At 41.0% G+C, this 56,439-nt stretch carries 46 protein-coding genes and 1 pseudogene (1 of these 47 running past the window's edge); 30 read left to right on the forward strand and 17 right to left on the reverse strand.

All coding sequences use genetic code 11. From position 1 onward, the window contains the following. The 6 genes and pseudogenes from U2718_RS18600 to U2718_RS18625 all read left to right on the forward strand — a co-directional run. A protein-coding gene (locus U2718_RS18600) for an agmatinase family protein (protein ID WP_016873026.1) crosses the window boundary here: on the forward strand, window positions 1-109 show its 3' end. The gene continues 1,082 nt to the left of window position 1, outside the view; only the last 109 of its 1,191 coding nucleotides appear in the window; the start codon falls outside the window, past its left edge; it ends in the stop codon at window positions 107-109. 3 nt (window positions 110-112) lie between these two features. Next, the gene (hypA, locus tag U2718_RS18605) at window positions 113-475 is read left to right on the forward strand and encodes a hydrogenase maturation nickel metallochaperone HypA (RefSeq protein ID WP_342000147.1); all 363 of its coding nucleotides are present in this window, start codon (window positions 113-115) and stop codon (window positions 473-475) included. Then, on the forward strand, window positions 459-1,169 hold the full coding sequence (gene hypB, locus U2718_RS18610) for a hydrogenase nickel incorporation protein HypB (protein ID WP_342000148.1): 711 nt from the start codon (window positions 459-461) through the stop codon (window positions 1,167-1,169). The genes hypA and hypB overlap by 17 nt, the downstream gene beginning before the upstream one ends. A gap of 404 nt (window positions 1,170-1,573) precedes the next feature. After that, a pseudogene (locus U2718_RS18615) lies at window positions 1,574-2,597 on the forward strand (ABC transporter substrate-binding protein). Next, on the forward strand, window positions 2,594-3,442 hold the full coding sequence (locus U2718_RS18620) for an ABC transporter permease (RefSeq protein ID WP_342000149.1): 849 nt from the start codon (window positions 2,594-2,596) through the stop codon (window positions 3,440-3,442). The pseudogene U2718_RS18615 and the gene U2718_RS18620 overlap by 4 nt, the downstream one beginning before the upstream one ends. A gap of 75 nt (window positions 3,443-3,517) precedes the next feature. After that, window positions 3,518-4,315, forward strand: coding sequence for an ABC transporter ATP-binding protein (locus U2718_RS18625; RefSeq protein WP_342000150.1), 798 nt, complete (start codon window positions 3,518-3,520; stop codon window positions 4,313-4,315). A 17-nt stretch (window positions 4,316-4,332) separates the two neighbouring features. Here U2718_RS18625 and U2718_RS18630 read toward each other — a convergent pair whose 3' ends face one another. The 3 genes from U2718_RS18630 to U2718_RS18640 all read right to left on the reverse strand — a co-directional run bounded on the left by U2718_RS18630 (window position 4,333) and on the right by U2718_RS18640 (window position 8,609). Further along, a complete protein-coding gene (locus U2718_RS18630; protein ID WP_342000152.1) occupies window positions 4,333-5,541 on the reverse strand; it encodes a hypothetical protein in 1,209 nt (402 codons plus the stop codon). Window positions 5,542-6,294: 753 nt separating this feature from the next. Then, a complete protein-coding gene (locus U2718_RS18635; protein ID WP_342000153.1) occupies window positions 6,295-6,825 on the reverse strand; it encodes an HMA2 domain-containing protein in 531 nt (176 codons plus the stop codon). A 1,031-nt stretch (window positions 6,826-7,856) separates the two neighbouring features. Further along, window positions 7,857-8,609 carry a response regulator transcription factor gene (locus U2718_RS18640; RefSeq protein ID WP_342000155.1) on the reverse strand — a complete coding sequence of 251 codons (753 nt, stop codon included), beginning with the start codon at window positions 8,607-8,609 and terminating at the stop codon, window positions 7,857-7,859. A 1,319-nt stretch (window positions 8,610-9,928) separates the two neighbouring features. Here U2718_RS18640 and U2718_RS18645 point away from each other — a divergent pair. The 8 genes from U2718_RS18645 (at window position 9,929) to U2718_RS18680 (ending at window position 19,398) form a co-directional block, all read left to right on the forward strand. After that, window positions 9,929-10,960 (forward strand): 2-hydroxyacid dehydrogenase, encoded by a 1,032-nt coding sequence (locus U2718_RS18645; protein ID WP_342000156.1) that lies wholly within the window; start codon window positions 9,929-9,931, stop codon window positions 10,958-10,960. A 114-nt stretch (window positions 10,961-11,074) separates the two neighbouring features. After that, window positions 11,075-12,352: a phosphopyruvate hydratase gene (gene eno / locus U2718_RS18650; protein ID WP_342000158.1), complete on the forward strand. Its 1,278-nt coding sequence runs from the start codon at window positions 11,075-11,077 to the stop codon at window positions 12,350-12,352. Window positions 12,353-12,380: 28 nt separating this feature from the next. Continuing rightward, window positions 12,381-13,418, forward strand: coding sequence for a type I glyceraldehyde-3-phosphate dehydrogenase (gene gap / locus U2718_RS18655; protein ID WP_342000160.1), 1,038 nt, complete (start codon window positions 12,381-12,383; stop codon window positions 13,416-13,418). An 18-nt stretch (window positions 13,419-13,436) separates the two neighbouring features. Then, complete coding sequence (locus U2718_RS18660; protein ID WP_342000162.1) at window positions 13,437-14,138, forward strand: 2,3-bisphosphoglycerate-dependent phosphoglycerate mutase; 702 nt, start codon at window positions 13,437-13,439, stop codon at window positions 14,136-14,138. A 28-nt stretch (window positions 14,139-14,166) separates the two neighbouring features. Then, the gene (locus U2718_RS18665) at window positions 14,167-15,336 is read left to right on the forward strand and encodes a transaldolase (RefSeq protein ID WP_342000164.1); all 1,170 of its coding nucleotides are present in this window, start codon (window positions 14,167-14,169) and stop codon (window positions 15,334-15,336) included. A gap of 23 nt (window positions 15,337-15,359) precedes the next feature. Then, window positions 15,360-16,784: a pyruvate kinase gene (gene pyk / locus U2718_RS18670; RefSeq protein WP_342000166.1), complete on the forward strand. Its 1,425-nt coding sequence runs from the start codon at window positions 15,360-15,362 to the stop codon at window positions 16,782-16,784. A gap of 285 nt (window positions 16,785-17,069) precedes the next feature. After that, window positions 17,070-18,740 (forward strand): aspartate:alanine exchanger family transporter, encoded by a 1,671-nt coding sequence (locus U2718_RS18675; RefSeq protein WP_342000167.1) that lies wholly within the window; start codon window positions 17,070-17,072, stop codon window positions 18,738-18,740. A gap of 10 nt (window positions 18,741-18,750) precedes the next feature. Then, complete coding sequence (locus tag U2718_RS18680; RefSeq protein ID WP_342000169.1) at window positions 18,751-19,398, forward strand: HAD-IA family hydrolase; 648 nt, start codon at window positions 18,751-18,753, stop codon at window positions 19,396-19,398. On the opposite strand, the gene U2718_RS18685 is transcribed toward U2718_RS18680, so the two are convergent. From U2718_RS18685 to U2718_RS18710, 6 genes are all read right to left on the reverse strand, one after another. After that, a complete protein-coding gene (locus U2718_RS18685) occupies window positions 19,358-20,122 on the reverse strand; it encodes a response regulator transcription factor (protein WP_342000170.1) in 765 nt (254 codons plus the stop codon). The genes U2718_RS18680 and U2718_RS18685 overlap by 41 nt on opposite strands. A gap of 434 nt (window positions 20,123-20,556) precedes the next feature. Beyond that, window positions 20,557-21,543, reverse strand: a complete 987-nt coding sequence (locus U2718_RS18690) for a CorA family divalent cation transporter (RefSeq protein ID WP_342000172.1) — start codon at window positions 21,541-21,543, stop codon at window positions 20,557-20,559. Between the two features lie 271 nt (window positions 21,544-21,814). Next, on the reverse strand, window positions 21,815-22,354 hold the full coding sequence (locus tag U2718_RS18695) for a DUF1349 domain-containing protein (RefSeq protein WP_342000174.1): 540 nt from the start codon (window positions 22,352-22,354) through the stop codon (window positions 21,815-21,817). Between the two features lie 67 nt (window positions 22,355-22,421). Continuing rightward, entirely contained in the window at window positions 22,422-24,278 is a 1,857-nt protein-coding gene (locus tag U2718_RS18700; RefSeq protein ID WP_342000176.1) for an alpha-amylase family glycosyl hydrolase, read from the reverse strand. A gap of 33 nt (window positions 24,279-24,311) precedes the next feature. Beyond that, window positions 24,312-24,578, reverse strand: coding sequence for a hypothetical protein (locus tag U2718_RS18705; RefSeq protein ID WP_342000178.1), 267 nt, complete (start codon window positions 24,576-24,578; stop codon window positions 24,312-24,314). A 212-nt stretch (window positions 24,579-24,790) separates the two neighbouring features. Then, window positions 24,791-26,707, reverse strand: a complete 1,917-nt coding sequence (locus tag U2718_RS18710) for a transketolase C-terminal domain-containing protein (protein ID WP_342000180.1) — start codon at window positions 26,705-26,707, stop codon at window positions 24,791-24,793. Between the two features lie 1,156 nt (window positions 26,708-27,863). Here U2718_RS18710 and U2718_RS18715 point away from each other — a divergent pair. The 9 genes from U2718_RS18715 to U2718_RS18755 all read left to right on the forward strand — a co-directional run bounded on the left by U2718_RS18715 (window position 27,864) and on the right by U2718_RS18755 (window position 41,578). Continuing rightward, complete coding sequence (locus U2718_RS18715) at window positions 27,864-30,263, forward strand: phosphoketolase family protein (protein ID WP_342000182.1); 2,400 nt, start codon at window positions 27,864-27,866, stop codon at window positions 30,261-30,263. A gap of 294 nt (window positions 30,264-30,557) precedes the next feature. After that, window positions 30,558-32,207, forward strand: a complete 1,650-nt coding sequence (locus tag U2718_RS18720; RefSeq protein ID WP_342000184.1) for a glucose-6-phosphate isomerase — start codon at window positions 30,558-30,560, stop codon at window positions 32,205-32,207. A 5-nt stretch (window positions 32,208-32,212) separates the two neighbouring features. Continuing rightward, window positions 32,213-33,346 (forward strand): phosphate ABC transporter substrate-binding protein PstS, encoded by a 1,134-nt coding sequence (pstS, locus tag U2718_RS18725; RefSeq protein WP_342000185.1) that lies wholly within the window; start codon window positions 32,213-32,215, stop codon window positions 33,344-33,346. Between the two features lie 45 nt (window positions 33,347-33,391). Then, entirely contained in the window at window positions 33,392-34,471 is a 1,080-nt protein-coding gene (locus U2718_RS18730) for a class I fructose-bisphosphate aldolase (protein WP_342000186.1), read from the forward strand. A gap of 48 nt (window positions 34,472-34,519) precedes the next feature. Continuing rightward, window positions 34,520-36,175 (forward strand): alpha-D-glucose phosphate-specific phosphoglucomutase, encoded by a 1,656-nt coding sequence (locus U2718_RS18735; RefSeq protein WP_342000188.1) that lies wholly within the window; start codon window positions 34,520-34,522, stop codon window positions 36,173-36,175. A 59-nt stretch (window positions 36,176-36,234) separates the two neighbouring features. Further along, window positions 36,235-38,817 carry a glycogen/starch/alpha-glucan phosphorylase gene (locus U2718_RS18740; RefSeq protein ID WP_342000189.1) on the forward strand — a complete coding sequence of 861 codons (2,583 nt, stop codon included), beginning with the start codon at window positions 36,235-36,237 and terminating at the stop codon, window positions 38,815-38,817. A gap of 183 nt (window positions 38,818-39,000) precedes the next feature. Continuing rightward, window positions 39,001-39,639, forward strand: a complete 639-nt coding sequence (locus tag U2718_RS18745; protein WP_342000190.1) for a histidine phosphatase family protein — start codon at window positions 39,001-39,003, stop codon at window positions 39,637-39,639. 27 nt (window positions 39,640-39,666) lie between these two features. Continuing rightward, window positions 39,667-40,890 carry an acetate kinase gene (locus U2718_RS18750; protein ID WP_342000192.1) on the forward strand — a complete coding sequence of 408 codons (1,224 nt, stop codon included), beginning with the start codon at window positions 39,667-39,669 and terminating at the stop codon, window positions 40,888-40,890. Between the two features lie 433 nt (window positions 40,891-41,323). After that, window positions 41,324-41,578: a hypothetical protein gene (locus tag U2718_RS18755; RefSeq protein WP_342000193.1), complete on the forward strand. Its 255-nt coding sequence runs from the start codon at window positions 41,324-41,326 to the stop codon at window positions 41,576-41,578. Between the two features lie 37 nt (window positions 41,579-41,615). Here the strand turns inward: U2718_RS18755 and U2718_RS18760 are convergent, their stop codons facing one another. Continuing rightward, the gene (locus U2718_RS18760; protein ID WP_342000195.1) at window positions 41,616-42,662 is read right to left on the reverse strand and encodes a DUF3445 domain-containing protein; all 1,047 of its coding nucleotides are present in this window, start codon (window positions 42,660-42,662) and stop codon (window positions 41,616-41,618) included. A gap of 828 nt (window positions 42,663-43,490) precedes the next feature. Further along, entirely contained in the window at window positions 43,491-43,643 is a 153-nt protein-coding gene (locus U2718_RS18765; protein ID WP_411813325.1) for a hypothetical protein, read from the reverse strand. Here U2718_RS18765 and U2718_RS18770 point away from each other — a divergent pair. Both U2718_RS18770 and U2718_RS18775 read left to right on the forward strand, forming a co-directional pair. After that, a complete protein-coding gene (locus U2718_RS18770; RefSeq protein ID WP_342000196.1) occupies window positions 43,619-44,965 on the forward strand; it encodes a DUF3131 domain-containing protein in 1,347 nt (448 codons plus the stop codon). The genes U2718_RS18765 and U2718_RS18770 overlap by 25 nt on opposite strands. Before the next feature lie 239 nt (window positions 44,966-45,204). Then, window positions 45,205-45,639, forward strand: coding sequence for a hypothetical protein (locus U2718_RS18775; RefSeq protein ID WP_342000197.1), 435 nt, complete (start codon window positions 45,205-45,207; stop codon window positions 45,637-45,639). Window positions 45,640-45,748: 109 nt separating this feature from the next. Here U2718_RS18775 and U2718_RS18780 read toward each other — a convergent pair whose 3' ends face one another. The 5 genes from U2718_RS18780 to U2718_RS18800 all read right to left on the reverse strand — a co-directional run bounded on the left by U2718_RS18780 (window position 45,749) and on the right by U2718_RS18800 (window position 50,949). After that, on the reverse strand, window positions 45,749-47,260 hold the full coding sequence (locus tag U2718_RS18780) for an FAD-dependent oxidoreductase (protein ID WP_342000198.1): 1,512 nt from the start codon (window positions 47,258-47,260) through the stop codon (window positions 45,749-45,751). A gap of 219 nt (window positions 47,261-47,479) precedes the next feature. Next, window positions 47,480-48,595: an HlyD family secretion protein gene (locus tag U2718_RS18785; protein ID WP_342000255.1), complete on the reverse strand. Its 1,116-nt coding sequence runs from the start codon at window positions 48,593-48,595 to the stop codon at window positions 47,480-47,482. Window positions 48,596-48,828: 233 nt separating this feature from the next. Next, complete coding sequence (locus U2718_RS18790; RefSeq protein ID WP_342000199.1) at window positions 48,829-49,089, reverse strand: hypothetical protein; 261 nt, start codon at window positions 49,087-49,089, stop codon at window positions 48,829-48,831. A gap of 216 nt (window positions 49,090-49,305) precedes the next feature. Further along, a complete protein-coding gene (locus U2718_RS18795) occupies window positions 49,306-50,148 on the reverse strand; it encodes an MIP/aquaporin family protein (RefSeq protein WP_342000200.1) in 843 nt (280 codons plus the stop codon). A 3-nt stretch (window positions 50,149-50,151) separates the two neighbouring features. Beyond that, window positions 50,152-50,949: a glucose 1-dehydrogenase gene (locus tag U2718_RS18800; protein ID WP_342000201.1), complete on the reverse strand. Its 798-nt coding sequence runs from the start codon at window positions 50,947-50,949 to the stop codon at window positions 50,152-50,154. 302 nt (window positions 50,950-51,251) lie between these two features. Here U2718_RS18800 and U2718_RS18805 point away from each other — a divergent pair, with 302 nt between their 5' ends. The 5 genes from U2718_RS18805 (at window position 51,252) to fahA (ending at window position 55,269) form a co-directional block, all read left to right on the forward strand. Beyond that, complete coding sequence (locus U2718_RS18805; protein WP_342000202.1) at window positions 51,252-51,869, forward strand: NUDIX hydrolase; 618 nt, start codon at window positions 51,252-51,254, stop codon at window positions 51,867-51,869. Window positions 51,870-52,025: 156 nt separating this feature from the next. Next, complete coding sequence (locus U2718_RS18810) at window positions 52,026-52,577, forward strand: Uma2 family endonuclease (protein ID WP_342000203.1); 552 nt, start codon at window positions 52,026-52,028, stop codon at window positions 52,575-52,577. Between the two features lie 133 nt (window positions 52,578-52,710). After that, complete coding sequence (locus U2718_RS18815) at window positions 52,711-52,932, forward strand: hypothetical protein (protein ID WP_342000204.1); 222 nt, start codon at window positions 52,711-52,713, stop codon at window positions 52,930-52,932. Between the two features lie 111 nt (window positions 52,933-53,043). Further along, window positions 53,044-53,922, forward strand: a complete 879-nt coding sequence (locus U2718_RS18820) for a hypothetical protein (RefSeq protein WP_342000205.1) — start codon at window positions 53,044-53,046, stop codon at window positions 53,920-53,922. Window positions 53,923-53,952: 30 nt separating this feature from the next. Continuing rightward, window positions 53,953-55,269 carry a fumarylacetoacetase gene (gene fahA / locus U2718_RS18825; RefSeq protein ID WP_342000206.1) on the forward strand — a complete coding sequence of 439 codons (1,317 nt, stop codon included), beginning with the start codon at window positions 53,953-53,955 and terminating at the stop codon, window positions 55,267-55,269. On the opposite strand, the gene U2718_RS18830 is transcribed toward fahA, so the two are convergent. Then, window positions 55,258-56,157 carry a phosphotransferase family protein gene (locus U2718_RS18830; protein WP_342000208.1) on the reverse strand — a complete coding sequence of 300 codons (900 nt, stop codon included), beginning with the start codon at window positions 56,155-56,157 and terminating at the stop codon, window positions 55,258-55,260. The two genes, fahA and U2718_RS18830, sit on opposite strands and share 12 nt — an antisense overlap. Window positions 56,158-56,439 lie beyond the last annotated feature (282 nt).

Raw genomic sequence — 56,439 nt, forward strand, 5'->3', positions numbered from 1 at the left:
TTGTGATACTATGGCACATTTAGTTGTATCCGGACAGTTACCGCGTCAAGAAAAACCTGCATATATTCACCCAGAAGCCCAACCGCAATTAGTTGAAGAATGGAGGTGAATTGTGCACGAAACAGACATGACAAAAGCGCTAATTTTAACAGTAAAAGATTGGTGGGAATCTCAACCAAAACAGCCTCACATTTCCCATATTCATTTAATTGTTGGCAAGTTTACTTGTGTTGAACCTGCTAGTTTGCAATTTGCTTTTGAAGTCCAAACGCGCAACACCTTTTTAGAAGGTGTAAAACTAGTAATTCAAGAAACTCCACTAATTGCCTTTTGTCATCGTTGCCAACAAGAATATTCACCTCAAATCGGTTTGCAATACGCCTGTCCTGATTGTCATTCTCCAATGGATGATATTCGCTCAGGTAGAGAATTGAAAATTGACAAAATTGAGTACGATTATGCATCAAACATTTGACGCGGCATTAGGAATTAATTTGCTCCATGCCAATCAACAAGGAGCCGATCATAACCGATCGCATTTTGATGAATGGGGAATTACTTGTTTCAATATCATGAGTAGTCCCGGTGCTGGCAAAACAGCACTATTAGAGCGTACCCTAGCAACTTTGAGTGATGAGTTAAAAATTGCTGTGATTGAAGGGGATATGACAACCGATTTAGACGCAGAACGCCTGCGGAAATATGGTGTTCCTGTGATTGCAATTAATACGGGGCGTTCTTGTCATTTGGATTCCAAAATGGTAGCAGGTGGAATTTATCGATTTGAACACGAGTATAACCCTAATGAATTTGATTTAGTATTGGTAGAAAATGTTGGTAATTTAGTTTGTCCAGCCGAGTTTGAAGTTGGAGAACACGCCAAAATTGCTTTATTAAGTGTGACTGAAGGTGAAGATAAACCGCTCAAGTATCCGATTATGTTTCAAGAAGCGGATTGTCTTTTAATTACTAAAATCGATTTGGCTCCTTATTTAGATGTTGATATTAGCCAGATTGAAGCAAATGTTCGGCAAATGAATCCTGATGTGACGATTATTCCTGTTTCTGCCAAAACTGGTGAAGGATTAGAAGCTTGGTTTGATTGGGTGCGATCGCAAACATCACAACCACAGCAAGATTGTGCTTTACACCTGCTAGCTAAAAGTTAGTATAACTTACGTAATTTACCCATCATTTCTAATTCGTATCTCAAATCTTTTCTTTCCTTTCTTTGTGCTCTTTGTGTGCTTCGTGGTTGGTTAAAAACTATAGTTTTCATAGCTTAGTAACGCATTAAACTTTTAGCAGAATAACGAACCACATAGACACGGTAGACGCGTTCGCCGTCAGGCGTTGCGTTAGCTAGCGGCTTCCGTTCAGCGAAGCTGTTCCCGTTCCCCGAAAGGGGTTCCCGCAGGGTAGGGTAGGTACGACTTCCCGCAGGGTAGGACGCAAAGTACACGAAGAAAAAAGGAAGAAAGAGTTTCATGAATGATTTGGGATTGCTATATAAACCTGGTTGAACCAACATAATCAATACCTCCATCAATGCACAAGTCAGTAGTGAGGTAAAATGAGAATTCGCAATTTACTATCTCTATTCACAATCTTTTTACTCAGTTTTATTATTGCTGTCAGTTGTACTCCATCTCGGCAAACCTCCACATCTAACAACTCTACAGCAATTCAACTAGGTTTTAGTGCTTGGCCGGGTTGGTTTCCTTGGCAAGTAGCTCAAGAACAAAAGTTATTTGCAGCAAACAAAGTTAATGTAGATTTGAAGTGGTTTGATGGCTACTTAGATTCCATTAATGCTCTCAGAGCAGGGCAACTAAATGCAAATACTCAAACCTTGAATGATACAATTAGCTCAGTCAGTCGCCGCAGGTTCAGATCAAGTTATCGTTTTAGTCAACGATAATTCAACTGGAAACGACAAAATTATTGTCCGAGAAGGGATTAATAGTATTGCTGATTTAAAAGGTAAAAAAGTTGCTGCTGAAGAAGGAACTGTTGACCATTTTCTTTTATTACTAGGCTTGAGAAAAGCTGGTTTAACTCAAGCTGATATTCAATTTCAACCGTTAGAAACAGGTGCAGCAGCAGCGGCTTTTGTTGCTGGGCAAGTTGATGCCGTTGGAGTTTTTGCACCTTTTACTACAAGAGCTTTATCACGTCCTGGTAGCAAAGAATTATTTAGTTCTAAAGACTTTCCTGGTGCAATTCCCGACCATTTAGTTGTTACTCGTCAACTAATTAATGAGCGTCCGCAAGATGTGCAATCTTTAGTGAATACTTGGTTTGCTACTTTGGATTTTATGAAAGCAAATCCAGAAAAAGCTTACGAAATTATGGCGAAAAGGGCTGGGGTTTCGGTTGCAGAATATAAGGATTACGACGCAGGCACTAAAATATTTTCTTTACAGGAGAATTTGCAAGCATTTAGTCCTGGTAACAACATGACATCCTTGAGTTATGCTGCTGGAGAAATTAGCAAATTTCTGGGTGAAACTGGTTTGATTAAACAAGCGCCTAATCTTAATCAAATCTTTGACGATCGCTTTGTCAAAGCCTACGCTGCAAAACAGAAATCATGAACCAATACGCTGAAGATTTGCAAGTCATGAACTCTAGGCAACCTCAGAAAATGTTATCACAAACTGTCTTTTGGCGCATTGCTGAGGATATTCCTAAAAAATTGGCTTGGACTTTAATGTTTTTGTCCATAGCTGTTCCTATCCTTTTATGGTGGATTATTTCTAATACCGGGTTAATTCCATCTTTGTTTCTGCCAACTCCCACTCAAGTTTGGGATGCATTCCAAAGACTTTTGGGAACTGGAGATTTACAAAAAGATATTTTCTTTAGTTTGTTTCGTGTTATTGCTGGGTTTTTACTAGCAGCAATTATTTCCATTCCTTTGGGAACTTTAATGGGAACATTTGCCAGCATTCGAGCATTATTAGAGCCAATTATCGGTATTGTCCGGTATATGCCAGCCCCAGCTTTTATTCCCCTACTAATTTTATATTTTGGACTGGGGGAAACTCCCAAAATTATGCTGATTTTTATCGGCACGCTATTTTTTAATACCTTAATGGTAATGGATGCAGTCAAGTTTGTTCCCAAGGAATTACTAGAAACTACTTATACTTTGGGTGGGGAAAGAAAACAAGTTTTACTGCAAGTCATTTTTCCATTTATTCTGCCCAATATTATTGATGCCTGCCGCGTCAATATGGCAGCATCTTGGAACTTAGTTATAGTTTCAGAATTAGTGGCGGCGACAGAAGGTTTAGGGCGGAGAATTAGCGTCGCTCAAAGATATCTTAAAACCGATGAAATTTTTGCAGGCTTGATTGTGATTGGTTTAATTGGCTTAACAATTGACCTTTTGTTTCGATTGTTACTGCGCGTTGCTTGTAAATGGGCTAGGGATTAGGCAAGGGAACAGAGAACTCTTACCAGGGAACAGGAACATAGAAAATTTGTAATTAATTTTGTTTAGGAATTTGATATGCATTTAGAAGTTAATCAACTCCACAAGCAATTTAATACTAGACGCGGTTCTTTGACTGCGCTGAAAAATATTAACTTGCATATAGAAGAGGGAGAGTTTGTCTGTGCGGTAGGGGCAAGTGGTTCTGGTAAATCAACTTTACTGCGATTAATTGCCGGATTGGATACTCCAACAGCGGGAGAGATTTTAGTTGATGGAATGCAGGTGACAGGGCCGGGGCCAGATCGCGGTATGGTATTTCAAAGCTACACTCTTTATCCCTGGATGAGTGTTGCAGAAAACGTCGAATTTGGTTTAAAGCTACAAGGTGTACCAAAACAAAGACGGCGACAACAAACAGCTTATTATCTAGAAGTAGTTGGTTTGTCGGGGTTTGCGAAAGCGCTACCAAAGGAACTTTCTGGTGGCATGAAGCAGAGGGTGGCGATCGCTCGTGCTTTAGCATCACAACCCAAAATTTTACTCATGGATGAACCCTTTGGCGCGTTGGATGTGCAGACAAAAGAAGTTATGCAGCAATTTCTGCTAGAAATTTGGCGCAGCACCAACACCACAATTTTTATGATTACTCACGATGTTGAGGAAGCAATTTTTCTATCTCAGCGCATATATGTGTTAAGCTCACGACCGGGTACCGTGAAGCAGGAATTACAAATTCAACTGCCCAGCGAATCTCATCCTCAAATCAAACGTCATCCTGTATTTCAACAATACAAAGACAAAGTGATGAAACTACTGTGCGAAGATGGGTACAAAGTCGGCAGCAGCCTGGAGGATTTACCTTTAGCGATCTGAAAGAATTACAGATTGTTTTAAGAAGAACGAAAAAGCACACGCCCCGGTAGGATTTCATCGTTGATTTTGGCATAAACTCGTAAACAAGCAGATACTTCTCCCGGCACGCCGCCAGTATCTAGCTGTAAATCATCTTTTGAGAAAGCGTAAACATCGGCATAAATTCCCCACAACGGGCGGATCTGTACTTGGTAACCATTTTCACGGGCTTTTTCAACTGCTCCATCCAGAGTGCGCCGTGCCTCTTGTTGCAGCTTGCCCCACCAAGAAAAGCGATCGCAGGTTGGTAAGTACACTAAAGAGTGAATAGCTTCGTCTAAATCGAGCTTGGCACGTAGAGCTGTAATTGGATCGGCATTGACAGTACCAAGGACACGGTGGAATCTGTCTATGAGTGCTGTAGTATACTTAAGTCTTTCTGATTCTAAATTTAAAGACCTTACACCAAAGCGATCCACGCTTTTGAGGGCATGGTGTAAACTCGTATCTATCTCGGTAAATTTAAGACATATAGTGACAACGCCCGCTAAGATATCTAACTCTGTACCTCGTGTTTGAAGTGTTAACCGCGGATCGAAGTTAATTTTATCTGATAAACACAATCCATTCGCTCTAATATTACCTTTCAAACCAGAGTAGATATATTCATGACGACAAAAAGCCAGCTGTTGCAGAGAAATTTTATCTTCGCAAGCACCTAATTGAGTTACTTCTGTCAAGAGCCGTTCTCGTCTTAAGTGAGCAACCTTTTCCGGAACTCGTAGCAGCAAGCGTTGCATTTCATCCCACAAATCGGCATCATTACTGCCATGAAATTGGTACTCACCAATATAATGTGACAGTTCTTTATCGGCAAGCAAAGCATCACTCATGTGTTTGAGTTGGAGCTCGCCAGTCACCTCAGAGAGAACTGGCTCAAACACATCCTCCCATGAGGTATTTTGAGGCTCTGAAGATGCAGAGAATCTATCAAAAACATTCCCCGCGTCCCCTTGTTCCCGTGTCTCCTTGTCCTCTTCTTTCCCCGTGTTTGTCTCTTTTTCTATTTTTGATTGCAAAATTTCATCCAACTCTTGCAACACTTCCTGACAAATATTACTGCCTGGATCTGTTGTGGATTGTTTGAGTGCTTCTTGTAATTGCGTTCTTAGCCCGCACAAACCCAAGCGCAGTACCCAAGCTAATTTTGAGTCCTCAATATTTAATAACTCGCTGAGGTGCTGCATTGAACCTCCATAAACTTTTTACATTAAACACTGATTATGAACCAAATTCTAATTAAAGCACTTACTATCCGTATTCCAGTGTAGAGCTAATAGTTTGTAAATTTGCTCAAACACTTGTTGTTTCTCCAAAAAGCAATAGACAATTTTTACTACATTCTGAGCTAGGAGAAAAGAACAAAATGCCAGATCAAAATTACTTAACAATTGAAGCGTTTATTACTTTACTAAAACTTTCAAGCTGGTAAATCTGGAAAATAGCTATATTCACACAGCATCATCGGTTGAAGCCAAGGAGGTTAAATTTCGGTAGCGATCGCTTCTGGGCAATCTTGGTGGGTGCTGGAATGAGCAATTGGATTATTTACTACGTCAATACAGATATTTATTAGTTTACACGCAGCTATTTAGGAAATTCTGCCTAGAACAATTATTAGACTGTTTGTATGCCGATACTAACTCAACGTAGTAATCATAGAGCTATGAGCTCGATAATTTCTGGATATGTGCGTAAATTGGCATGAAATTAATCCACTATTACTAGAGCTATGATGAAGCAGAATATAATTTGATTTTGTCACTATTTTTTAGGAGAAAGTCAAGTCAGATGCCCATGTGATTAAATCACACAACGAGGAAATAAAAATATTTCTTTTTCTATTCCCTGTTTCTCGTTCCCTATTTTCAAGACAGAAAGATTAAAAGCCTTGTTATAAACTTGTTATCAAAAAGATTAAAATTAGTTTTTAGAGATGATTATTGATTGTTTAGCGACGATTCCTTTTTATCGCTCAGTTTAACCAAGCTCTCCAAAACATACCAAAGTAAAAGATACAACGCTGTTGTCTTCCAGCGTGCTGCTTGAGGAAGTACTCGCCTAAGCGCGATCACAACAGCAGCATAGAGCACAAGTACACGCAAATCCATTGTTTCTTTTGTTGTCTGTTTGACTTGTTCACTTAAGCTAGACAGAACTGAAGTTAACTTCCTTGGTAACTGTGGTTTTTCGATGAGGGCATCGGTAAGAACAATGCCTAAAGCCTGTAACTTATTCTGAACATCCTCAAAATTAACAATCCTACCAGAGTAGTATATTGTGATAGTACCTGCTTGAGAATTGGTTTTAACTCTATCAACTTGGGGAAAAAAGACTGCTATGGATCTAGCAATCTGTTCAATTGCTTGTAGATGTTGCTGATAAAATCTTAACCTAACTCGACCCGGTGTATTACTAACAACCTGTAAATATATCGGTGTGAATGAGTTATCTGGTGATAATTCCTTCATATATTTTTCTCCAAAATAGAGTATTGTTAGTCTAACAGGGAAGTTTTGCCAACATTATGAGCTTGCAAGGATAACAAAGAACCTAAGAATACTTACCAGTAGTAACCACCTTCCCTCCTCAGCTTACTGCAATTTTTAGCTTTAGTAATGAATTGTTTTGGGACTCACTTAAAGAATAATGCCACTATAAGGTTACTACACCCAGGTAAGAAGCCAGTACCTTGCGAAGATTGTAGCAACTAGTATGGTAAGAAGTATGAGAGTGATATTTGAGGCTAGGAAATGGGTGTAACTTTGTTATAGCCACTCTTAACAAAACATTCAAAAACTAAGTATGCATAAAGCACAATCAGCCGAATAAAATTGGTACCAGATTGATGAATCTAGTACCAAGTAAATTTGCATCAGGGCGTATTTTAAAGTTAGTTATCCTACCGAAGGAATATTAAAATCAGCAGACTTACTATATTTACAAAAATCATGGATGTAGCTGGAAATGCTATTCTTAATTAATTACTTACAAGCTTTTTATTTTTGACTTCTAAACTTATTGTGCCACTCTTAGTTAACTTAACAGCAGCCCACTTGAGTTGAAGTAGTGTTTTTTTCTTTTAAGAGAAATATTTTCGGCTTTGTTAGTAAAAGAATTTTACATCTACTAAATTTAGTATCTACCTTATATTAGGACTTACACAAAATTCCTCTAAAATCCTCTTTCCTTCATTTAATCTGCATTTTCTGCGGTTTATTATTCCATAACTCGTGCGTAAATATTGTTTATATTTTAAATTACTCTTATTTTACTACTTTTACAAATAAAAAACATATTCTTAGAAATTATTTTTATATCTTTACTACTTCCTATTTGTTTCTGGTACAGTTAATAGAAATTAGAAATAGGAAAAAAGCTTTGATTTAATTAGATTAAATTACTATTAAATTCAGTTAAATGTGTTGTATACAATTGGGTTTTTTATTTGTTTGAAATTCTTCATTTACTCTATTAATCCCTGATTTAACTCAGGGGAGTATCAACCAAACCGATAGCCAAAACCCCTCACAGTCACAAGATATTCAGGATTACTAGGATCAAGCTCTAATTTTTCGCGCAACCAACGGATGTGAACATCTACAGTTTTACTATCCCCGACATAATCCAGTCCCCAGATTCTATCGAGTAATTGCTCACGCGACCATACTCGCTGGGAAGAACTCATGAACAACTCTAGCAGGCGGTACTCTTTAGGTGACAGATTCACTTGTTGACCACGAACTAATACACAGTACTCTTGAGTATTCAAGATGATTTCCCTGAACTTGAATATTGCTGTTTGGGGTGAAGAACTTATGCGTTGGCGGCGGAGTAAAGCTCGACACCGAGCCACCAATTCACGCATACTAAAGGGTTTACTCAGGTAGTCATCTGCTCCCATTTCCAACCCCAGAATACGTTCAGGTTCACTACTTTTAGCACTAAGGATTAAAATCGGTACTGGGTTTCCCTGATAACGTAGTAAACGGCAAATATCTAATCCATTAATACCAGGTAGCATCAGATCAAGAATAATTAAGTCACAGCAAAACCCTTCTGTGTCCTGTTCAAAACTCTCAATATATTCTACAGCAGACTGCCCATTAGCAACAGTTACCACTTTATAACCCTGCTCTTGCAATGCTATAGCTAGCATTTCCTGGATTATTTCTTCATCTTCTACAATCAAAATACAACTAGTTTGCCCGATATTAGCTATACCGAAATCCTTGGTAAACTCATGACCGTACATTTATATCACCAAAGTTTGGGACTATACTTGTATTAATCTCAGTGATTGAGCCAACTATACTAATTTCAATGCATCTATAAATTTCCATAACTACCATCTACTAAAATTGAAGTATAGAATCAAGAAATAAGACATCTATAAAAACATAGGTCATTGCTTACAAGTAGTGCTTTTGGTACTTGACTACAAATTTCCAAAGAAAAAGCCCACCATTTAAATGGGCGTTAAGCGGATGAATACTAAGTTTGGCTTTTTAAGTAATTTAGAATTAAAAAATAAGACATTTATAAGGAAATTATAAAGGTACCTTTTCTAGCCCTAAGGAAGAGGAGAAGACAAGGAGAAAATCTTTCCCAGTTTCTTGTGACTAATCTCTCTTCTAAAACGGCGAGTTAGGTAACAGACATGGAATGCGATCGCACTTGCGCCCAATATAGTAAACCTAACAAAGGATACAGGAAAAACTATAGTCTAGCTTGGTGACAAATAATCAAGATATATTGATGAAATATTTGAACTCAAACCTCTCTATTATTAACAATGTACTAGCTTAAAATCTAAAACTGTTTGTAAAATAAAGTTTGAGTAAAAGAATATCTTTTATTTAATTTTAGGTTAATTACAGGTTAAGTGTTATCAACTTATAACATTAAGAATTTTATTAGCAGCTTTTATATTTTTCTTAAAAGAAGCTAAGTTGCTAGCGCAAATAGAATTAAGAAAAAATTAACCAAAAGTTATACTTTAATATCAATTTTAAATATATAATTATCTATCTAAAATTTTTAAGCAAATTAATTTTTGTGCAATCTATTGAATTCTATGTAAATAGAATCTGTAATGCATGAAAAGTCAACTTTTGGAATTTTGGCTTAGATATCTCTGAATAAATTACTAACTTTTATATGGTAGATATAAACGATATATAAAAACAGAATTAAATAAAAAAATGATATATTAAACACTTGAGGCGAATCCTTGTTGTATGCTTAGATTGTGCCAATTAAAAAATTATTATTTCCAAGCTTTACTTGGTGATTGACAACGTTTATCTTAATTGTTTTAGCGCACGTTCACCTGAATTAGCAGAGTATTTTTTGTCAATCAAACTACCTTTTTATTAGATAGGAGTAAATGTAGTAGTATTCTTAGCTAATAGCAAACCGCACCTATCTGAAAATCTGAAAATGATTGATTTAAATACTGAATAATACACTAGAGTAAGGGAAATTAAGCAGCTATTAACAAAAGCCGACGATATTCAGCATTGAGTTCTGAGTTCAAACACACTTGTTAAAGATTCATGTCAGGAGTTTTGCATGAAAGTAGCAGTATTCAGCACCAAATCCTACGATCGCGAGTTTTTGGAAGCAGCAAACATCACTGCCAAGACGAATCACGAGTTTGTTTTTTTTGACACCCAGCTTAATCCTAAAACAACTTCTCTTGCCACTGGATGTCTGGGTGTTTGCGTATTTGTAAATGATGATGTTAGTGCCGAAACTCTTAAACTTCTGGCAGCCCAAGGCACGCGTTTTGTAGCACTACGCTGTACTGGTTTCAACAACGTGGATCTTAAAACAGCGAAAGAATTGGGGATTAAAATTGCACGAGTAACAGCCTACTCTCCCTTTTCAGTGGCTGAACATGCGGCTGGTTTAGTCTTAATGCTAAACCGCAAACTCTATAGAGCTTACAACCGGGTTCGAGATGATAACTTTTCCTTAGAAGGATTGCTGGGATTTGATCTGCATGGTTGTACGGTTGGAATTATTGGCACTGGCAAGATTGGCATAATTTTTGCTCAAATCATGTGTGGATTTGGTTGCCATTTATTAGGATACGATACATTTCCCAATCCCAAGTTTGAAGAGATTGGTGATGCTCGCTATGTGCAATTATCAGAGTTATTTGTCAAAGCAGACATTATTTCCTTACACTGTCCCCTTACTCCAGGAACACATCACTTAATTAACGCAAATGCGATTGAGCAAATGAAGCCTGGAGTAATGCTCATCAACACGAGCCGAGGAGCGCTGATTGATACCAAAGCTGCAATTACCGGCATTAAATCTGGAAAGATTGGTTACCTGGGAATAGATGTTTATGAGAAAGAAGATAACTTATTCTTTGATGATTTATCTGATAGCGTCATTCAGGATGATGTTTTTCAACTGCTGCAATCATTCCCAAATGTAGTGATTACATCTCATCAAGCATTCTTTACCCGCAATGCCCTAACTGACATTGCTAGCACAACAGTCTCGAATTTCACCGAATTTGAGCAAGATCGTCCCCTAACTAATGAGGTTTTCTATCAGCCTCCAGTTCTCGCCACAACTTCTGCTTGAATCAATTGTGTTGGGTTGTTCTTTAAGAGGATAACCTCTACCTCCGCTTTTGTGCGCGACAAGCCAGCACATCTGTCAAAAAACTCATAAATATCAATAAGGAGCATAAACGCAATGGAGATTTTGTATGCGATCGCAACTGAAGTCTTAGACTCACGCGGCAATCCCACAGTAGAAGCAACAGTTATCTTAGAAGATGAAGTCACAGTAGGGACAGCGATCGTTCCCTCCGGTGCATCAACAGGTGAAAAAGAAGCAGTTGAACTGCGGGATAATGATACAAATAGGTACAGCGGCAAGGGTGTATTAAAGGCGGTAGAAAACGTCAACAGCAAAATTGCTCCCAACCTCAAAGGCTTGGAAGTGACAGAACAGCGGGCTATAGATTGCAAAATGCTGGAGTTAGACGGCACTCACAATAAAGGCAATCTGGGTGCAAACGCTATTCTGGCTGTATCAATCGCCGTTGCCAAAGCTGCCGCGAATTCTTTGGATTTACCACTCTACCGTTATCTGGGCGGTACCAATGCCAGCCTCTTGCCCGTTCCCTGTATGAATGTCATCAATGGTGGCAGACACGCCGACAATACCATTGACTTTCAAGAATTCATGATTGCTCCCCACAACGCACCATCATTTGTAGAGTCAATTCGTATGGGCATGGAAACCTTCCATGCACTGCGAGCAATTTTGAAGAGTAAAGGTTACAGCACTGGTGTAGGCGACGAAGGCGGATTTGCACCCGATTTAAAAGCTAATGAAGAAGCAATTGAAGTCATTTTAGAAGCCATTGAGAAAGCTGGCTACAAACCAGGTGAAGATATCTCTATCTGTCTCGATCCAGCAACCAGTGAGATGTGGCAAGACGGGAAATACCTGTTTTTCAAGTCCGATCGCTCCACCAAAACTCCAGAAGAAATGGTGGAACTGTGGAAGTTATGGACAAGTCAGTATCCTATCGTTTCCCTGGAAGATGGCATGGGTGAAAACGATTGGGAAGGCTGGAAAATGCTGACCGAGGCTATTGGCTCCACTGTAGAATTGGTTGGTGATGACTTATTCTGCACAAATGCCAAAATTCTTGCCCAAGGAATTGACAAAGGCATCGCCAATTCTATCTTGATTAAGCTCAATCAGATTGGCACCATCACTGAAACTCTAGACACAATTGAACTAGCCAAGAAGCATCACTACAAGTGTTTTGTCTCCCACCGTTCTGGTGAATCTGAAGATACAACGATCGCCGATCTTGCCGTTGCTACCAATGCCGGACAGATCAAAACCGGTTCCGGTTCTCGTAGTGAGCGGGTTGCCAAATTTAATCAATTAATGCGCATCGAGCGACAGCTGGGTAAGGCAGCTCAATTTGCTGGTAATTCAGCATTCAATTAGCTTTAGTTATTAATTAGGAGGTTTCATCATGTCTACGTTAAGAGTTGGCATTAACGGATTTGGTAGGATTGGACGACTCGTGATGCGTGCCGGGATCAACCATCCCAATGTGGAGTTTGTTGGTATTAACGATTTGGTGCCAGCAGATAACTTGGCTTACCTGTTCAAGTATGACTCTACTCATGGAATGTACCACGGTACAGTAGAGGCAAAAGAAAATGGCATTGTAGTCGATGGGCATTTTATTCCCTGTTTTGCGATCAAGAACCCCGCCGAACTACCTTGGGATAAAGTAGGCGCAGATTATGTAGTAGAATCTACCGGGCTGTTCACCACCTACGAGGGAGCAGAAAACCACATCAAAGCCGGTGCCAAACGAGTAGTAATCTCTGCACCCACCAAAGATCCCGAACGGGTACGGACTTTTGTCGTCGGCGTCAATCATCACCAGTTCGATCCTGCAAAAGATGTGATTGTCTCTAACGCTAGCTGCACAACCAACTGCCTCGCTCCCGTTGCCAAGGTACTCCACGATAACTTCGAGATTACCGAAGGCTTGATGACAACAGTTCACGCGATGACAGCAACCCAACCCACAGTAGATGGCCCTTCTAAAAAAGACTGGCGCGGTGGCAGGGGTGCTTCTCAAAATATTATTCCTTCCTCAACTGGAGCAGCAAAAGCCGTTGCCCTTGTCTTGCCAGAATTGAAAGGCAAACTGACTGGTATGGCTTTCCGCGTCGGTACTCCAGATGTCTCCGTTGTGGATTTAACCTTCAAGACTAACAAAGCCACCAGCTACCAAGAAATCTGCACGGTGATGAAGCAAGCAGCAGAAACCGAGCTAAAAGGCATCTTAGGATACACTGAAGAAGAAGTTGTATCAATGGACTTCCGCACCGATTCTCGTTCCAGTATTTTTGATGCACTGGCAGGCATTGAATTGAATTCAAATTTCTTCAAAGTTGTTTCTTGGTATGACAACGAGTGGGGTTATTCTTGTCGAGTTATAGATTTGATGCTGGAAATGGCAAACAAAGATGGCATCCTCAACCGTGCTGCTTAATTTATAGGAGATAAAATTATGGCAACACTTATCCTGTTAAGGCATGGTCAAAGCCTTTGGAATGCTGCTAATAAGTTCACTGGCTGGGTGGATGTGCCATTAAGCGAGCGGGGGCGGGCAGAAGCCACGATCGCCTCCTGCAAACTTAAAGAAAAAGGCTATTACATTGATGTCTGCTTTACCAGCACCTTGTTCCGCGCAATGGAAACAGCTGTAGTCTGTCTCACTGAGTGCGGCGAAATTTGCGGCGACAAAACACCTATCTTTCAGCACGATCTAGCTGATGAAGATTGGCACGGCTGGAACAAATATGAGAGCAAATTTGACGAAGAGTTACCCATCTTCCCCAGTCCTGCCTTGGGCGAACGTTACTACGGCAAGTTGCAAGGATTGAACAAAGTACAAACTGCCGAGAATTACGGCGAAGCTCAGGTAACACAGTGGCGGCGTTCTTTTTCAGTCCGTCCTCCCGGTGGGGAAAGCTTAGAGGATACGATGAATCGAGCATTACCTTATTTCAAAAATCGCATCTTACCCCATCTCAAACACGGTGATAATGTCTTGGTGGCTGCTCATGGCAACTCCTTGCGCTCCATTATCATGCACTTAGACAATCTTTCTTCTGAAGAAGTACCCCTATTAGAACTGCAAACAGGAGTACCAAACGTTTACGAAATAGATGTATCTGGTGAAGTACTCTCTAAAACGATCCTGAACTGAAAGCAATATTTTTCTGAAGGAATTCAATATGTCCAAAACTCTACTTGAGCAACTGCGTAAAATCACAGTTGTAGTTGCAGACACTGGCGATATTCAAGCAATTGAAACTTTTAAACCACGAGATGCTACTACCAACCCTTCGCTGATTACAGCCGCAGCACAAATGCCTCAATACCGAGAGATTGTAGACGAAACCCTCAAACAGGCAAAAGCTGATGCCGGAGCAGGGGCAACTAATGAAAATGTGCTGTCAATGGCATTTGATCGCCTCGCTGTTTCCTTTGGCAAGCGCATTCTCGACATTGTACCAGGGCGCGTATCCACAGAAGTAGATGCACGTCTGTCTTACGACACTGACGCAACCGTAGAAAAAGGACGCTACCTAATTTCTCAGTACGAAGCACAGGGAATTTCTCGCGATCGCGTCTTGATCAAAATCGCTTCCACTTGGGAAGGTATTCGTGCCGCTGAAGTTTTAGAAAAAGAAGGCATCCACTGCAACTTAACATTATTATTTGGACTACATCAGGCGATCGCCGCTGCCGAAGCAGGTGTGACTCTAATCTCGCCCTTTGTAGGGCGCATTCTGGATTGGTACAAAAAAGAAACTGGCAAAGATTACAGCGCTGCCGAAGATCCAGGAGTTCAGTCGGTTACCCAAATTTATAACTACTACAAAAAGTTCGGCTACAAAACAGAAGTCATGGGAGCCAGCTTCCGCAACATTGGCGAAATTATAGAACTTGCAGGTTGCGATTTACTGACTATCTCTCCTGCCCTTTTAAGCGAATTGCAATCCACAAGCCAACAATTGCAACGCAAACTCGAACCAGCACAAGCAAAGACAACAGCAATTGAGAAAATTGCCATCAATAAAGAAACTTTTGACAAGATGCACAAGAGCGATCGCATGGCATCAGAAAAACTAGAGGAAGGAATTCAAGGTTTTACTAAAGCATTGGTAGCCTTAGAAAAATTACTAGCCAAACGTCTGGCACAATTAGAAGGTGCAGTTGTTCTCAATCACGCCGCAGAAGAAATGTTCCGCGTTTACGACTTAGATGGTGACGGCTTTATTACCCGTGAAGAATGGATGGGATTAGATGCTGTATTTGATGCTATCGATGTCAACAAAGACGGCAAAATTACACCAGAAGAAATTGGAGCTGGATTAGGAGCTGCCTTTCATCTGGTATAAAAAACGGTGTTAGTAATAAGCTTATGCAACCACTCACTCGTAACACAAAAGTAGTCGCTACAATAGGCCCAGCAAGCAGTACACGCGAAGTACTGACAAAGATGATTCAAGCTGGGATGAACGTAGCTCGCTTAAATTTTTCTCACGGTAGCTACGAAGATCATGCCAAAACAATCGCAATGTTGCGATCGCTTGAGAAAGAATTGAATACCCCAGTTACTTTACTGCAAGACTTGCAAGGGCCGAAAATTAGAGTTGGACAGTTACCAAATGGTGTACTCACCTTAACCGAAGGGGAATTGATTACTCTAGTACCAATAGCCAACTTCTCGAATCAACCAAACACAATTTCCATTGACTACCCTAATTTGGCAGAAGATGCTCAACCAGGCAATCAAGTTCTTCTTGATGATGGGCTTTTAGAACTTAAGGTTGAAGAAGTAAAAGCAGATGCTGTACTATGCAGAGTTATTCGAGGAGGTATTCTCAAAAGCCGTAAAGGAGTAAATTTTCCTAATCTCAATTTGCAGTTACCTTCTCTAACTGAAAAAGACTTAAAAGATTTAGACTTTGGCTTATCGCAGGGAATAGATTACATCTCTTTGAGTTTTGTTCGTAGAGCTGAAGATATCCGTACCTTAAAGAATTTGTTAGCACAAAAAGGAGCAGCAGATATACCTGTTGTTGCCAAGCTGGAAAAACCCCAAGCCATCGATAACTTAGAAGCAATTATTGATGAGTGTGACGCAGTGATGGTGGCAAGAGGCGACTTGGGTGTGGAGATGAGTCCGGAGAAAGTTCCCCTTTTGCAAAAGCGGATTATTCGGCTATGCAACCGCAAGGGGATTCCAGTCATCACCGCGACGCAAATGCTCGAAAGTATGACTCACAACCCCCGCCCGACTCGTGCCGAAGCTAGTGACGTAGCCAATGCCATCATTGATGGCACTGATGCAGTGATGCTTTCGGGAGAATCTGCGGTGGGAGAGTTTCCCATCCAGGCAGTGGATATGCTAGTACGAATTGCTACGGATATCGAACCAGATTTAGAATTCGTTAACAATCCACCAGCACAAACGGATGAAACCCACGCTCTGAGTGAAGCTCTCAATGCGATTGTCAACATCATGTCATTGCGTTGCATAGTTACTTTCACCAGTTCGGGATACACAGCCCTATTAGCCGCGGGTGAGCGTCCTAAACTACCCATTGTTGCCTTAACACCCAACTCCAGGATTTACCACCGCTTGAACTTAGTTTGGGGAATTCGACCAATTTTATTAGAACATGAGGTTGAAACATTTGAAGAATTGACTGCACAAGCCCAAGCTATATTGCTACAGCATGATTGGGTTGAACTGGGTGACAAAATATTGATCCTGGGGGGCATTCCTACTAAGCACCCCCAAGGAACAAATTTTCTCAAGATTCACACAATCGAACCTTAAAAATTTTTCTAACCAAGACTTACGCAACAACTCTCTCAAACTCTTATTTCTTTGTGTCCTTTGTGGTTTATTTTAAGTCTGATAACTTGTACCAAGATTAACAGGAGTCAGAGGTTCTAGTTCTTGTTACCAGATTGAACCTGGTAACAAGGACTTGTGGGCTGCTAGCACGTAAGTGCTACAAACACCAAGTTTAGTAAACTTTTCAACATTAACTATTGACAAATAGCTGTTTGTGTCAATTGCTCCTTAACAGCTAAATTGTTTTTTCTGTTGCAGATTCCTATGGAACTTGACATTGTCGATTTACTCAAAAAGCATCCCGAATTAGTACTATTTGTACTACTGGCACTGGCATATCTCATCGGCAAAATTAAAATTGGCAGCCTTGAGTTGGGCGCACCTCCCGGTATGTTGATTGCTGGACTAATTCTAGGTAACTTTGGGTTTAAAATTTTTCCGGGAATTGAGACTATAGGGTTATTTCTATTTCTCTATGCGGTAGCATTTCAAGCCGGGCCAGCATTTTTTGCTGTGGTGATGGCAGACGGAGTAAATTATATAAGTTTAGCAGCGATCGCAACCTTGATTGGATTTATATTCACCTATGTATTTAATTTGATTTTCCAGTTTCCCACAGGGGTTTCAGCAGGGTTGCTAACAGGTTCTCTTACCACTCCCGCAGGTTTAGCAGCAGCGTTAGATACCGTTTCATCGGGAGAGGTTCAGTTGGGAGCAGGCTTAACAGTAGAAAAAGTAATGCAAAATATCAGTGTCACCTATGCTCTGACTTTTCTTGTTGCCGATATTGCCGCCATCTTACTATCTCGCAGTTTACCTGGCTGGTTTAAATTTGACCTAAAAGCAGAATCGCAAAAAGCCGCTCAAGAAAAAAACGTAGACGAGGGAATAGAAAAACAGCCATTAAATTGGGAACTGACATTGCGAGCATATGAAGTGCAAAACCCAGATATTGTTAGCAAGACTATAGCTGAATTGCAAAAACTCTCTCGGTGTGAGGTTTTATCCTACAAGCGAGACGGCTTTTTAAGAGATTTTCAGCCCAATACCAAGTTACAACTGGGCGATCGCCTCTCTATTTGGGGCAAAATTGAGCAGCAAGATTTACTAGATTCTTTCTTTGGTGCAGAAGTTGCTGATCGCGATTTGTTGTCTTTGAAAATAGTCAACCGCGATATTATCATTACTAAACCTCAAGCAGTTGGTAAATCTCTCCAAGACTTGAATATAACTCAAGGGTATGCCTGTTATCCTGTCCGGATTACCAGAGCAGGACACGATCTAGCAATCAATCCAGATTTAAACTTAGCTAAAGGAGATGTACTAACTCTATCAGGGCCTCAATTACGACTAGACAAACTAGCAAATGAAATCGGTTTCTTTGAGCGGAATGTGAACACCACTGACTTGGTAACATTTTCCGCAGGCATCATCAGTGGATTTTTGATTGGACAAATCAGTATAGAAGTTGGTGGTATTGCAATTGGTTTGGGTGCATCAGGAGGATTACTGCTGATGGGTATTCTATTAGGATACTTGCGTTCAATCCATCCTACCTTTGGGCGAGTACCTCCAGCTACTCTCTGGATCTTCAAGGAACTAGGCTTGTTACTGTTTTTAGCAGGAGTGGGCATCACTGCCGGACAAGGTTTGCTCGGAGCACTGAAGTCTCCTGGCCCGATTGTATTATTATGTAGCTTGGTAGTAGCCACAATGCCGATAATTGCAGTATTTCTGTTTGGGCGCTATCAGTTGAAGATGAATCCAGCATTATTATTAGGAGCTGTGACTGGTTCAGTTACTTGTACTCCCGCAATGGCGGCAGTTACTGCTGATGCCCAAAGTTCCATTCCAACTATTGGTTATGCTGGTACATATGCTTTTGCCACAGTTCTGTGTGCGATCGCTGGTAGTATTATGGCACGCCTCACATAAGGTTTTGTGTATGAGCATTTCACCAATTGCCCCTACCCCTCCCTACACGGCTTTAATTTTTGACTGTGATGGTACTTTAGCCGATACTCTTTCTCTTCACTACAAAGCATGGTCAGAATCAGTACAAGTGTTTGGAGCACACATGGAGCGAGAATGGTACTACAACCGAACAGGCATCTCTACTGTAGAACTAATTCAAATCCTCAACGCTACCTATGGCTATCAACTTGATGTAGAGCAAGTGAAAACAGAGAAAAACAGACGTTATAGACAATTACTACACACAGTCAAGGAGATTCAACCTGTTGCAGAGATTGTTCGTACTAATTATGGTAAAGTTCCAATGGCTATTGCCTCTGGTGGTAGTCGTTACAATATACAAACAACTCTAAAAGCGATCAGACTAACCAATTTTTTTGACAGCACAATCGCAATCGAAGATGTGGCACTTGGCAAACCCGCACCTGACATTTTCCTGCTAGCCGCTCAAAAATTGAAAGTTAAACCCAGCGAGTGCATTGTCTACGAAGATAGCAATGTCGGTTTGGAAGCAGCTCAACTAGCTGGAATGCGCGGAATTGATGTGCGTTCAGTTTTAAAGCACTTAGAAGCCACTACTAGCTTGATCCAAACCGATAGCCAAAACCTCGTACCGTAATAATATATTCAGGATTACTAGAGTCAAGCTCCAATTTTTCACGTAACCAGCAGATGTGGACATCTACAGTTTTACTATCCCCAACAAAATCCTCTCCCCAAATTAAGTCTAGTAGACGCTCGCGTGACCAAACCCGTTTTTCGGAACTTATGAACAGCTCCAGCAGGCGGAATTCTTTACGGGAAAGTTTGATATATTGATTGCGAACCAGTACTTGGAAGTTATAAGTATTCAGAGTAATATCCTTATACTTGTACACTTTTGTTTGCGGCAAAATGTTTGAGTTTGAAGGTTGGCGGCGAAGTACAGCCTGACAACGAGCTACTAACTCACGAATACCAAAGGGCTTACTCAGATAGTCATCTGCTCCGATTTCTAACCCTAAAATGCGGTCAGTTTCACTACCCTTAGCACTAAGGATTATAATTGGCACTGCGTTTCCTTGGTGGCGAAGCCAACGGCAAATATCTAAGCCATTAATTCCAGGTAGCATTAAATCGAGAATAATTAAGTTACAACAAAGTTCTCCTGTATTCGTTTTCAAATTTTTTAGATACTCAAAAGCAGACAAACCATCTGCAACCGTTATAACTATATAACCTTTATCTTGCAAGGCTATAGCTATCATTTGTCTGATTATTTCGTCATCTTCAACTACTAGAATGCAGTTTTTTTGCCCAATGTTTACTTTACCGAAATCCTCGGTTAGCTCATTAGTATACATTTACGAGTAGCTAAAAATTTTTACTATATATTCAGTATCAATTATTAATGATTTTTGTTTAAAATACAACTAGTTCTGATGTTTAAATTAGTAGATAATATTGATTGTTTTAATATTATAAAAATAATTTAATAATTTCAAGTTATGCAAAGAAAAATTACGATTTTGGTTTCCAGTTAACTTAAAACAAAAAACACAATCTTTATCAAAATAAGAAAAAAATAAGAATATTTTTTATTACTATTTATAAACAGAGCAGATACATCTAAGGAAAAATTACTTTTATTTAAAATCACTGAGATTATTATACATTGATTCTCCATTTAATCTGAGCATTTTATTAGGTAAGTATATTTACTAATATAAAGTGTTTTTCAAATAAGTCAGTATATAAACTTTGAAGCAATATATTAATTGTATTTCAGATGACACAGCTAAAGCCAACGTTGTTGTTTAGCATACATAATGCTACCAATCACAATTAATGCCATCACGGCAAGCACAGCAGGATAAGCCCAAGGTTGCTCTAATTCCGGCATATACTCAAAGTTCATGCCATAAACTCCAGCAATAAAAGTAATTGGTAAGAAGACAGATGAAAGGATAGTGAGGCGATTAATTCGTTCACTAGTTTTGCTAGCAAGATTGTCGCGTTGAATTTCCATTAACTCTGACATCCATACTCTCAGAGTTTGGTATTCTTGCGAGAGTTTATCGACGTGGCGCACTAATTCTTGATTAAATAATATCTTTACTGGTTGAGTGAGCCATTGAAGATTTTGGTACTCCATAATAGCTAAGAGTGATTGGATACTTTGAAGATTACGGCGTCCCAAGCGAGTGGATTGCCTCATCGTGGCAATTTTTTTGTATGTGGTTTCATTACCAGAATTTGCTAAAACTTCATCTTCTAAATCATCAAGTTCTCTAGCAATATGGTCAAATACAGTATAGTAATTATTCAAAATGTCACTGTAAATAGTATATACAAGATTATCAATTCCCCAAGTTTTAATATCTATATTTTGTTTTTTTATATTATTTATTAATGTGCTTAAAATTCTTAATTCATTTGTCTCAAAAGTGATAAGAAAATTATTTCCAACAATTAAACTACCGCAAGCCTCCTCAAAAGTATGATATTTAATTTGATGACTTAGAACTTCATAGTTATCAAAAAAACAATCTTCCAAGTCTTCATCAATTCCCTTAGGAAAATGGTTGAAAATCATGTCAACACGACATGGATCGAGTCCAAAGCACTTGACTATTCGGGCAATGGCAGTGCGATCGCGTAGATGAATACAACGTAACCAGATTTTGTGAGTGCGATCAATCCTTTGTAGTACAGTATCTACTTCCCAAGTATTACAGTGAAAAAACTCCAAATGATTCGCAGAAAAGGTAAGAAGCATTAGCATAAGAGTGTTTGAGAGCATCTGTGCATTTTTGATCCTACTATTTATCTCAAGTTGCCAGGTATAAAAGTGCCTGCTCTAGAAAGTCCCATATCTTTTTGAACCTTGAGGATACTCAACTTTATTTCTGATCATTTGCTGGAGCAGTTCGTTGATTATATATGCCATCAACACTACTTAACTGCTGCTATCCTTCACTATAAACAACCAACAAAAAACCTCGCTAAAATTAGCCGAGGTAAATTATGGAAGTTATAGATTAAACAATACATACTTAAGTTTTAATCTTAAAATTCTGAAATACCACTCGACAGCCTCCACTTTCTGGACACGCACAGATCAAACCTACCTGTACTACTTCCTCCTCAGTTAGGTTCGCTGTTTTTAGTGTTGTGTAATTTGTACTGTCAAGTGAGTATTGCATCTCTACATTGCTACCTCTTCGCTGCAAATACAACCACAGGTAAGGAATATTTTTTATTAACGGCACAACAGACCAATCGGAATTATCATTTGTGATAACTACACTAAGAAACTGCATACCGTCTACAAATTCAAGAGTGGATTTGAACCAAGTCTTCTCATCCACGCGAACCATTAGACCTGCTTGACCGTACAAATTATTACATTCGTTGATGATTTTAACTTTAGCAGTAAAATCACCCTTGACTTCTTGATAATAAAAGTTACCGTTGTCGCGAGTATAACCACAATCAATCCTACGCCAAAAATCTGTTTTTGCTCCGGAAGTGACGGTAATTAGATCTTCTTGATTTTCCCAAGCCGGAGGTTCGTTATACCATTTCATCAGCATAAGCAAACCGTTGTTAAGAATTTACAAGACTTACTCTCAAGCATAACTGAAAATTATGCATTGCATATTACTTGGCTAAGATTACCATCCCAGAAGGAGGTAAATCTATCCGTACAACTGTTCTACCACTTTTTTGTTGAACCACAATTTTTTGATTTTCTGGAGGTTGACGTAATTCGGCATCACTCCAATCACTTTTATACAAAAAGGTGAGAGTTGAATCAATCGAGTGCAAGGAGCTATCGACTGTTACAAACGCTCCACGATTTTCTAAACCATGTGTATTGAGTGCGACCACAACTTCAGTATTAAACTGAATCTGCGACCAAGCAATTAGCTCTCCTGCTCCAGGAATCGAAAAAGGATGATTTTCAAAGGATGTTTCTCGCAAATAGTGATGTCCACGACGTAACGCTTTACCAATATTATCTTGACGATTACGAATACGTGCGATCGCAGCAATTCGCAAATAAGTAGGATGATTTGTGTTAAAAAAATGGCAACCTTCAGTCTCAAATGCACCAAAAGCACTGCCAAACATAGATTCGCGAACATAGCGATCGGCATAAGTACGCTCAGGTTCAATTCCATAGTCGTGATAGCTCTCTGAACCGTCAAATGCCTGTTCGGTTCCGTAATAAATTGAGGGAATCCCTGGCATCGTTAACATGACACCGACTGCATGAGCAACTTGCTCGTAGTGATAAGGCACGTTGCTGTGAGCAGCAAACCGCTGTTTTGTTGGACGAGAAGACATATCATGATCGTCCAAAACAGCAACATGATAAGTTCCAAGTTGACGTTGACTACCTGCAAGCGTATTGTCGTTGTAAAGACAAAAAAAATCGTTAGAGTGTGCCAACCCTTTTACTACTGCCGTTAACCTGTTTGGTGCCACCACAATATCCAATACTGCATCTAGATTGCGCCCAAAAATGTCTAGGTAACCCCGAACCATACTTTCATCTGTTAACTCTCCCACCATGAGAAAGTTATCTTTACCAATAGATTGAGCATATTCATGAATGGCATTGCAGAATTTTCGAGAGGCAAAGGGAGAAACGTGCTTGACAGCATCCACGCGGAATCCGTCACAATCACTCAAAGCAATCCAGTACTGATAGACGCGAGCAAGTGCAGCTATTACTTCATCTTTCTCCAAATTAAAGTCTCTAAGTTCAAAGAAATCTCCACGCCGAAACTCCACGTGAGGATTCATAGGATCTTCCCATGATGCAGCTTCCCAGTGTACAATTGCACCCGCACGATTGTACCAGTGAATATTCTGAAACTCTTTGGGAAAAACACCATCATCAAGGGTAATAATTTCAGGAATACTTTCTCCATTTTTGGAACGCCAGCCATGAATAGGATAGGCAGGAGAAAAGCGGTAAGGCATTATGGTTCTGGGACTTCCACAACTTTCATCTTTATAAAACCAGTTACTGCCACTATGGTTGTAAATCACATCTAAAATCACGTACATACCGCGTTGATGGGCAGCCTCTACTAAATCTCGTAAGTCTTGACGAGTTCCAAAGCGTGGATCGATATCTAAAAAGTTTTGAATCCCATAACCGTGATAAGTTTCCAAATCTGCACGCTGTTTCCAAGGTGGATTAATTGTAGTCACTCCCAATTCTTGCAAGTAGCTCAACTTGCTTTCAATTCCTTTGAGCGTTCCACCATTAAACTTATTACCCGCTGCCATCCACGCAGCTTTATCTTTCACTCGATACTTTGTTGAATTTTTATAGTCAAAAAAATCTCGCTGTGCTTCACAACCGTCACTAAAACGATCTGGTAAAAGTTGGTAAAAAAGTTGATCTTGCCAATTAACAGGGCTAGGATGAACTCTTCCTCTTGGTGTGAGATCCACCTCAGAGAGTATTTGGGGAACAAGATCTTCGATTTTAGTTACCATATGATTTTCTCATTCTGACTGAATTTACACGTATCAAAGAGCAAACTGATCCCAATCTTTATTAATTTTTATTTCTGGCAATTCATCATTGTCCATACATATTAAATGCTCGACCTGAGCCTCGTTCTGGACACCGTGAAATGTATTCTCTTCGACAATCTGCTTGTGAGCTTTCCATTCGTATATATTATTAATGTCAACTTCTTCTAAAGCCTGGATAATAGCTTGCTCCTCTGAGCTTGCTGTCACGATCGCTTCAATCACTCCAGTCATAGGAATCCGTACTAAGTAATTTTTCATAGATGTCCTTTCTAAGGGGCAACTTACAGTTAAATTCTGCTGGGAAAAGGAATGAACAACCCTTTTCCCACAGAATTGAAAGGTATATTTTGCAATAGGTCTACCAAATCCTTATAAGTATCTAAACAAAATTAATTACACATTTTTTTGCTGTTCCCCGTTTCCTGTTTCCTTGCCTCTACCCATAACTCTAATTTTGCCTAACCACTTACCTAGCTAGCCAGTTCCTTCACCTTCTTCATAATGCCTTCAGAATCGATTCCTTGATGAGGAAATTGTTCCCAAAGCCCACCACAGCCTTCTTTGTGTGTACCGAGATAAGCAAACTTCGGACTCAGCCCTCGCTCAAGCAACCAAGAGCCAAAACGACTACCCAAACCTGTACGGCGATTAAACGATTCCACCACAAGCACAAAAGGAGCAGTACCAATTTTCGCTAGCATTTCTTCATCAACCACGTTTAACGTGGGTTTGTTAATCAAGCCGACATTAATTCCTTGTTGTTTGAGGCGCTCTACAGCGTCAAGAGCGCGGTATAGTGCTTCTCCAAAACTGACGATATAGCCAACAGTTCCTTCTCGCACAACTTCGTCTTTACCAGGAACAAAGGTGTAATCTTCGTTATAAAAGTCGTTCCCATTTGAGTCAAGTATGTTGGGTACTTTGGAGCGGGTAGAGAAGATAAATCGCAAACCTGGATCGAAAAATACTGCTTCTACACAGGCTTTCATTTGAGCAGCATCTGCTGGAAAGTATAGCCGCGTTTCGTAGCCATCATCCAAGCCATTATCAGCAAATATATTATTTAAACCAAAATGGCAAGTATTGTCCGCCATATCATCTACCCCCGCATGGGAAAAATGACACAGGACATTGGAATAATTCAACCGTGCCATCGAAATTTCGGAAATGCACATTTCCAAGAAAGCGCTAAAGGTGGCAAAGATCCCTTGCTTGCCTTTTTCCATGCCGAATCCAGCAGCAGCAGAGAAATTGCCCCGCTCCATAATTCCAGAAGCAATAAAAATTTCAGGATATGCATCGTGAATTTTTTTCAAACCGCAAGAACCTTCAAGATCACTGTCAATACACATCACCTTTTCTTTACGCTCAACCTCACTCATCCGACTGAGGATAGATACCACTGCTTCACCAAAGACATTTCGATTCGCTCCCATTTTGCTGCCAGAGCCAACAAAGGTATATGAATGCTTGGGTTTGGTGATGCTTTTGAGATAGTTTACCGCTTCCAGTTGACCACGAGATTCTAAATGAGCGATCGCCAGTTCTACTGAAATCACATCATGACCATGATTAGAACCTTCTAGCCCTTCAATACCAACACACATCTTCCGCTTGTTGATTAAAGCAACTGGCCCCTCAGTAACTATTGCCTCACACATACGAAGATACAAATCATCCACATCTTCGCCATCCCCCTCCAAAACCTTGAGTCCATGTCCTGCTAGTGTTTCGGTAATGTTATAGCCTGGCAGGTACTGCGAAGGATGCCCGGCAATGGTGACATCATTGTCATCAATCAGGAGCTTGACATTTAAATTCTTTGCTACTGCTAAACGGGCAGCTTCTGCATCGTTACCCTCTTGCTGGGAGCCATCAGAACCAAGACAAAAAACGGCTTTACTGGGATTAGCGATCGCTACGCCATTAATATAAGGCCACATATGTCCCAGCCGTCCAGAGCTAAACTTGACACCAGGAGTCAGCCCAAGTTCGGGGTGACCAGGTAGTTGTGAGTGGGCTTCACGATAATGTACAAGTTTTTCAGCAGGCATATCACCGTATAGGACAGCCATGAGGTATTGTGTAGCGACTCTGTGACCTGCTTCATCAAAGAAAATTGGTACGAAGCGATCGGGTGCTCCTCGGAAGAATGCATCCAAAATCATAACTTCTGGTACCGTGTCGTAAGGGCCGCCAGTATGACCACCTACACCCTGAGCCGCTCCTGTGGCAGTAAAGAAGACTATTGCATCGCGGCAAAGTTGAATATTAGCTTTCAGCTTCTGGCGCTGCTGTTGTGTCAGGGTAGAGTTGGCTGGATCGAGTGCCAACGGCTGGTAAGCACTAAGGTCAATAGGAAAAGAAACGGCTGTAGCAATAGTCATGATGGTTCTTTCTAAATGTTGTTGGTCAGTAAAATTGAGTCGCAGACCTATTTTTTGAGTATTAATACAGCTAGCCTTCAAAGTCGGACTTAAGCACTTTCAATATCTAACCCAAGTTTGTTGTTCTCTTCTCGGATATAAGTTCCTTGGGCTTGTATGGCTGAATCTTTGTTATGTATCTTGTTTGGATATTTTGCAAGTTCAAGGGATGAATAGCAAAATTTTTACTTTGTCAGCTTACTAAATGCAAGTTAGTTGCAGTCTCTTAGGATATTGATAGAGTTACTTGGTAATTTTTACACTGCAAGTAATAACTTACTTAAATTTGACAAGGATTTAGTTGCACCAAATCTTTTTTCTGCATCCTTCTTGTTTATTATTTGTGCTTTCATTAGTTTTTTCAAATTAAATTTAGTTATATGTTTTAACGCTTTAATTAAAATACGACATACTTAATCTAATCTTAACCCATTTTTTATTTCTATTTAATTAGTTTTATTTCTATTTAATTAGTTTTTAAATTAAAAATTTAAAGTTTAAGTTATTTAAGCAAATAATAAAAACATTAGTTTTTTGTTAAATTTATCTAGTTGACTTCAAACAAATTTGTACTGGGTGATATGCTTATCAAATCCTTATAATATCATTGAAAATCACTTGATTATTACCTTTGTAAGTCTTTAGACATAGATAAATACATCAAAGAACACCCAAATCAATTCATCAATTAGGTTTGATGTTAAGTCAACATAAAAATTATATTCTCAATAAAGATTGGCGAAATAAACAAAAAGTCTTGATTTTCTATAATTTTCTTGGAAATACTATGTTGTGATCACAAGCCAGAAAGTTTTTAAATGACTCTATCTTTGGATAGAGTTTAAATATTCAAGATTCAGCACTAACTAATGTTATCAATTTTTAATCAAGTTCTTATATATTCTTACACTTCTATAATTTTGCAAAACAAAAAATCTATTTGTGTTTTTGAATTTCATAAATTTAAGTTTTCAAAATCAATAATTCATGCGATACTAAGTCTCAAGGAACTTCCCAAATAATAGTTGAGGAAATTTCTGAGTTAGGCTGATCATTTGAGAGAATCATTCGCTTCAAAAAACAACTCAACTCATATTTAATTTTGAAGAGCTAATTTATGGTAGTAGCAACTCGGCCCGAAACAAAGCCTTTAAGTTCAGAGGAACTACGCAAGATTCACGCTTACTGGAGAGCATGTAACTACTTGGCAGTAGGCATGATATATCTACGGGATAATCCCCTACTAAAAGAGCCTCTCAAGCCTGAGCATGTGAAGAAGCGTCTGTTGGGACATTGGGGAACAAGTCCTGGTTTAAGCTTTGTCTATATCCACCTCAATCGACTGATTAAAAAGTATGACCTGAATGCTATCTACATGGCAGGCCCAGGTCACGGCGCTCCCGGAGTGCTTGCTCCTGTCTACTTAGAGGGAACCTATAGCGAAATTTATCCCGATAAGAGCGAAGACGAGGAAGGCATGAAGAAATTCTTCAAGCAATTCTCCTTTCCTGGTGGTATTGGTAGCCATTGCACTCCTGAAACGCCAGGCTCCATCCATGAAGGTGGTGAACTTGGCTACAGCCTTTCTCACGCTTATGGAGCTGCTTACGATCACCCTGATCTGATCGTTACCTGTGTTGTTGGTGATGGGGAAGCAGAAACAGGCCCGTTAGCTACTGCCTGGCACTCAAACAAGTTCGTCAATCCGATTCGTGATGGTGCAGTGCTGCCTATATTGCACCTGAATGGTTATAAGATTGCTAACCCAACCATTCTGGCTCGTATTAGTCACGAAGAACTAGAAGACCTATTTCAGGGTTACGGCTATACACCCTATTTTGTGGAAGGGGATGACCCAGAAACCATGCATCAAGACATGGCTGCAACTCTAGAGGAGTGTGTGAACGAGATTCGCAACATTCAGCAAGAAGCTCGCAGTAGCGGTGTTGTGAGACGTCCTCGCTGGCCAATGATTGTATTGCGTAGTCCTAAAGGTTGGACAGGGCCAAAAGAGGTAGACGGTCACAAGGTAGAAGGTTTTTGGCGTGCTCACCAAGTACCAATGGGTGCAATGCACAGCAACCCAGAGCATCTCAGGCTGCTGGAAGAATGGATGAAAAGCTATAAGCCAGAAGAATTGTTTGATGAGAATGGTACTTTCATTGGTGAATTGAAAGAATTAGCACCAACGGGCAACCGTCGTATGAGTGCCAATCCTGTTGCCAACGGAGGATTTCTGCGTAAACAGCTGCTCCTACCCAACTTTAGAGACTATGCTGTTGCAGTTAGTGAACCTGGTAAAGTTGAGGCAGAAAACACCCGTCCACTCGGCAACTTTCTGCGCGATATTATGCGCAAAAACCCAACTAACTTCCGTATTTTTGGCCCAGATGAAACCGCCTCCAATCGACTGAATGCCGTCTACGAAGTCAGCAAAAAGGTTTGGTTGGCAGATATGTTACCTGAAGACCAAGACGGTAGTGAACTGAGTACCGATGGGCGGGTAATGGAAATGTTGAGCGAGCATACTTTGTTAGGATGGCTTGAAGGCTACCTACTTAGTGGTCGCCACGGCTTTTTCCACACCTACGAAGCCTTTGCCCACGTCATTGATTCGATGTTTAACCAACACGCTAAGTGGCTGGATATTTGCAAAAAGGAAATTTCCTGGCGAACTCCGGTATCTTCAGAGAATATATTGCTTTCTTCTACAGTTTGGCGACAAGACCATAACGGTTTTTCGCACCAAGACCCAGGCTTTATTGATATTGTTACCAACAAAAGCGCCGATGTTACCCGCATCTACCTACCTCCTGATGCTAACTGCTTGCTGTCAGTAGCAGACCACTGCCTGCGCAGCACTAACTATGTCAATGTCATTGTTGCTGACAAACAGAAACACTTGCAGTACTTGAGCATAGACGAAGCTATTAAGCACTGCACTAAAGGCATTGGTATCTGGGAGTGGGCAAGCAACGATGATTGCGGTACAGATCCTGACGAACCCGATGTCGTGATGGCGTGTTGTGGAGATGTGGCAACAATGGAATCGTTAGCAGCGACTGCGATTCTGCGGCAGGAGATTCCCCACCTGAAGATCCGGTTCATCAATGTGGTTGACTTATTTACTTTGCAACCTCAGACAGAACATCCCCACGGACTCTCAGATTGGGACTTTGATAGCCTGTTTACCAAAGATAAGCCAATTATCTTTAACTTCCACGGCTATCCCTGGCTAATTCATAAGCTTGCTTATCGTCGCACTAACCACCATAATCTTCACGTGCGCGGTTACAAAGAGAAGGGTAACATCAATACACCACTAGAATTGGCAATTGAAAACCAGGTTGACCGATTCAATTTGGTCATTGATGTGATTGACCGAGTACCAAAGCTTGGCCCTGCGGCTGCTTTTGTTAGAGAGCGTATGAAGAACGAGATTATCGAGAATGTGAACTATGCCTTCGAGAACGGTATGGATAAGCCTGAAATAGTTGATTGGAAGTGGCCGTACTAGCTTCAGCATGAATGTTAAGGGTTGGGGTTGTATTCCTCACCCCTAACTATTACAGCCAAGGTAGGTGAGGTTGTAACCCAAGAACAAGATTGTATAGATGCGGTCATGCGTGCGGGTAGAAAAGTTAAGCTTAGAGAGCTAGAACTGTGTCAAACACTTATCTACGACAAAATCCAAAAAAGAAAATTGGAATATAGCTGGTGGTGAAAATCAAAAGTTCAGACTCGCACTCACCAACTATTCAAGTTTAAAATTTGATCCTTCCCCAGGTAGACTATAGGAGCAGTTGAAGCAATGGATACTAAACAACTCTGGCAACGCTATCAAGACTGGCTCTATTATCATCCGGGTTTAGAATTGTATTTGGATGTCAGCCGTATACCATTCGATTCCGAATTTGTAAAATCCTTACAGCCAAAGTTTGAGCAAGCCTTTCAACATATGGCAGCCTTGGAAGGAGGAGCGATCGCAAACCCAGATGAAGGTCGCATGGTAGGACATTACTGGTTGCGAGATCCAGATTTAGCCCCTACCGAGGAGATAAAAAAAGAGATAGTTGAGACTATTGCAGAGATTGAAAACTTTACCCAGCAAGTATATGCTGGCACAATTCATCCTCCCGAAGCACCCAAGTTTACTGATATTCTTTCGATTGGCATTGGGGGTTCTGCCCTTGGCCCTCAGTTCGTAGCGTCGGCTTTAGCTCCTAGTTCTCCACCCCTAGCACTCCATTTTATTGATAACACCGATCCAGCAGGAATGGATCGGGTTTTGGATGGAATCAAAGACCGCCTCAAAAGTACTTTGATTATAGATACTAGTAAATCTGGTGGTACACCCGAACCACGTAACGGGATGCTAGAAGTCAAGCATATCTATGAAACTCAAGGATTGAACTTTGCTAAACACGCTGTTACCATCACTATGAAGGGCAGCAAAATGGATCAGTTGGCCAGATCTGAGGGATGGTTGGCAGAGTTCCCAATGTTTGACTGGGTAGGGGGACGCACCTCACAGATGTCTGCGGTGGGGCTGTTACCCGCTGCCTTACAAGGAATTGATATTCGAGCGATTTTGGCTGGCGCTAAGGAGATGGATGCAGCGACGCGATCGCCTGAAATCAAAACCAATCCAGCTGCACTGCTGGCGCTTTGCTGGTACTTTGCTGGCGAGGGCAAAGGTAAAAAAGACATGGTAGTACTGCCCTACAAAGATAGTCTGCTATTGTTTAGTCGCTATTTGCAGCAACTAGTAATGGAGTCTCTCGGCAAAGAAAAAGACTTAGACAATCAGATTGTGAATCAGGGCATCGCCGTCTACGGTAACAAAGGCTCAACAGATCAGCACGCTTATGTGCAACAGTTGCGGGAAGGGGTGCCAAATTTCTTTGCCACTTTTATTGAAGTGCTAGAGGATCGCTCTGGTGCTTCTATAGAAGTAGAACCAGAAGTAACGAGCGGAGATTACTTGTCAGGCTTTTTACAAGGAACTCAGCAAGCACTCTATGAAAAACAGCGGGGTGCAATTACACTCACAATTCCCCAGGTGAATCCTCAGACAGTAGGGGCATTAATTGCTTTGTACGAACGAGCAGTGGGGTTATACGCTTCACTAGTGAATATCAATGCTTATCACCAACCAGGTGTAGAGGCAGGCAAAAAAGCTGCGGCATCGCTACTAGATTTACAAAGGCGAGTTTTGCAAGTTTTACGTAGCACAGAGCGATCGCTAGATTTAACTACATTAGCCCAGCAAGTCGGTTCACCTGAACAAATTGAATCTATCTATAAAATAGTACGGCATTTGGCAGCCAATCAGCGTGGAGTCATCTTGGATGGCGATCGCGCTCAACCATCTAGTCTGAGTGTCAGTTTGAAGCAAGGCGATCGTCTCAATCAGGATAATTTCACCCGTACAACCAAATCTCTGCAATTCAACTATTAGAAACTATGATTAATCAATCTCTTTTCCTAAAGAAAGTTTCAGTATTAGTTTTGGCAATCAGCGTCGCTGCTTGTGGCGGTCAAAATAACAGTGCCACTGATGCCGCCGTTTCTAGAGTAGGACAACTAGATTTTGGTGGCAATATACGATTAACTGGATCTGGTGCCTCTTTCCCAGCACCACTTTACCAGACTTGGTTTCAAAGCTTAAATAGACAAAATAAAAATCTGCAGATTAGTTATCAGTCAACTGGTAGCGGCGCTGGAGTCGAACAATTTACACAAGGCATCGTAGATTTTGGTGCCAGTGACGTGGCAATGACAGATAAAGAAATCCAAAAGGTGCCAAAGGACAGGGGTGTACTAATGTTACCCATGACCGCTGGTAAAATTGTGTTGAGTTACAATCTGCCAGGTGTTGAACAGTTAAAGCTATCACGGCAAAATTATACTGATATCTTCCTGGGCAACATTAAGTCTTGGAACGACCCAAAAATTGCTGCTACAAACCCTGGCGTTAACCTCCCCAACCAACCAATCATACCTGTATCTCGTTCCGATGGTAGCGGTACGACAGGCGTATTTACCAAACACCTCAGTACAGTAAGCCCGGAATGGAAAAGCAAAGTTGGTGAAGGTAAAACTGTCAATTGGCCTGTAGGAGTAGGTGCCAAGGGCAACGAAGGTGTTACCTCTCAAGTTCAACAAACTCAAGGTGCAATTGGTTACGTAGAGTATGGCTACGCCAAACAGAACAATCTTAAATTTGCTGTTTTGGAAAATAAATCAGGTAATTTTGTTGAAGCTAACGAGAAATCAGGAGCCAAAACCTTAGAAGCAGTAACTCTACCAGCTAATCTCCGCGCCTTTATTGAAGATCCAGAAGGAGCTGAATCCTATCCGATTGTTAGCTATAGCTGGATGTTAATGAATAAAAAATATCCCGATCCAGCAAAAGCAAAAGCAATCGAAGCGATGATTGAATATGGCGTAACTGAAGGTCAGAAGATAGCTCCCGAATTGGGATACGTTCCTCTACCCCAGAACGTAGTTCAAAAAGTGGCAGCAGCAGCAGATGGAATTAGTCCAGATTTCCAAATGGCAGTCGGTACAAATAACGATCCTAGCGCCAGCAAATAGCTGATCGCATCAACCAAGCTAAATAGAAGTAGGAGATTTGCAATCATGAGCGCACAAGAACTTGTTGCTACTGCTGAAGCGATGGTTGCTCCGGGGAAAGGGATCTTGGCGATGGATGAGAGCAACGGTACCTGCAACAAACGTTTTGAGGCACTGGGTATCGCACCGACTGAAGAAAATCGCCGGGCTTATCGGGAGCTAATCTTAACGGCTCCAGGATTGGGTGAATATATCAGTGGAGTTATTCTTTATGACGAGACAATCCGTCAAGCCAAAAAAAATGGAACTTCGTTTGTAAAAGTAATCACTGATGCAGGAATTATCCCTGGTATTAAAGTTGACACTGGCGCCAAAGACTTAGCAAATCATCCACAAGAAAAGGTGACTGAAGGACTAGACGGATTGCGATCGCGTATTGCCGAATACTATGAGATGGGTGCGCGTTTTGCTAAATGGCGTGCTGTCATCACTATCGGCGAGAAGATTCCGAGTCGCGGTTGTATTGAGGCGAATGCACACGCTTTAGCACGCTATGCAGCACTTTGTCAAGAAGGAGGACTTGTACCGATTGTTGAGCCGGAAGTCTTGATGGATGGTGACCACACAATTGAGCGTTGCTACGAGGTGACAGAAGAAGTTCTGCATACTGTCTTCAATCAACTGTATGTGCAGCGGGTTGTTTTAGAACAAATCATCCTCAAACCCAGCATGGTAATTTCTGGTAAGGATTGCTCCAAGCAAGCTAATGTTGCTGAAGTAGCACAAGCCACTGTGGATTGTCTGTTGAGAGCAGTGCCTGCTGCTGTACAGGGTGTAGCATTTCTCTCCGGTGGTCAGAGCAATGAAGTAGCATCTGCACACTTGCATGAGATGAATGCTCGCTTCGGCTCAATTCTACCCTGGCCAGTGACATTCTCTTATGCTCGTGCAATCCAGCAGCCGGCACTGGAGTTGTGGAAAGGGGATAACGCTAACGTACAGACAGCGCAAAAAGCTTTACTGCATAGAGCTAAGTGCAACAGCGCTGCTAGAAATGGCAAGTATAGCCCGGAAATGGAAAAATTAGCAGAACCAGCGATCGCTGGTTTTAGAGGTTCAAAGTCACCATTGTCTAGCCAGGACTAAGTACTTTGTAAACACAGAAGTCCCAAACTGACTAGTAGAGAAGAAAAAATGACTTCTTTAAATATCTCAACAAATATTCGTACATTTGCTACTACTCCCTTCTCTGACCAAAAGCCTGGAACCTCTGGGCTGCGTAAAGCAGTTAGTGTTTTTCAACAACCTCATTACTTAGAAAACTTTATCCAATCTATCTTCGATACAGTAGGAGACTTGCAAGGACAGACTTTAATTTTGGGTGGTGATGGTCGTTATTACAATCGCCAAGCCATTCAAACCATTCTCAAAATGGCAGCAGCAAATGGAATGGGCAGAATTAAAGTTGGTCAAAAGGGAATTTTGTCCACTCCTGCAACTTCCTGCATTATTCGCAAGTATCAAGCAATGGGTGGCATTATTTTATCTGCCAGCCATAATCCGGGTGGTATTAAAGGAGATTTTGGTGTCAAATACAATATAGGTAATGGAGGCCCTGCACCAGAAAAAATTACAGAGGCGATCTACGCCCGCAGCAAAACAATAGATCGATATCAAATCCTGGATGCACCAGATGTGGATCTGGAAAACTTAGGTGAATCTCGGCTGGGAGAAATGGTAGTAGAAGTCATTGACTCCGTACAGGATTATGAAAAGTTAATGGAGTCACTATTTGACTTTGATCGCATTCACCAACTTTTAACATCTGGAAACTTCCGGATCTGCATAGATTCAATGCATGCTGTGACTGGGCCATATGCTCATGCTTTATTTGAGCGGCGTTTAGGCGCACCCACAGGCAGCGTGCGTAACGGTAAACCTTTAGAAGACTTTGGGGGCGGACATCCCGATCCGAATTTGGTGTATGCCCATGAATTAGTTGATCTCCTTTATGGAGAGAATGCACCTGACTTTGGTGCTGCTTCTGATGGGGATGGCGATCGCAACATGATTTTGGGGCGCAAGTTTTTTGTTTCTCCTAGCGACAGCCTAGCAATCCTAGCTGCCAACGCTACCTTAGTTCCAGGATATCAAGCTGGTCTAGCAGGAGTGGCACGCTCGATGCCCACCAGTCAAGCTGTAGACCGAGTAGCGGCGCAACTTGGCATTGACTGCTACGAGACACCTACTGGCTGGAAATTTTTCGGTAATTTATTAGACGCAGGTAAAGCCACTCTTTGCGGTGAAGAAAGTTTTGGTACTGGCTCCAACCATATTCGAGAAAAAGACGGACTTTGGGCAGTGCTGTTTTGGCTGAATATCTTGGCAGTGCGGCAACAATCTGTAGAGGAGATTGTTCGGGAACACTGGCAGAACTATGGACGCAACTACTATTCTCGCCACGATTACGAAGAAGTAGATGCCGAGCGAGCCAATGCTTTAATGGAGCGACTGCGATCGCAAATACCAAATCTGAAAGGAAAACAGTTTGGTAAGTATGAGGCTGAGTATAGCGATGACTTTAGCTACACTGACCCAGTAGATGGAAGTATTAGTCAAAAACAAGGTATTCGGATTGGATTTACTGATGGTTCCCGCATTATCTTCCGTTTATCTGGTACTGGTACCCACGGTGCAACTGTGCGAATTTATCTGGAATATTATGAGCCGGATGCTGCCAAACAAGACTTAGAACCGCAGCAAGCCCTAGCAAATTTAATTGCGATCGCTGATGAAATAGCTCAGATTCGCACCTTAATAGGTAGAGACAAACCGACTGTTATTACCTAATTGCTTCTCACAGCTAATGGTAAATAAAAACTTACATAAAATCTAAAATCGAGGAACACATGAACCCACCAGTAGAAACTTTACAGCAGACAATCAAGGTAGAAGATGATCGCACTGGTTTAAGTTTAGAAACTCTGAAGCGAGCAATAGCTGATAATCTTTTTTACATCCAAGGTAAATATCCTGCCATTGCGACAAAAAATGATTTTTACATGGCACTGGCATATACAGTACGCGATCGCCTTCTGCAACGCTGGCTCAATACTACTGAAACTTACTTAAAAAGTAAAGTAAAAGTAGTTTGCTATCTCTCCGCAGAATTCCTGATGGGGCCACACCTAAGTAACAACTTGGTAAACTTGGGAATTTACGATCAAGTGCGTAGAGCAGTTGAGGAATCCGGTTTAGATTTTGTCGAATTACGCGAACAGGAAGAAGAACCGGGCTTGGGTAATGGAGGCTTAGGGCGTCTTGCTGCCTGTTATCTGGACTCGCTTGCTAGCTTAGAAATTCCAGCGATTGGCTACGGTATTCGCTACGAATTTGGTATTTTCGATCAAGAAATTCGCGATGGTTGGCAAATCGAAATCACTGATAAATGGCTACGCTATGGCAACCCCTGGGAGATTGAGCGTCCAGAAGCAAGTATAGATGTAAAATTTGGCGGTTATACCCAAGCCTATAACGACGAGAATGGTCACTATCGAGTTCGTTGGATTCCCGATATAATTGTCAAGGGTGTTCCTTACGATACACCAATCCTTGGATATAAAGTCAATACTGCCAATACTTTACGTTTGTGGAAAGCTGAAGCTCCCGAATCATTTGAATTTGAGGCGTTTAATGTTGGCGACTACTATGGTGCGGTCAACGAAAAAGTGGTTGCAGAAAACATTACTAAAGTTCTCTATCCAAATGACGAGCCAATTCAAGGTAAACAACTACGTCTGCAACAACAGTACTTTTTTGTTTCTTGTTCCCTGCAAGATATGATCCGCTTGCACTTGCAGAGACAGGATAGTTTAGATAACTTCCACGAGTCGTTTGCCGTCCAACTCAATGACACTCACCCTGCTATTGGTGTTGCTGAATTAATGCGGTTGTTGGTGGATAAGCATCAAATGGATTGGGATCGAGCTTGGCAGATTACCCAAAATACTTTTGCTTATACCAACCATACATTGTTGCCTGAAGCTTTAGAAAAGTGGCCTCTCAGCCTATTTGGTAGACTTCTACCCAGGCATCTACAAATTATCTATGAAATCAATCAACGTTTCCTCGGTCAAGTTCGGGCTAAATATCCCGACGATCACCAGCGCATTGCCAGGCTCTCACTAATTGATGAAAGTGGCGAAAAGTATATCCGTATGGCACACTTAGCTAGTGTTGGCTCTCATGCCATCAATGGTGTTGCTGCACTGCACACAAAGTTACTTCAGCAGGATGTGCTTCGGGATTTTTATGAATTGTGGCCTGAAAAGTTCAGTAATAAGACTAATGGTGTGACACCACGCCGCTGGATAGTAGTGAGTAATCCTAAACTGGCTGAACTAATTAATCGCAAAATTGGGACAAACTGGATAAAACATCTAGAGGAACTAAAGCAACTAGAAGCTTTTGTTGAGGATGCTGAGTTTAGGCAACAATGGCGGCAGATTAAGCAGGATATCAAGCGCGATTTGGCAGAGTACGTCAAGAAAAATCATGCAATTGACATCAATCCTCAATCGCTGTTTGATGTTCAAGTAAAGCGCATTCACGAGTACAAGCGCCAGCACCTAAATGTGCTGTATATTATCACGCTCTACAATCAGATTAAGCAAAATCCGAACATCGACGTTGTACCTCGCACCTTCATCTTTGGTGGTAAAGCTGCTCCTGGCTATTTCATGGCCAAGTTAATTATTAAACTCATCAACTCCGTAGCTCAGGTAGTTAATAACGATCCTGATGTACGCGATCGCCTCAAGGTGGTTTTCCTGCCAGACTATAATGTTAGATTTGGTCAGCGAGTCTATCCTGCTGCTGATTTGTCGGAGCAAATCTCTACTGCTGGCAAAGAAGCTTCTGGCACTGGCAACATGAAATTCTCAATGAATGGGGCATTGACAATTGGCACGCTTGATGGAGCCAATATCGAAATTCGCGAAGAGGTGGGATCTGAGAATTTCTTCTTGTTTGGTTTGACAACACCAGAAGTATATGCGTTGAAAGCCGAAGGCTACAATCCTTGGGATTACTATCATGCTAATTCGCAACTGAAAACAGTAATTGATTTGATTAGTTCAGGATTTTTCTCTCATGGCGATACGAATTTATTCCGACCGTTGGTAGATTCGTTACTTTACCACGATCAGTATATGCTGTTTGCTGATTACCAGTCTTATGTAGACTGTCAGGAACAGGTAAATCAGGCTTACCGCGACGAGGAAAAATGGACACGAATGTCAATTCTCAATGCTGTACGGATGGGTAAGTTCTCTTCCGATCGCGCAATTCGGGAATATTGCCAAGAAATTTGGAACGCCCAGCCAGTTAATGTAGAAATGCAAGAGTACGTACAGCCAAAACCAGACATGGGAAAAGAAGCACAATCTGTAACTTCTCAAGCTTCTCAAGCGTGGTTAGGAGCTAAGGCCTAGTAAGTATAAGGCAGGAGGCAGAAGACAATTAGGACAAGGGGACAAGGATTTGAGAGAGGTGAGGAAGCAATCGAGTAAATTCTTCCCTATCTCCTTCATCTTCCCCATCTCGTCCTCTTCTGTACGCAGTTTATAAAGGTTACTTGATAACTGTTAACTGTTTACTGATTTAACTAAGATGATATGAGCCTAAAATTATACCTACTCAGACACGGGGAAACTATTTACAGTCGTACAGGTGGTTATTGCGGTATACTAGATCCGGATTTAACCCCAGAAGGACATTTGATGGCTCAGGCGTTTGCCGAGACTTATAGCAAACTACCCTGGGAAGCTGTTTATGTTAGTCCGATGAAACGCACGATCGCCACCGTCAAGCCGTTGTGTGATGCAATTGGGATGGAAATGCAATTGCGGGATGGGCTAAAAGAAATTAACTATGGTAAATGGGAAGACAAAACCGTAGATTATGTAAAAGAACACTACAGTGAGGATTATGTTCGGTGGTTGACAGAACCTGCTTGGAACCCTCCAACTGATGGAGAAACTGCTGTTCAAATTGCCAGCCGCGCATCAACAGTGATTGCCGAGATAGAGGAAAAATATACCACAGGTAATGTTTTAGTGGTGTCGCATAAAGCAACTTTACGGATTATTTTGTGTAGCTTGTTGGGTATAGATCTAGGACGATACCGCGATCGCATTAATGCTTTGGCTGCCTCTGTCAGCGTTGTTAAGTTTGACTTACATGGCCCATTATTAGAGGTATTGGGCGATCGCTACCATTTGCCTGAAGAACTGCGTGCCTTAACAGGAACTTAGATTTAGGCGTTGTCTTTGGTAAACAAAATGAATATCTTAGTTTTAAATGCAGGCTCAAGCAGTCAAAAAAGCTGCCTATATGCACTTAAACATCATGTCCTACCATCACAACCACCTGAACCTCTGTGGGAAGGGCAAATTGACTGGACGCATCAGCAAGGTGTGGCAGAACTGAAGGTAAAAACAGCTACTGGAGTTGTGCTCAAAGATGAGCTACGTTCGGTTTCGCGAGTTAACTCAACCTTAAAGATGCTCGAAACACTATGGAGTGGGGAAACACAGGTATTAGAAAAACCGCAAGCAATTAATATTGTAGGTCATCGAGTCGTGCATGGAGGTGAAAAGTTTCGCTCCAGTACACTAGTGACACCTGAGGTGAAAGCAGCGATCGCTGACTTAAGCGATTTAGCTCCTGCTCACAATCCTGCTAACTTGGAAGGAATGGAAGTAGTTGAGCAAATTCTCGGCACTGAATTACCCCAAGTTGCAGTGTTTGACACGGCATTTCACACACAAATGCCTCTTGCTGCGGCTGCCTATCCTGGGCCGTATAAATGGTTAGAAAAAGGTATCCGTCGCTACGGGTTTCACGGAATTAGTCACCAGTACTGTGCTCAACGAGCAGCACAACTTTTAGGGCGAGAACTGAAGCAGTTGCGTCTGATTACCTGTCACTTAGGTAACGGTTGTTCTCTAGCTGCCATTCGCAATGGATACAGTGTTGATACCACAATGGGGTTCACGCCTCTAGAGGGCTTGATGATGGGTACTCGCTCTGGCTCTGTTGATCCTGGTATTTTAATTTACCTGATGCGACAGGATAATTACACTGCTGACGAGTTAGATCAAGTACTGAACAAAGCCTCTGGTTTGCAGGGAATATCTGGTATATCTGCGGATATGCGGCAAATTATGACGGCTCTAACAGAAGGCAATTCACGCGCCCGACTAGCTCTGGAGATTTACGTTCATCGTCTCCGCTCTGGTATTGGTGCAATGCTTGCCAGTTTGGGGGGGTTAGATGCCTTAATTTTTACCGCAGGGATTGGAGAGAATTCTTCAGATGTTCGGGTTGCTGCCTGTGAAAGTTTTGAATTTTTGGGGTTGAAACTCGATCCCCAAAAAAATACACGCTCACCTGAAGATAGAGATATTGCCACAGCTAATTCAAAAGTGCGAGTTTTGGTGATTCATACCCAAGAAGACTGGGCGATCGCTCAAGAATGTTGGCATTTATTGCGTAGTAATTGAGTGGTGCGGATTTCAAAGCTTGGTTAAACATCATTGCTGGTTCTTTGGCGATTAGTCAGGGCTAGCTTTTTACTTATCTTGTGGCTTGGCAAGAGTGATGGGATGAGCTAAGGATAACGTACTAAACCCTTAAAAAGGATGCGTTACGCTGTTGCTAACACATCCTACGTATATTTTCAAAAATCAAACCAGATTCCTATGTATGGCAATCCTATTTGAGAATTTTGTAGAGAAGTGATGTGTCCCTTTTCTACACAGCCTGTATTGATATCAAATTTTTTGTGAAATAGTATCCTCGACATAATTTTCAAAATTTAGGGGTCTTTTTGTTCAAGAATGATTCACAATAGCGATATAAAATTCATGACAATTACTGAAGAATAGTTGAAAGTTTTACGCTACCCTGCTACTAACCTTAAATTAAAAATAGAGAATGACAAACAAAGATGATTTTTTGTATACATACCGTCCTTATCATGGTGAAGTTAAACCAGAGAATATGGCATTTAATGCAAATTTACAAGAATTTGCACAGCGAATTAGCTATATCTGTGGTTTAGAAACCAACGGCAAAATAGATTCGGATCAGGCATATCAACAAATCAAAGATATCTGGAAAGGGCTAAAACGCTCTAAAGAACAGCTAGGAATTGGCAAGGAGCAAGGACACCCTCCAGAGGAATCATAGATTCTTAGCTGATTTCTCTATACTTAGTGTCTATTTTCTATGTCAACCAAGCTAGAATACTATCTTTACTCTCTGTCAAACCCTTATAAATAAGCGATTCTGATGTCATTGACTGGATAGCAGAAACTAACTTTGAGCGCAACTGTGGATCTTTTTTGATTGCACTGCAATCTCGAAAGTAAGTGCGGATAGTAAACAGCGCCGCCTGGTATTCTGGTAACCCCCAAACGACTTGACGTTCAATTCGCAAATAGAGCTGGGGATTATAAGGATCAAAGTTTCTACCCTGCCACTGCTGAATTGGTATATTCGTTGGTGATTTGGGGTGATGGTTCAGGCGAGTATCTGTACTCAAACCCCAAGCAAAGCGCACCATTGGTTTGTGAGTAATCATTGTGTTGACGATCGCATCTGCCCGCCGATTGATTTTTTCCATCCCTGCCACGGGTGTATGTATGGCATTGAAATTTTTACCAATTTTATCTTCAGCAGACCAGTGATTGGGATAGCAAAGATGAACTGCACTCAGCCAGTTACTACCGTTAGCAGCGCGACAGATTACTGTCATATCTTCCTGTATCTGTGTGGCGAGAGCGTCAAGGATTGAGGCATAAGGTGGAAAGATTGGTTTTCCATTTGTTTGAAAGGACAATAACTGCCAATTCCCATCTAGGTAGAAAGTTTCTCCACTCAGACGGCTATGCAATGTAATTTTGCTATGGGCTTGCTGTTCGACTTGAAAATGATGTGGATGTTCTTTGGTAAGACGATGAATAATGAAACGAGCGATCGCGCTGGCTACATCAGTGGAATAATTACAAGTTTGGTAGTATTTACCCAAAGATTCGGCACGAGCTGACAACTTCACTTCACGATAATCAGCAAAATTATCATCAATTTGAAATACTTGGCGATCGGCAACACCGTTACCTAAGTCAGAACCAAAAGCAATTAAACCTGGTTTAACTTCATAGCGTCCGTTATCAAGCGGAAAATAGGAAGCACAGTTGCTAGATGCTTCTGTTGTTGCCACTTCCTGCCACACAGTATTTAAAGAAGAGGTTTGGATATAAGTCTTGTGCATAATTAACTTGGGAATGGCTAGTTACCCATCACAAGTAAGTAGATATGATTGATTCTTGATTGAGTTAAACGAAGTTAGGTTTAAATCTTCAATAATTAATGAGCTAATTTCTTCAGATTATTTAAATACTTAAACACCAATATATAGTAATTAACTTAGATAAAGATTTATTTTATTACAACTATTTTTATTTATTTTTGATGACATTCACGCTCATCAGTTGCTTTAGTAATAGAGTATTTTAAAACAACATATGTTAATAAAAATCTATTAAACTTACTTATTGCAGATTTACTTATACCTTTAGATAGATGATAAGTAATTGATTTGCATTGCTGAATAAACTTAAATATATCTTAAAAAAAGCCTGTCACAAGCAGGCTAGAGCAACTATTTGATTCATTTAGCCATAAAGATGGGCTTTGTAACCTACGTGTAGCCCCAAGCTTGAGCTGAAGGGTGAATAGGAATTGTGTGTATACCGTAGCCTAAGTGATGAGATATGATCAGAAAGCTTGGTAGGTATTGGCTTTGGTTGAACTGTTGAACTAATGATAGAGCGATCGCACCAGTTGAAGTTTTAATTTCTTCACTTTAGGTACAGGCGGTTCCAGTGAAATTGCAAGTCCGGATAAAAACCGCGATGAGTAGATCTATAAAATTTATTACTTGTATAACTAATTACTAACTTTTCTGCTTGATGTGAAGTATATTGTATGACTAATCTCTAAAGGTTTGTAATTATGTTTTTATTCGTTTATGCAGAGTATTCTCAGAGATAAAAAAGTAATAATTACTAGGCTTTGTAAATCAGCAATATTTCATAGATCAAAGCTTTAGAAAAATTAAACCACCACCTAAAAGCTTATCTATATTGGCTTGTATGGAAAGGGTGGTAATAGCAGCGATCGCCATTGCAAGTCTATTGATTTCAGCACATTTCTGGTACTTCTGTTGTGCAAAAAACTGACATATTAACATCCCAATCTACCCCTCCAGTTCAAGAAGCTGAAGCAATTGCTAGGCTTGATGCTCAGTCTTTAGCTTGGCGCGGTACACCGATTAGCCCTAGCCAACTTAAAATCGCCAAAACTCCTTATACTGCTCCTGGTGTGGGAACGTTAACACTAGAAGAAATGGCGATCGCTCATCAGGCTTGGTTGTATTTTGAGCGCAACTGGAACAATGAAACAGGCTTAACTAATTCCATTGATGGATTAAGTTCTGTAACGATTTGGGATCAAGCAGTGGCTATTGCTGCATTAGTTAGTGCAAAAGAACTCAACATTTTATCTGCATCAGAGTTTGAAGTAAAGATATGCAAGACGTTGCAAACTCTGGCATCGCTACCTTTATACAAAGAAGAGCTGCCTCACAAGATTTACAACACAAAAACTCTTGTACCTATTAATTATGGTCAACTAGACAAGGGTAATAAAATAGGGTGGTCAGCTTTAGATTTGGGAAGGATAGCAATTTGGCTAAAAATTGTTGGAGTAAAATATCCCCAACTGCAAGCGCAGACAGAAGCTGTTTGGAAGCATTGGCGAGTTAAGCGTCTCACCAACAATGGACAAATCTATGGTACCAGCATAGTCCAAAATAAAGAAGAATATAGCCAAGAAGGTCGTTTGGGCTATGAGAATTATGCTGCTTACGGTCTAAAATTGTGGGGTCTGTATGTTAACCAAGCCTTGGATTATCAATCCCACACTGCCTTTATCAATATTTATGGGCAGGGAGTACCCTATGATCGGCGCAACTACAAAAATTCAGGAGCCAATAACTACGTTTTAAGCGAACCCTATATTCTGGATGGAATTGAAACAGGTTTTCAAGCTTTGCCTAAAGCTTATGCAGACAGGGTTTTAGCTGCTCAAGAAGCTCGCTATCAGGCAACAAAACAATTAACTGCTGTTACCGAAGACTATTTAGATCGTCCTCCCTACTTTGTTTACAATAGCTTGTTTGCGAATGAAGAACCCTGGGCTACCATTACAGATAGTGGACAAAAATACAATCATTTGCGGTTTCTCAGTGCTAAGGCAGCTATCGGTTGGCACGTACTTTACAATACTCCTTACACCCGCCAGTTATGCGATTTTGTTCAAGTGAATCTTGAATCTAGTAATGGCTGGTACAACGGCTTCTATGAATCTCTGCATCAGCCGAACAAAGCCTTAACAGCCAATAATAATGGTGTAATCCTCGAAAGTCTTCTCTATAAACAGGTTGGCAAGCCACTAACGGTGTGGGCAGGAGTACATACATCACATTATTCTTGCAATCAGCCCTATCAATAATAATTGAAAGGTACTATTGATCGGGGATTAGGGATTGGGCAATTAAATTTTGGATTTTGGATTGGAATTTAATCTAGAATCTAAAATTCCTAGTGCCCTGTCACCTGTCCCCTATCCCCTATTTATTCCTGCGTATCTACTCTAAATTAGATCATAATTATTCGCAAAAAAAGAGATAATAATTTTATGGTGAAAAATGAGGAAGTTGTTTGTAAATAGCAACTATACCGGAGGTGCATATGAGCCGTCTTTTATACGAGTATTCCTTGTCATACAGAGGATATCTCATCATCCCCTTTGTTTTTGGCAAAGCGAATAATTACGACATTTATTCGTATAAATTACTATCAGAAATTGGCTATCAAAGCCACTTTCACAAAGCAGAAAATCCAGCGGAAATCTATGGCAGCAGCATCAGTAATATCCTTGAGATAGCCAAAGAACATCTTGACAACAACCTAGAATTTACCAGCGAAAGTGATTATTTTCAACATCGCTACGTTTATCGCAATAATTTAATTATTGTGTATCAAGAAGGTGGTAAATATTTTTACGATCATTACCCTCCAGACTCATTGAATAATATCGCAGCACCTAAAATATTCACATCAGAATTTGAATGTTTAAATTGGATCAAGCAAGGACTTAATGGATTGCATGTGCGGCGTAGATAGACATTCGATAGGCAAGTTGATTGCTCGTGCGATCGCCCTCAGGTAAATAACTATTTTTTGATGTGTGCCACCTGTATAATGCAGGTGGTTTTGATTATTTGCAAATCACTTACGGTAACCAAAAATCAGGCAAGATAGATTTACCGACATGACGCGCCGCAAGATTTACAGTTCTTGCTAACTGAATATGAGGTTCATCTACTTCTACTGGTAAAATGTTAGCTAACTGTCCTTGTCTTAAATAAGAAATTGCTAAATTTGCTGCTTCCAATCCTGTAACGTAAGCTTTTTCTTGCGACCAAGAACCGTGGCGATTTATAATCCAATCACCACTCATAAATACATTCTTAAAACAAGTTCTTGCTGGCAACATATAGCGATAGCTACCAGGAGCAAAGTGAGTTACTGCCTGTGGTAAACGAATAACACTCCTATCAATTACTTTTGCTGTTTGGAATTGAGGTATACAATGTGCTAAATAACGTTGCACAATTGGTACAATTTCTGTATCTTCTAGAGAAATAAATTGGTTGGCGTGATAAAAATCGACTTCAACAACTGTTCCTGGTTCATTTTTATATTCATCATGTAATGCATTCAAATCAAAAAATGTCCATCCGGTAGTTTCATCAAAGCCAAAGCAAGCATTAGAAGGACGAGGAATATTTATTTTGCGGTCAAACCATAAACGAGTTGCTAAAACATCAATAGCTCCTAAATTAGTAACATTGCGGAACTGCTCACGACTTTGAAAATTGACACTACTGGAAATAATTTTCTTCATGCCAGTGATGCCAACAGCAAAAATTACTGCATCAGCATCAAACACTTCATCATTGCAAACCACTCCTGTTGCCTGATTATTACTATCCACAATTACATCGGTAACTCGTTTGTTAGCGAGTAATTTTCCTCCTGCTTTTTCTATACGTTCTACCCAAGGGCGAAAGATTTTTTCACCAATAGTGCCGCGACACCACACTACATCAAAATCGGGTTGATGCGCCAGAATAAAGAAGTACAGCATTCCCAAAGTTGCGGCAGCAGAACATTGTTCGCCTGGAGCAAATAAACCAACTAATAGCATTGGTTCAAAAGATTCTCGGTAAAGACGTGCAGACACACCAAAATCTTTGAACAATTCACGGGCAGTGACAAAATCGTAACGCCGCCAAGCCTGATCGGAGTTATCAAAATCAACTACGGCATAAAGTAAAGGTAAGGCACTCAGGCGATCAATTAATGGTAGTCTTTTGAAATATGTATAAACAAAAGTACCCAAAGGAGTCGGAAGACGCGGTAAATCTTGAAAAATGGGAGACTCAACTTCCAAACCAGCGGGTGAATATTGTGAGGAACGAGTCCAATTTGTAAAGGGGTTAATTCCTAATTCATTAATTAGAGAGAAAATATTTCTGTAAGGATACCAATAGCCGTGAATGCCTGCTTCCACAGCGCGCCCCCCTGCTGTTCTCCAACCAGCTACTAGCCCACCAGGATAAGAGCCGGCTTCGAGAAGTGTCACATCGTAACCTTGTTTTGCCAAGTGGTAGGTTGCGCCTAAACCAGCCCAACCCGCACCGACAACTACTACTTTTTTACGCTGTGACGATTCTGCCATTGTAATCTCCGATTTTCTGGTCTACTCAAAAATTTATAAATAACAAGGTTGGTAATTAAGTAAGTCAGAAAAATTCAACGTATGTGAATAAATATAAATTAGCCCACGGCTAAAGCACCCTCAATTTCAGATGGTGCGTTGCGCTTGGCGGCAACACACCCTGCATAGATATTTCTTAACTTAGTTTACTAGTTCCCAATCCCTAACTTTTGCAATCTTTTATTTAGTTTTTACTGTTACTATTGCTGACATTCCAGGAGTAATCCGGGATTCATAACCCTGAATGCTATTAGGATCAAACACAATTTTAACTGGAATTTCTTGCAGATCAATGTTGCCAATGGCATTATCTGGAAGACGTTCCTCGGAAGAAATATCTTCTGGAGGAAAGGCAAACATACTAGAAGTAGGGTACATACTGTCTACCTTGCCTTGGAATGTCCGACTGTGGAAGGCTGGAATTTTTATGTTCACATTTTGCCCCGGTTGTATTTTTTCTAGCTGTGTTTCTTGAAAATTAGCAATAATCCAAGGATTGGGCTGCACGATTGTGAAAAGAGTTTGCCCTGGTTCTACCCGCTGCCCAACTTGAATGTTTTTGTTACCAATTTTTCCATCAACTAAGGCAGTTATGTTGGTATAGGATAGCTGGAGTTCAGCTTTTTTAAGATCCGCTTGCTTTTGAGCGATCGCCGCCTGCGCTATTTTATATTGTTGTTGGTTTAGCTCTCTTTGCTGGCTGATAGCTTGTAACTGCGAGAGATTATTTTTGACTGCGGGTTGTTTTGTTTTAGTATTTCTATTCGTGGGATTTGCTGGTAGCGGTTCTGATACTTGTAAGACAAGAGGATTATTCGCGGCATTTTTGATTTTTTCTTGTGCCAAATTCGCTTGCTGTTTGGCTAATTCTAACGATGCTTTTGCCTGAGCCAAAGATATTTGATAGTCACGGGGATCGAGTTTTACCAATACCGTACCAGGAGACACAACTTGGTTATCACTGACTGCAACTTCGGTAACTATCCCTGATATTCGAGATGTGACGGGATGAATATCTGCCGTGACGTAGGCATGATCAGTTTGTAAATTATTTTGGGTATACTGCCAGCGGCGGTAAGCGTAAATTCCCGAAGCGATCGCTCCTGCACCTAATAAGACTCCCAATACCACTACAGGTAGCAAACGCTTAGAAAATGGCGAAACTTTTTTTGTGGTGCCACTACCGGAATCACTAAGAGTGATAGCTGTCATCACCTCTTGCTCCAAAACTGGAGTTTTTTGTTCCTCCAATCCTGCGACTTGCTGGGTGTTTTGTGAAGAATTTAGGCGTTCCATCACGATTTTTTTTAGGCGTCGATTGAGGATTTTTGGGGTAAAACGGATTACTGAATAAATTCTTCAATATATCAATATTGATAATTTGGCAGTAGTAATTCCTATTTGTTCCCTATTTGTATTCAACTACAGATAATCCACCAATTTTTGCCTTACTCATTAAGTTATTTTGAAGAACACCTCTGTCAATCCTAGTTTCAAGAGAGTTGAACAGGCTTAAAGCCTGGCTGGTATTACGCCAGACGTGCCAAAGCTAAGTCGCGAATTAGTGGAATTCTAGAACTCAAGTAAGTACTGATTGTGTTAGTTTCTTCACTAGTAAGCCAAGTTTTATTTTTAAGCTGCCACAGTAACTGTTGAATAAGTTCTGCATCTGCAACTTGAACAAGAGTACTAGTCTGAGTTTCCTCAACTACAGTCCATAGCAGACGTAATATAGAAGCGTTCACAGTATGTACCTCCACTGCAACTGCTGGTCGTTTGGATCTCAGCATTGAAGTTCTACTGAAACCTAAAGAAAATCTTAAAGCGATGCCATTTTAGAATTCCTTGATATTTACAAAGATTTATAAGAATTTAGTAATTTAGATAGAAATCTAAATATAACTTCAACTGTTTGCTATGATGGGTTTCGCGTACTGGGGATTGGGAAGAGGACACGGGGAATTGTGAATCAGGTTCTCTCCGTGTTGTCCCCCAATCCCTAGCCCCTAATTTCTAGCCCCATGATCGGGTAGGCGATCGTACAGTAGCCATTGTCCATTAAGTAGTTGCTTTCGATAGCCACAGTTAAATATACAGCGCTTGTGATTTTGATGATGTAATTTGGCACATTTAACAGCATTTCTGCCCATTAATCGCACGTAGATTTCAGCGGCAGAAAGCATACCAAGAAATGGTGCAGTGAAATATACCCAAATAGCTGTAAATATATACGCTGGAATGGCCGAGGCTAAAGTCCGGGCTGGGTTCATGCTCATGCCAGAAAAAGGGGCTTCTACGGTGATATAAGTTGCAATTAGAACACCAGCTATAATTCCGGTATATCTTGCCCACTTACGATTGTTAGAGACAAACAATACCATCAGCATCATTCCGAAAGAAATGATGATTTCTGCGATGAACGCAACTATAACACCAGCTGCACCTGGAGTAGTGACAACATAATTAACTGTAGAATGAACAATAGCCATTCCTAACAATCTCGCTGCTACAACCAAACCCAGCAATCCTCCTATAAATTGCGCCAGGATATAAAAAAAGGCATCCCAAGGTTGAACTTTACCCAGACGAAAGAAGGTGAGGGTAATAGCGGGGTTGAGATGTGCTCCCGATTGTTTACCCCAAGGAGAATAAACGATCGCAATCACTGTTATTCCCATTGCTATACCAATTAAGGCACGTCGCAGCAATGGATCGGATATTGCTTGCCGGATGGGCGAAATAGGATGTTGCAGGAGTGTCGTGAATACAGCCGCAGCAATCATGAGTATTCCCAACCCCGCAGCCTCCATGAGGTACTCAGGATAGTGACGGCAAAAAGTTCTCATCATAGATTACTGCTCGTGGTAATTCCACAGCAAACCACCATCTACAAAGAAAGTGGTACCTGTAATGTAGTCTGCGTCAGAAGATGCGAGGAAAGCAACTAAAGAAGCTACATCCTGTGGTTGACCTAAGCAACCAAGAGGGATATTCTCAAGCAATGCTCCTAGTTTTTGCGGATCGTTGAGCAGTTTAGTGTTAATTGGTGTTTCAATTGCTCCGGGTGCAACATTGTTAACTGTGATACCTAACGGCCCTAATTCTACAGCTAGGTTACGCGTCAACATTTTCATGCCACCTTTGCTGACACAGTAAGCAGTGAAATTAGGAAATGGTAATTCTTCATGCACTGAACTGATATTGATAATTTTGCCACGGCGCTGAGTAGCAATTAAGTGTTTTACTATTTCTTGAGTAGCAAAAAATGCTCCTTTGATGTTGACGTTCATGACAGCATCGTAATCTTCTTCAGTAATTTTCCAGAAAGGAGAGTGTCTTTCAAGACCAGCATTATTGACTAAAATATCTAGTTTGCCGAAGTATTGAATACTCTCATTAATCATTTGGCGAACATCGCTGACATTGCCTAAATCTGCTTTAATAATGTAACCCTGAGATTTTGGACACTGAGCCATGTAACAGTTGCCACCAGCAGTCTGTACCTTTGCTAGAGTTTCCTCAGCACCTTCGGGATGAGAGCGATAGTCAATAACAATATTGGCTCCTTCAGCAGCGAGACGTACAGCAATAGCTTGCCCGATTCCTTGACTGCTACCTGTAACTAAGGCGACTTTTCCTTCCAGCTTCACAAGCTTTCTCCTTATGAGTAATTTTAAATACACTTAAATAGATGGACATAATTAAATATCAAATGTCATTTTCTATACAGTAGATATAACCAATCTTTTGCGATCTACCTCTGCCTTTAATTAGTTTTGATTTAAGTTGATTTTTGCTTGTAGGGCTGATCGTGAGATGATGATTCGCTAAAAAGTTCAGCTTAAAAAGCTGATATTTGAAATAGAAATTTTTTAGGTTATTCTCAGTAAAACCTCATCTAGTGTTGATGCTAAAGTCAGGGCAGTAGTTTGCCCTTACTATGGAGATAAACATGGAACCCAAATGGCTAGAATGGGCGAAACAACTACAAGCGATCGCTCAAAATGGTCTAACTTTTTCTGAAAATGCCTTTGATATCGAGCGCTTCAAAGCAGTACAGGCGATCGCTGCGGAAATTTTGGTAACCCACACCAACGCCGAACTCAGTTACATCCTTGATTTATTTACTCGTGATGTTGGATATGCCACTCCTAAAGTAGATGTGCGCGGTGCAGTGTTTCGCGATGATCAAATCTTACTTGTCAAGGAACGATCTGACGGTTGTTGGACTTTACCTGGTGGGTGGGCTGATATTGGTACCTCGCCGAGTGAAGCAGTTATCAAAGAAATTTATGAAGAATCGGGTTATTATAGCCGTGCTGTCAAACTTGTTGCTGTCTATGACAGAGATAGACAAGGACATCCACCTTTTCCACATTACATATACAAGCTATTTTTTCAGTGCGAACTCCTTGGTGGTTCCCCATCTCCCAGTATTGAGACAGAAGCAGTGGGATTTTTTCCTGAGGATGAAATTCCCGAATTGTCTGTTGGGCGTGTAACAGCAGCCCAAATCACCAGACTTTTTCAGCATTATCGCCATCCAGAGTTATCGACTGATTTTGATTAGGCAATCATCGCTCGCTATGTGTTCAATTTTTCCAGAGATTTATCCATATCAAAAATAAACTTAGTATACTTATAAACTCATGTTGAGCAATAAGTCTAAATAATTAGAATGCTTTAACATGGAAAAACAAAATCATCATGGGGAGAAGCGATCGCCATGACTTTTATTGTTGCCAAATGGACAACTGACGAATATCATCGCATGATTGCTGCTGGAATTTTGTGCGATCGTAAAGTTGAATTGCTCAAAGAAGAAATTGTCGAAATGTCTCCAGAAGGAGAACCCCATGCTTATTGTAGTGATGAAGCTGGTGAGTATTTAAGCGAGTTGTTGGGTAAAGGTGCCAAAATTCGCCAAGCCAAGCCTATTACTTTGCCCAATGATTCAGAACCTGAGCCAGATATAGCCATTGTCCAACGTTTAGGACGTGATTACCGAGAGCATCACCCCTACCCAGAAAATATTTTCTGGCTGATTGAGTATGCTGACTCCAGTTTAGAGAAAGATTTAGAGAGAAAAAGCAAAATCTACGCCGAAGCAGGTATCCCAGAATATTGGGTTGTAAATCTCAAAAACTTGCATTTGGTGGTGTTTCGAGAACCCTTAGACGGAGACTACGCTACCAAATTTACATTGACTACAGGAACAATTCAACCCCTTGCATTTCCTGATATTTCTGTTTCGGTAGAGAGAATTATCAACAAGTAATGCCACTAGGAAATGCAGCACAGACACAGCGCTGGATTCCAAACTGGAGCGTCTAGGTTACATTTAAGATTCCGTTCCAAACTATACGATCGCTTTTAGTCTTGATAATATAAAATTTTTTACATCTAGAACAATGCAATCGATTCTCACCTACACAATAGAATTGGTAGCGATCGCCTTTATACTGCTTTTAGCTCTCGATTTGTTTGCTACAGTTTCGACTTTGTTACAAGCAGTACAACCAGTAGGAATTTACTACCAACGCTTAACACTTGATAATGTTCCAAATAGACTCGATTACTTGGCGCTAATTCTGACATTGGCTGAACGAGACTCGGCAAATGGTGGGTACTGAAGAGGGGAGATGGGGAGACAAGGGGAAAAACTTTCTCCGTGTCCCCGCATCTCCATTTCCTGTTTGCCCCAATCCCCTTTACCATTGGATTAGGTACAGCAGGTGAGTCCAATGCTTGCATCAATCAAAACGCTTTTTGTGTCAGTTGTGGACTATGCTGGGCTTTTTCCGCCAGCCAAGCTCGACTTAGAACAAGCGATGGCAAATTATGCTGGCTACCAATCAACTGCCTATGCTTGGATGTTAGGACGTTTTGTCTTACCAGCATCTCGCTTGAGCAAATTTACAGAACTACTACCAAAATTTCCAACTCAACAGCAGTGGAAGCTGAGTGTAATTCTCTCACAGGATATAGAGCCAGATATTGAAAAAATGCGATCGCTCGACAAAAATAATGCGATCGCTGTTACATCCTTAGAAATCCCTCCACTGCCACCAACAGAAATTAAAAAAGTACTTTCTCATCTTCCTGAGGGAGTGGATTCATACTTTGAAATTCCTTTTCACAGTGAGATACAGGCATATATAGCTGTTTTACAGCATACTGGTGCATCAGCAAAAATTCGTACTGGTGGTGTTACAGTTGATGCTTTTCCTAGCATCAGCCAACTGTATGAGTGTATGCTTGCGTTTGCTAAAGCTCCGATCCCATTTAAAGCAACCGCAGGATTGCACCATCCATTACTAGGCAAACATCCATTAACCAACGAACCAGACAGCCCCGTTGCGGAAATGCACGGTTTTTTAAATGTTGCACTTGTGGCAGCACTTATTTATCAACAAAAAATAACACCAGAAGAAGCGCTAGAGTTCTTGAAAGAATCATCCCCTGAAGCTTTACAAATTACAGCAGACAGCATCTGTTGGCAAAATTACCAACTAAAGTTAGTAGAAATAGAACAAACCAGGCAGAAATTCTTTCGTTCCTTCGGTTCTTGCTCATTTGATCAGCCAATAGACGATCTCAAGAAACTTAAACTATTAAGTTAATCAGCCCTGCTGCCTTTTAACCATGAAATTATGACTCCTACAACTAATGCCACTCACGATCCCAATTTACGTAGCTGGGTAGAATCAGCAAATCACAAAGATACAGATTTTCCGATTCAAAATCTACCTTTTGGTGTGTTTCGCCCTCTAGGTAGCGCTGAACCCGCACGTATTGGAGTTGCAATTGGAGATCAAATTCTAGATTTATCTAAGTGTTACCAAGCAGGGCTACTTCAGGAACTGCCTGATCAACTACAAGCAGCGTGTACAGCGTCTAACTTAAATTTATTGATGTCAGCGGGAAGTGAATCTGGATCGATTTTGCGTCGTCATTTGAGCGAGTTGTTGCGATCGGATAGACAACAGCCTGCCTCGGCAACAGAAATTCTCATACCCATGTCTAGCGCGGAACTACTACTACCAGCTATTATTGGTGATTATACTGATTTTTATGCCTCAATTTTTCACGCTACAAACGTAGGTAAGTTATTTAGACCAGATAATCCCTTGCTGCCCAACTACAAATACGTACCCATCGGCTATCATGGACGTGCCTCTTCCATTGTATCTAGCGGCACTGCCATCAAGCGTCCTCAAGGGCAGAGAAAGAAGCCTGAAGATTCTGCTCCTATTTTCAGCCCCTCTGTCATGCTGGATTATGAGTTAGAAGTTGGATTTTTCGTAGGTGTGGGAAATGAACTCGGACAGCCTATACCTATAGATAGAGCAGAAGAACATATATTTGGACTATGTTTGGTAAATGATTGGTCAGGACGAGATATCCAAGCGTGGGAATATCAACCTCTTGGCCCTTTTTTATCTAAGAGTTTCGCGACGACAATTTCTCCTTGGGTAGTAACCTTGGAGTCTTTAGCACCATTCCGCTGTCAGGCTTTTGTGCGTGGCGAAGCAGATCCCCAACCGCTACCCTATCTCTCGTCACCACTTGATACCAGTTTAGGTGGTATTGACATTACGCTCGAAGTGTGCATCCTTACAGCCCAGATGCGCGAAGCAAAGATGCACCCCTTTCGCTTGAGCCGTGGTTCTTTTGGGCAGATGTATTGGACATTAGCACAGATGCTTACTCACCACTCTAGCAATGGTTGTAATTTGCGTTCTGGGGATTTAATCGCTAGTGGTACAGTCTCCGGTGCAGAGGAGGGTTCACAAGGTTGCTTACTCGAAATCACTCAGCGTGGTTCTAAGGCTGTGATGCTACCAACAGGTGAATCGAGAAGTTTTTTGGCTGATGGAGACGAGGTGATCCTGCGGGGATACTGTCAAAAAGAAGGTTATGCCAGAGTGGGTTTTGGAGAATGTCGAGGTACAATTTTACCCACCTAATACTGTTCCAACAGGTTGAACTTCTCTCGCGCAACCAATATGTGCTAACAACAGTGAGACATCATTGTACTTTACCCCCATTAGTGCCCATTGAAGTTCAAGAGTTCCCACCCAAAAACGCGCACGGTCAATTAGATGCCGTAACATTGGATAATCACTTGCCATACGCCACACGATATTTTCACCGTAATTGCCTAGTTGGGTGGCGATATCGCAAGCTGGATCGCCCAAGCCTGAAACACCGAAATCAATAATGCCGCTAATATTTTGTAATTCAGGATCAAAGAGGATGTGATATACAGGCAGATCGCCGTGAATAAGTACAGGTGTGTAACTTAGATCGAGTTCGCCTGATACCACAGGTGCAAACATCTCATGTATCCAAGTCTGCTGGTGACGCCAAAGGTAAGGAAACAGAGTTTCTTGAACTTCTGCGTACAACTGCAACCAATCTTCACGCGATCGCGCTGCACCAGAGGAAGATACTCCAGCTGTGGCTAAAACTTGAGTTGGGATGCTGTGCAATTGTTGATGATATGTTGCAAGTTGAGAGATAACGCGGGCTTGTACAGTTTCGCTTAATTTGAGCAGAGTATTGCGGGAAAGCGGTTCACCTTTAAGATATCGATAAGTAACAAAGTCTGTTTCCAAGTGTTCAAAGCGGGGAACGGGTAAATCAATATAGCGTTGCACCACTTCCAAGACTTTAGCTTCATGGGAAAGGATTTCTTTTCCCCAATCTTCTTTAACAAAGCGACAGACTAGCTCATGGTTAACCACTACCACATCATTAACCATACCATCTTGAATGAAATCCAGATGGTCAAAGGAAATATTATTGTAAACAGCACGAATTTTATCCAGATAAGAGGAAGGAATATTATTCACAGCAACTCCTAAGGCGATGACAGCAAACAGACAATCAGAATTGTTCGGACATTTTGCCCGACTGAAGCGATGTAACTGATGTGGGTGTTTGTTCTACCAACGCAACACTGTTATAAAACTCCCTTAGAATATCGTTAGAAATAAGTGTAATAGTGACGTACCCAACGCTGATGAAAGCATACAGCGTGAGCTTCTCAATGACTCTTCTATGAAGACATGAATTGAGCTTTAAGACCGTGCGCCCCACGGTTGTTTATGTTGATAGCAGCGTTCAAATCCCTA

This window comes from Chlorogloeopsis sp. ULAP02, assembly GCF_038404745.2.
In the GTDB taxonomy this organism is placed as follows: Bacteria; Cyanobacteriota; Cyanobacteriia; order Cyanobacteriales; family Nostocaceae; genus Chlorogloeopsis.

What these genes read in the sequence shown, in the direction of transcription:
- hypB (WP_342000148.1), top strand. Translation starts at nt 459, where the DNA reads ATGCATCAAACATTTGACGCGGCATTAGGAATTAATTTGCTCCATGCC.
- U2718_RS18620 (WP_342000149.1), top strand. Translation starts at nt 2,594, where the DNA reads ATGAACCAATACGCTGAAGATTTGCAAGTCATGAACTCTAGGCAACCT.
- U2718_RS18625 (WP_342000150.1), top strand. Translation starts at nt 3,518, where the DNA reads ATGCATTTAGAAGTTAATCAACTCCACAAGCAATTTAATACTAGACGC.
- U2718_RS18630 (WP_342000152.1), bottom strand. Translation starts at nt 5,541, where the DNA reads ATGCAGCACCTCAGCGAGTTATTAAATATTGAGGACTCAAAATTAGCT.
- U2718_RS18635 (WP_342000153.1), bottom strand. Translation starts at nt 6,825, where the DNA reads ATGAAGGAATTATCACCAGATAACTCATTCACACCGATATATTTACAG.
- U2718_RS18640 (WP_342000155.1), bottom strand. Translation starts at nt 8,609, where the DNA reads ATGTACGGTCATGAGTTTACCAAGGATTTCGGTATAGCTAATATCGGG.
- U2718_RS18645 (WP_342000156.1), top strand. Translation starts at nt 9,929, where the DNA reads ATGAAAGTAGCAGTATTCAGCACCAAATCCTACGATCGCGAGTTTTTG.
- eno (WP_342000158.1), top strand. Translation starts at nt 11,075, where the DNA reads ATGGAGATTTTGTATGCGATCGCAACTGAAGTCTTAGACTCACGCGGC.
- gap (WP_342000160.1), top strand. Translation starts at nt 12,381, where the DNA reads ATGTCTACGTTAAGAGTTGGCATTAACGGATTTGGTAGGATTGGACGA.
- U2718_RS18660 (WP_342000162.1), top strand. Translation starts at nt 13,437, where the DNA reads ATGGCAACACTTATCCTGTTAAGGCATGGTCAAAGCCTTTGGAATGCT.
- U2718_RS18665 (WP_342000164.1), top strand. Translation starts at nt 14,167, where the DNA reads ATGTCCAAAACTCTACTTGAGCAACTGCGTAAAATCACAGTTGTAGTT.
- pyk (WP_342000166.1), top strand. Translation starts at nt 15,360, where the DNA reads ATGCAACCACTCACTCGTAACACAAAAGTAGTCGCTACAATAGGCCCA.
- U2718_RS18675 (WP_342000167.1), top strand. Translation starts at nt 17,070, where the DNA reads ATGGAACTTGACATTGTCGATTTACTCAAAAAGCATCCCGAATTAGTA.
- U2718_RS18680 (WP_342000169.1), top strand. Translation starts at nt 18,751, where the DNA reads ATGAGCATTTCACCAATTGCCCCTACCCCTCCCTACACGGCTTTAATT.
- U2718_RS18685 (WP_342000170.1), bottom strand. Translation starts at nt 20,122, where the DNA reads ATGTATACTAATGAGCTAACCGAGGATTTCGGTAAAGTAAACATTGGG.
- U2718_RS18690 (WP_342000172.1), bottom strand. Translation starts at nt 21,543, where the DNA reads ATGCTAATGCTTCTTACCTTTTCTGCGAATCATTTGGAGTTTTTTCAC.
- U2718_RS18695 (WP_342000174.1), bottom strand. Translation starts at nt 22,354, where the DNA reads ATGCTGATGAAATGGTATAACGAACCTCCGGCTTGGGAAAATCAAGAA.
- U2718_RS18700 (WP_342000176.1), bottom strand. Translation starts at nt 24,278, where the DNA reads ATGGTAACTAAAATCGAAGATCTTGTTCCCCAAATACTCTCTGAGGTG.
- U2718_RS18705 (WP_342000178.1), bottom strand. Translation starts at nt 24,578, where the DNA reads ATGAAAAATTACTTAGTACGGATTCCTATGACTGGAGTGATTGAAGCG.
- U2718_RS18710 (WP_342000180.1), bottom strand. Translation starts at nt 26,707, where the DNA reads ATGACTATTGCTACAGCCGTTTCTTTTCCTATTGACCTTAGTGCTTAC.
- U2718_RS18715 (WP_342000182.1), top strand. Translation starts at nt 27,864, where the DNA reads ATGGTAGTAGCAACTCGGCCCGAAACAAAGCCTTTAAGTTCAGAGGAA.
- U2718_RS18720 (WP_342000184.1), top strand. Translation starts at nt 30,558, where the DNA reads ATGGATACTAAACAACTCTGGCAACGCTATCAAGACTGGCTCTATTAT.
- pstS (WP_342000185.1), top strand. Translation starts at nt 32,213, where the DNA reads ATGATTAATCAATCTCTTTTCCTAAAGAAAGTTTCAGTATTAGTTTTG.
- U2718_RS18730 (WP_342000186.1), top strand. Translation starts at nt 33,392, where the DNA reads ATGAGCGCACAAGAACTTGTTGCTACTGCTGAAGCGATGGTTGCTCCG.
- U2718_RS18735 (WP_342000188.1), top strand. Translation starts at nt 34,520, where the DNA reads ATGACTTCTTTAAATATCTCAACAAATATTCGTACATTTGCTACTACT.
- U2718_RS18740 (WP_342000189.1), top strand. Translation starts at nt 36,235, where the DNA reads ATGAACCCACCAGTAGAAACTTTACAGCAGACAATCAAGGTAGAAGAT.
- U2718_RS18745 (WP_342000190.1), top strand. Translation starts at nt 39,001, where the DNA reads ATGAGCCTAAAATTATACCTACTCAGACACGGGGAAACTATTTACAGT.
- U2718_RS18750 (WP_342000192.1), top strand. Translation starts at nt 39,667, where the DNA reads ATGAATATCTTAGTTTTAAATGCAGGCTCAAGCAGTCAAAAAAGCTGC.
- U2718_RS18755 (WP_342000193.1), top strand. Translation starts at nt 41,324, where the DNA reads ATGACAAACAAAGATGATTTTTTGTATACATACCGTCCTTATCATGGT.
- U2718_RS18760 (WP_342000195.1), bottom strand. Translation starts at nt 42,662, where the DNA reads ATGCACAAGACTTATATCCAAACCTCTTCTTTAAATACTGTGTGGCAG.
- U2718_RS18765 (WP_411813325.1), bottom strand. Translation starts at nt 43,643, where the DNA reads ATGTTAATATGTCAGTTTTTTGCACAACAGAAGTACCAGAAATGTGCT.
- U2718_RS18775 (WP_342000197.1), top strand. Translation starts at nt 45,205, where the DNA reads ATGAGCCGTCTTTTATACGAGTATTCCTTGTCATACAGAGGATATCTC.
- U2718_RS18780 (WP_342000198.1), bottom strand. Translation starts at nt 47,260, where the DNA reads ATGGCAGAATCGTCACAGCGTAAAAAAGTAGTAGTTGTCGGTGCGGGT.
- U2718_RS18785 (WP_342000255.1), bottom strand. Translation starts at nt 48,595, where the DNA reads ATGGAACGCCTAAATTCTTCACAAAACACCCAGCAAGTCGCAGGATTG.
- U2718_RS18790 (WP_342000199.1), bottom strand. Translation starts at nt 49,089, where the DNA reads ATGCTGAGATCCAAACGACCAGCAGTTGCAGTGGAGGTACATACTGTG.
- U2718_RS18795 (WP_342000200.1), bottom strand. Translation starts at nt 50,148, where the DNA reads ATGATGAGAACTTTTTGCCGTCACTATCCTGAGTACCTCATGGAGGCT.
- U2718_RS18805 (WP_342000202.1), top strand. Translation starts at nt 51,252, where the DNA reads ATGGAACCCAAATGGCTAGAATGGGCGAAACAACTACAAGCGATCGCT.
- U2718_RS18810 (WP_342000203.1), top strand. Translation starts at nt 52,026, where the DNA reads ATGACTTTTATTGTTGCCAAATGGACAACTGACGAATATCATCGCATG.
- U2718_RS18815 (WP_342000204.1), top strand. Translation starts at nt 52,711, where the DNA reads ATGCAATCGATTCTCACCTACACAATAGAATTGGTAGCGATCGCCTTT.
- U2718_RS18820 (WP_342000205.1), top strand. Translation starts at nt 53,044, where the DNA reads ATGCTTGCATCAATCAAAACGCTTTTTGTGTCAGTTGTGGACTATGCT.
- fahA (WP_342000206.1), top strand. Translation starts at nt 53,953, where the DNA reads ATGACTCCTACAACTAATGCCACTCACGATCCCAATTTACGTAGCTGG.